At 65.4% G+C, this 56945-nt stretch carries 51 protein-coding genes (2 of these 51 cut by a window edge); 29 read left to right on the forward strand and 22 right to left on the reverse strand.

Annotation, left to right across the window (positions count from 1 at the left end; genetic code table 11):
* Positions 1–632: the 3' portion of an arylamine N-acetyltransferase family protein gene (locus PCE31106_RS13915; RefSeq protein ID WP_150563654.1), read on the forward strand. It extends 226 nt beyond the left edge of the window; the window shows 632 of its 858 coding nt (coding positions 227–858); its start codon lies off the left edge, out of view; the stop codon is at positions 630–632.
* A gap of 109 nt (positions 633–741) precedes the next feature.
* On the opposite strand, the gene PCE31106_RS13920 is transcribed toward PCE31106_RS13915, so the two are convergent.
* Complete coding sequence (locus PCE31106_RS13920) at positions 742–1980, reverse strand: MFS transporter (protein ID WP_150563655.1); 1239 nt, start codon at positions 1978–1980, stop codon at positions 742–744.
* A 98-nt stretch (positions 1981–2078) separates the two neighbouring features.
* On the opposite strand from PCE31106_RS13920, the gene PCE31106_RS13925 reads away from it, so the two are divergent.
* A complete protein-coding gene (locus PCE31106_RS13925; protein WP_150563656.1) occupies positions 2079–3059 on the forward strand; it encodes a LysR family transcriptional regulator in 981 nt (326 codons plus the stop codon).
* A 6-nt stretch (positions 3060–3065) separates the two neighbouring features.
* Here PCE31106_RS13925 and PCE31106_RS13930 read toward each other — a convergent pair whose 3' ends face one another.
* On the reverse strand, positions 3066–4043 hold the full coding sequence (locus PCE31106_RS13930) for a LysR family transcriptional regulator (protein ID WP_017234827.1): 978 nt from the start codon (positions 4041–4043) through the stop codon (positions 3066–3068).
* A gap of 141 nt (positions 4044–4184) precedes the next feature.
* On the opposite strand from PCE31106_RS13930, the gene PCE31106_RS13935 reads away from it, so the two are divergent.
* From PCE31106_RS13935 to mmsB, 3 genes are all read left to right on the forward strand, one after another.
* Positions 4185–5423: an ABC transporter substrate-binding protein gene (locus PCE31106_RS13935; protein WP_150563657.1), complete on the forward strand. Its 1239-nt coding sequence runs from the start codon at positions 4185–4187 to the stop codon at positions 5421–5423.
* 179 nt (positions 5424–5602) lie between these two features.
* The gene (locus PCE31106_RS13940) at positions 5603–7102 is read left to right on the forward strand and encodes a CoA-acylating methylmalonate-semialdehyde dehydrogenase (protein ID WP_150563658.1); all 1500 of its coding nucleotides are present in this window, start codon (positions 5603–5605) and stop codon (positions 7100–7102) included.
* 35 nt (positions 7103–7137) lie between these two features.
* On the forward strand, positions 7138–8067 hold the full coding sequence (gene mmsB, locus PCE31106_RS13945; RefSeq protein WP_150563659.1) for a 3-hydroxyisobutyrate dehydrogenase: 930 nt from the start codon (positions 7138–7140) through the stop codon (positions 8065–8067).
* Positions 8068–8153: 86 nt separating this feature from the next.
* Here the strand turns inward: mmsB and PCE31106_RS13950 are convergent, their stop codons facing one another.
* Positions 8154–8576, reverse strand: a complete 423-nt coding sequence (locus PCE31106_RS13950; protein WP_017234831.1) for a hypothetical protein — start codon at positions 8574–8576, stop codon at positions 8154–8156.
* Positions 8577–8764: 188 nt separating this feature from the next.
* Between PCE31106_RS13950 and PCE31106_RS13955 the strand changes: the two genes are divergently transcribed.
* The 4 genes from PCE31106_RS13955 (at position 8765) to PCE31106_RS13970 (ending at position 11666) form a co-directional block, all read left to right on the forward strand.
* On the forward strand, positions 8765–9679 hold the full coding sequence (locus PCE31106_RS13955) for a bestrophin family protein (protein WP_017234832.1): 915 nt from the start codon (positions 8765–8767) through the stop codon (positions 9677–9679).
* 55 nt (positions 9680–9734) lie between these two features.
* Positions 9735–10091: an ArsR/SmtB family transcription factor gene (locus PCE31106_RS13960; protein WP_017234833.1), complete on the forward strand. Its 357-nt coding sequence runs from the start codon at positions 9735–9737 to the stop codon at positions 10089–10091.
* Positions 10075–11022, forward strand: a complete 948-nt coding sequence (locus PCE31106_RS13965) for an SRPBCC family protein (protein WP_150563660.1) — start codon at positions 10075–10077, stop codon at positions 11020–11022. The genes PCE31106_RS13960 and PCE31106_RS13965 overlap by 17 nt, the downstream gene beginning before the upstream one ends.
* Before the next feature lie 236 nt (positions 11023–11258).
* Positions 11259–11666, forward strand: coding sequence for a DUF4148 domain-containing protein (locus PCE31106_RS13970; protein ID WP_017234835.1), 408 nt, complete (start codon positions 11259–11261; stop codon positions 11664–11666).
* Between the two features lie 94 nt (positions 11667–11760).
* On the opposite strand, the gene kefC is transcribed toward PCE31106_RS13970, so the two are convergent.
* Positions 11761–13680 carry a glutathione-regulated potassium-efflux system protein KefC gene (gene kefC / locus PCE31106_RS13975; protein ID WP_150563661.1) on the reverse strand — a complete coding sequence of 640 codons (1920 nt, stop codon included), beginning with the start codon at positions 13678–13680 and terminating at the stop codon, positions 11761–11763.
* On the reverse strand, positions 13680–14426 hold the full coding sequence (gene kefF / locus PCE31106_RS13980) for a glutathione-regulated potassium-efflux system oxidoreductase KefF (RefSeq protein ID WP_174975190.1): 747 nt from the start codon (positions 14424–14426) through the stop codon (positions 13680–13682). Before kefF ends, kefC begins: the two co-directional genes overlap by 1 nt.
* 272 nt (positions 14427–14698) lie before the next feature.
* Here kefF and PCE31106_RS13985 point away from each other — a divergent pair, with 272 nt between their 5' ends.
* Positions 14699–14992 (forward strand): hypothetical protein, encoded by a 294-nt coding sequence (locus PCE31106_RS13985; protein WP_017234838.1) that lies wholly within the window; start codon positions 14699–14701, stop codon positions 14990–14992.
* A gap of 57 nt (positions 14993–15049) precedes the next feature.
* Here the strand turns inward: PCE31106_RS13985 and bcaP are convergent, their stop codons facing one another.
* From bcaP to PCE31106_RS14005, 4 genes are all read right to left on the reverse strand, one after another.
* Positions 15050–16465 carry a branched-chain amino acid transporter BcaP gene (gene bcaP, locus PCE31106_RS13990; RefSeq protein WP_150563662.1) on the reverse strand — a complete coding sequence of 472 codons (1416 nt, stop codon included), beginning with the start codon at positions 16463–16465 and terminating at the stop codon, positions 15050–15052.
* Positions 16466–17077: 612 nt separating this feature from the next.
* Complete coding sequence (locus tag PCE31106_RS13995; RefSeq protein ID WP_150563663.1) at positions 17078–17848, reverse strand: SH3 domain-containing protein; 771 nt, start codon at positions 17846–17848, stop codon at positions 17078–17080.
* Between the two features lie 78 nt (positions 17849–17926).
* Positions 17927–19033, reverse strand: coding sequence for an S-(hydroxymethyl)glutathione dehydrogenase/class III alcohol dehydrogenase (locus PCE31106_RS14000; protein WP_150563664.1), 1107 nt, complete (start codon positions 19031–19033; stop codon positions 17927–17929).
* A gap of 145 nt (positions 19034–19178) precedes the next feature.
* On the reverse strand, positions 19179–20900 hold the full coding sequence (locus PCE31106_RS14005) for a putative bifunctional diguanylate cyclase/phosphodiesterase (RefSeq protein WP_150563665.1): 1722 nt from the start codon (positions 20898–20900) through the stop codon (positions 19179–19181).
* 465 nt (positions 20901–21365) lie between these two features.
* Here PCE31106_RS14005 and yfiR point away from each other — a divergent pair, with 465 nt between their 5' ends.
* The 4 genes from yfiR to PCE31106_RS14025 all read left to right on the forward strand — a co-directional run bounded on the left by yfiR (position 21366) and on the right by PCE31106_RS14025 (position 25452).
* The gene (gene yfiR, locus PCE31106_RS14010) at positions 21366–21950 is read left to right on the forward strand and encodes a regulatory sequestration protein YfiR (protein WP_254441050.1); all 585 of its coding nucleotides are present in this window, start codon (positions 21366–21368) and stop codon (positions 21948–21950) included.
* A gap of 134 nt (positions 21951–22084) precedes the next feature.
* The gene (gene dgcN, locus PCE31106_RS14015; protein ID WP_150563706.1) at positions 22085–23317 is read left to right on the forward strand and encodes a diguanylate cyclase DgcN/YfiN; all 1233 of its coding nucleotides are present in this window, start codon (positions 22085–22087) and stop codon (positions 23315–23317) included.
* A gap of 68 nt (positions 23318–23385) precedes the next feature.
* Positions 23386–23988, forward strand: a complete 603-nt coding sequence (yfiB, locus tag PCE31106_RS14020; protein WP_367649268.1) for an outer membrane lipoprotein YfiB — start codon at positions 23386–23388, stop codon at positions 23986–23988.
* A 189-nt stretch (positions 23989–24177) separates the two neighbouring features.
* Positions 24178–25452 (forward strand): SGNH/GDSL hydrolase family protein, encoded by a 1275-nt coding sequence (locus PCE31106_RS14025; protein ID WP_150563666.1) that lies wholly within the window; start codon positions 24178–24180, stop codon positions 25450–25452.
* Between the two features lie 18 nt (positions 25453–25470).
* Here the strand turns inward: PCE31106_RS14025 and PCE31106_RS14030 are convergent, their stop codons facing one another.
* Positions 25471–26133 (reverse strand): 2-hydroxychromene-2-carboxylate isomerase, encoded by a 663-nt coding sequence (locus PCE31106_RS14030; protein ID WP_150563667.1) that lies wholly within the window; start codon positions 26131–26133, stop codon positions 25471–25473.
* A gap of 257 nt (positions 26134–26390) precedes the next feature.
* Here PCE31106_RS14030 and PCE31106_RS14035 point away from each other — a divergent pair, with 257 nt between their 5' ends.
* Both PCE31106_RS14035 and PCE31106_RS24010 read left to right on the forward strand, forming a co-directional pair.
* Positions 26391–27443: a YeiH family protein gene (locus PCE31106_RS14035; RefSeq protein WP_017231530.1), complete on the forward strand. Its 1053-nt coding sequence runs from the start codon at positions 26391–26393 to the stop codon at positions 27441–27443.
* A gap of 122 nt (positions 27444–27565) precedes the next feature.
* Positions 27566–27736, forward strand: a complete 171-nt coding sequence (locus PCE31106_RS24010) for a hypothetical protein (RefSeq protein WP_174975192.1) — start codon at positions 27566–27568, stop codon at positions 27734–27736.
* A 93-nt stretch (positions 27737–27829) separates the two neighbouring features.
* Here the strand turns inward: PCE31106_RS24010 and PCE31106_RS14040 are convergent, their stop codons facing one another.
* From PCE31106_RS14040 to PCE31106_RS14055, 4 genes are all read right to left on the reverse strand, one after another.
* Positions 27830–28723 carry a glycosyltransferase family 2 protein gene (locus PCE31106_RS14040; RefSeq protein ID WP_150563668.1) on the reverse strand — a complete coding sequence of 298 codons (894 nt, stop codon included), beginning with the start codon at positions 28721–28723 and terminating at the stop codon, positions 27830–27832.
* Positions 28717–30048 (reverse strand): O-antigen ligase family protein, encoded by a 1332-nt coding sequence (locus PCE31106_RS14045; RefSeq protein ID WP_150563669.1) that lies wholly within the window; start codon positions 30046–30048, stop codon positions 28717–28719. The genes PCE31106_RS14040 and PCE31106_RS14045 overlap by 7 nt, the downstream gene beginning before the upstream one ends.
* Positions 30049–30174: 126 nt before the next feature.
* A complete protein-coding gene (locus PCE31106_RS14050) occupies positions 30175–30522 on the reverse strand; it encodes a hypothetical protein (protein ID WP_017231533.1) in 348 nt (115 codons plus the stop codon).
* 62 nt (positions 30523–30584) lie between these two features.
* Positions 30585–30797: a hypothetical protein gene (locus PCE31106_RS14055; protein ID WP_017231534.1), complete on the reverse strand. Its 213-nt coding sequence runs from the start codon at positions 30795–30797 to the stop codon at positions 30585–30587.
* Positions 30798–31082: 285 nt separating this feature from the next.
* On the opposite strand from PCE31106_RS14055, the gene PCE31106_RS14060 reads away from it, so the two are divergent.
* The 3 genes from PCE31106_RS14060 to PCE31106_RS14070 all read left to right on the forward strand — a co-directional run bounded on the left by PCE31106_RS14060 (position 31083) and on the right by PCE31106_RS14070 (position 34319).
* Positions 31083–32036 (forward strand): LysR family transcriptional regulator, encoded by a 954-nt coding sequence (locus PCE31106_RS14060; RefSeq protein ID WP_150563670.1) that lies wholly within the window; start codon positions 31083–31085, stop codon positions 32034–32036.
* A 214-nt stretch (positions 32037–32250) separates the two neighbouring features.
* Positions 32251–32904: a DUF4286 family protein gene (locus PCE31106_RS14065; RefSeq protein ID WP_150563671.1), complete on the forward strand. Its 654-nt coding sequence runs from the start codon at positions 32251–32253 to the stop codon at positions 32902–32904.
* Positions 32905–32969: 65 nt separating this feature from the next.
* Positions 32970–34319, forward strand: coding sequence for an MFS transporter (locus tag PCE31106_RS14070; RefSeq protein WP_150563672.1), 1350 nt, complete (start codon positions 32970–32972; stop codon positions 34317–34319).
* A 67-nt stretch (positions 34320–34386) separates the two neighbouring features.
* Here the strand turns inward: PCE31106_RS14070 and PCE31106_RS14075 are convergent, their stop codons facing one another.
* From PCE31106_RS14075 to PCE31106_RS14090, 4 genes are all read right to left on the reverse strand, one after another.
* The gene (locus tag PCE31106_RS14075) at positions 34387–37149 is read right to left on the reverse strand and encodes a hybrid sensor histidine kinase/response regulator (protein ID WP_150563673.1); all 2763 of its coding nucleotides are present in this window, start codon (positions 37147–37149) and stop codon (positions 34387–34389) included.
* Positions 37146–38051 carry a response regulator transcription factor gene (locus tag PCE31106_RS14080; protein ID WP_302476054.1) on the reverse strand — a complete coding sequence of 302 codons (906 nt, stop codon included), beginning with the start codon at positions 38049–38051 and terminating at the stop codon, positions 37146–37148. Before PCE31106_RS14080 ends, PCE31106_RS14075 begins: the two co-directional genes overlap by 4 nt.
* Before the next feature lie 286 nt (positions 38052–38337).
* On the reverse strand, positions 38338–39639 hold the full coding sequence (locus tag PCE31106_RS14085; protein WP_017231540.1) for a UDP-N-acetylglucosamine 1-carboxyvinyltransferase: 1302 nt from the start codon (positions 39637–39639) through the stop codon (positions 38338–38340).
* A 207-nt stretch (positions 39640–39846) separates the two neighbouring features.
* On the reverse strand, positions 39847–40647 hold the full coding sequence (locus PCE31106_RS14090) for a GntR family transcriptional regulator (protein ID WP_254441051.1): 801 nt from the start codon (positions 40645–40647) through the stop codon (positions 39847–39849).
* A gap of 314 nt (positions 40648–40961) precedes the next feature.
* On the opposite strand from PCE31106_RS14090, the gene PCE31106_RS14095 reads away from it, so the two are divergent.
* The 7 genes from PCE31106_RS14095 (at position 40962) to mdoH (ending at position 50895) form a co-directional block, all read left to right on the forward strand.
* The gene (locus PCE31106_RS14095; RefSeq protein WP_017234774.1) at positions 40962–41186 is read left to right on the forward strand and encodes a DUF3311 domain-containing protein; all 225 of its coding nucleotides are present in this window, start codon (positions 40962–40964) and stop codon (positions 41184–41186) included.
* Positions 41183–42658 carry a sodium:solute symporter family protein gene (locus PCE31106_RS14100; protein ID WP_017234773.1) on the forward strand — a complete coding sequence of 492 codons (1476 nt, stop codon included), beginning with the start codon at positions 41183–41185 and terminating at the stop codon, positions 42656–42658. Before PCE31106_RS14095 ends, PCE31106_RS14100 begins: the two co-directional genes overlap by 4 nt.
* A gap of 20 nt (positions 42659–42678) precedes the next feature.
* Positions 42679–43869, forward strand: a complete 1191-nt coding sequence (locus PCE31106_RS14105; protein ID WP_150563674.1) for an amidohydrolase family protein — start codon at positions 42679–42681, stop codon at positions 43867–43869.
* The gene (locus PCE31106_RS14110) at positions 43866–45137 is read left to right on the forward strand and encodes an MFS transporter (protein WP_150563675.1); all 1272 of its coding nucleotides are present in this window, start codon (positions 43866–43868) and stop codon (positions 45135–45137) included. The genes PCE31106_RS14105 and PCE31106_RS14110 overlap by 4 nt, the downstream gene beginning before the upstream one ends.
* A 247-nt stretch (positions 45138–45384) precedes the next feature.
* The gene (locus PCE31106_RS14115; protein ID WP_017232466.1) at positions 45385–46371 is read left to right on the forward strand and encodes an alpha/beta hydrolase family protein; all 987 of its coding nucleotides are present in this window, start codon (positions 45385–45387) and stop codon (positions 46369–46371) included.
* Positions 46372–46696: 325 nt separating this feature from the next.
* Positions 46697–48256, forward strand: a complete 1560-nt coding sequence (locus PCE31106_RS14120; RefSeq protein ID WP_437343816.1) for a glucan biosynthesis protein G — start codon at positions 46697–46699, stop codon at positions 48254–48256.
* Entirely contained in the window at positions 48253–50895 is a 2643-nt protein-coding gene (gene mdoH, locus PCE31106_RS14125; RefSeq protein WP_150563676.1) for a glucans biosynthesis glucosyltransferase MdoH, read from the forward strand. Before PCE31106_RS14120 ends, mdoH begins: the two co-directional genes overlap by 4 nt.
* Before the next feature lie 111 nt (positions 50896–51006).
* On the opposite strand, the gene PCE31106_RS14130 is transcribed toward mdoH, so the two are convergent.
* Positions 51007–51771, reverse strand: coding sequence for a M23 family metallopeptidase (locus PCE31106_RS14130; RefSeq protein WP_150563677.1), 765 nt, complete (start codon positions 51769–51771; stop codon positions 51007–51009).
* A 338-nt stretch (positions 51772–52109) separates the two neighbouring features.
* Here PCE31106_RS14130 and PCE31106_RS14135 point away from each other — a divergent pair, with 338 nt between their 5' ends.
* The 3 genes from PCE31106_RS14135 (at position 52110) to PCE31106_RS14145 (ending at position 54208) form a co-directional block, all read left to right on the forward strand.
* Entirely contained in the window at positions 52110–52313 is a 204-nt protein-coding gene (locus PCE31106_RS14135) for a cold-shock protein (protein ID WP_010805153.1), read from the forward strand.
* A 222-nt stretch (positions 52314–52535) separates the two neighbouring features.
* Positions 52536–53171: a LysE family translocator gene (locus tag PCE31106_RS14140; protein ID WP_017232470.1), complete on the forward strand. Its 636-nt coding sequence runs from the start codon at positions 52536–52538 to the stop codon at positions 53169–53171.
* Positions 53172–53440: 269 nt separating this feature from the next.
* Positions 53441–54208 (forward strand): flagellar brake protein, encoded by a 768-nt coding sequence (locus tag PCE31106_RS14145; protein ID WP_017232471.1) that lies wholly within the window; start codon positions 53441–53443, stop codon positions 54206–54208.
* Positions 54209–54286: 78 nt separating this feature from the next.
* On the opposite strand, the gene PCE31106_RS14150 is transcribed toward PCE31106_RS14145, so the two are convergent.
* From PCE31106_RS14150 to PCE31106_RS14160, 3 genes are all read right to left on the reverse strand, one after another.
* Complete coding sequence (locus PCE31106_RS14150; RefSeq protein ID WP_085982673.1) at positions 54287–55636, reverse strand: hemolysin family protein; 1350 nt, start codon at positions 55634–55636, stop codon at positions 54287–54289.
* Positions 55637–55780: 144 nt separating this feature from the next.
* Entirely contained in the window at positions 55781–56692 is a 912-nt protein-coding gene (locus tag PCE31106_RS14155) for a LysR family transcriptional regulator (RefSeq protein WP_017232473.1), read from the reverse strand.
* 124 nt (positions 56693–56816) lie between these two features.
* Positions 56817–56945 carry the 3' portion of a dioxygenase family protein gene (locus tag PCE31106_RS14160; RefSeq protein WP_150563678.1) on the reverse strand. Its footprint extends 699 nt past the window's final position, so the window shows 129 of its 828 coding nt (coding positions 700–828); its start codon lies off the right edge, out of view; its stop codon occupies positions 56817–56819.

Raw genomic sequence — 56945 nt, forward strand, 5'->3', positions numbered from 1 at the left:
CGCTGTTCGCCAACGCGCTGACCCATCTCGGGTTTGTCGTCACCCCGTTGATCGGACGCGTCGTGTGGGGGCGCTCGTTTGATGGGGAAGCGCCACTCACGCACATGCTGCTGCGCGTCGATCTCGACGGCGAGGCCTGGCTGGCCGATGTGGGTTTCGGCTCCGTCACGCTCACCGCGCCGCTGCGCCTGCATTCGGCGCAACCCCAGTCGACCCTGCTGGAAACGTTCCGACTGGAGACGGTTCGCACGGAGGACGGCGGGCCACCCAGCGAGTACCGCCTGAGCGTGCGCTCCGCCGACAAGTGGTTGCCTGTTTATCGCTTCGCGCCGAAACCCGCCGAGTGGATCGACTACAAGCTGGGCAATTGGTACACGTCGAGCGCGCCCGATTCCATCTTCCGAAATCAGCTCATCGTCTGCCGTGTGCTGCCGCTCGGACGCATTGCGCTACTCAACACAACGCTGACGGAGCGCTCGGCGCAAGGCGACGTTGTGGCGGAAACCGACATCGCGTCGGCGGCGCAACTCGCGCAAGTGCTGAGGGAACGCTTCGGCCTGAAGCTCGAAGGCATCGACATCGACGCTTTGTACGACCAGGTGCGCGCCTGTGCCGCCAAGGCTGCTGGCTGAACGTTGTAGGCGCCATGAACTCGCCCGGCGTGTCAAACGACAAGGCCGCCTCCTGAGGGAGGCGGCCTGCGTGTCTTTGTTCCGTCGTCGTCAGGCGGCGGGCTGCGCGTCAGTGTGCCGACGTCGTGCCGGGCCACAGTCGCACGGCGAGCGCGGCGAGGGCCGCCAGCGTGGCGAGCGACGCGACGCCCGTCCAGCCCCAGTGCGCCAATGCCTGAGCACCGAGTGCCGCGCCGATCGACATGCCGATGAAGACGCCGACGAAAAGCACGGCGTTCAGACGGCTGCGGGCGGCGGGTTCGATGCCGTACACGATGGTTTGATGCGAGACCAGCGCGACCTGCACGCCCAGGTCGAAGCCGATGGCGGCCAGACCGATCAGCCACAGTTGGGCATGGGCGCCGAGCATGGGCGCGAACAGCATCGCGGCGAATGACACGGCCACCAGGCTCGCCCCAAGACGGGTGACGATCTGCGGCCCCTTGCGATCCGCGATGCGACCGGCCAGCGGTGCGCCGAGTGCCCCGGCCGCGCCTGCCAGACCGAATGCCCCCGCCGCCGCCGCGCCCAGATGGAACGGGGCGTCGTGCAGCATGACGGCGAGCGTCGACCAGAAGGCGCTGAAGCCGACCGACAGCAGGCCCTGCGCCAATGCCGCCCGGCGCAGCGCCGGATGACGACGCCACAGGCCGGCCACCGAACCGAGCAATTGACGATAGGTCATCTGCGTCGTCGGATGGAACGACGGCAGGGCGCGCCACGCCACCACGCCGAAACCGGCCACGCTGATGGCGGCGACGACATACATCGCCCGCCAACCGAAGTTCTGGGCCACGAACCCGGACACCACGCGCGAGAGCAGAATGCCCAACAACAGTCCGGTCATCACGGTGCCGACGACTCGGCCCCGGATCGATTCGGGCGCGATCGCGGCCGCGGCGGGTACGATGTCCTGTGCCATCGTCGCGGTCAGCCCGATGGCCAGACTCGCGGCGAGCAGCGTGCCAATGCCCGGCGCAAAGGCGGCCAGCAGCAGCGCGAGCGTGAGAATCGCGCCCTTGACGAGCACGATACGACGCCGGTCGATAATGTCGCCGAGCGGCACCAGCAGCAGAATGCCCAGCGCGTAGCCGAGCTGGGTGAGCGTCGGCACCCAGCCGACGGTCGTGTTGGCGGCGTGGATGTCGTCGGTCATGATGCCGAGCATCGGCTGGGCGTAGTACAGCGAGGCGACCGTCAGGCCGGTGCCCGTTGCCAGCAGCAGGATCAGCCGGGCAGACAACTCGGGCTGCGGCCGTGCGGCGGCTTGACTCGCGCCGGCGGCGTTGGAAATCTGAGCAGAACTCATGAGGTGAGGCTCCAATTGCAAGGTACGGGGCGTAGTGTCGCGCTTGGTGCAGTGCGGTGGTAGGCCTATAATCCGTACAACCTTTATACGTGTTGCGTATGACAGAGCCTCCTCATGCCCCTGCCTTTGGTACCGATGCGCCCGCCGGCCGAGGCGGCGGCGCCGACCGCGTCGAGCTGATGCAGACGTTCGTGCGCATCGTTGAGGCTGGCAGTCTGTCGGCCGCCGCAGCGCTGCTCGGCACCACGCAGCCGACCGTCAGCCGGCGTTTGCAGATGCTCGAACGCTCGCTGGGACTTCGCTTGCTGCAACGCTCGACGCATCGCATGAAGCTCACCGAGGACGGTGAGCGTTGCTTCGTCCGGGCGAAGGAACTGGTGACGAGCTGGGAGGCGTTCGAAGCCGATCTGCGCGGCACCGGCGACGACCCGGAGGGCACCTTGCGCGTGCTCGTGCCCCACGCGTTCGGTCAGGAAATGATGATCGGCCCGCTCGCGGACTTTCTAGAGCGCTATGCCGGGATGAAGGTGCATTGGTTCTTGCAGGACCGCGAGCCCGATTTCATTGCGGAAGGCATCGACTGCGCGATTCACGTGGGCGAACTGCGCGACCCGTCGAATGTGGCGATTTCATTGACTGACGTGCCGCGCATCGTCGTGGCGTCGCCCGACCTGCTGCGCGGACGTGCGTTGCCTTCGCACCCCTCGGACCTGGCCTCGTTGCCGTGGCTCTCGCTCACCACGTTCTACCGCAACGACATCACGCTCACGCACGAGCAAACGCACGAGACGGCCCGCGTCACATTCGATCCGCGCATGAGCACGGACAACCTCTACGCATTGCGCAGTGCCGCATTACGCGGGTTGGGTGTGGCAGTCTGTTCGGCGTGGTTGATGGCCGAGGACGTGGCGCAGGGGCGCCTGATCCAGCTCATGCCGCCATGGCGCTCGACGGCCTTGCCGATGTACCTCCTCTACCCGTACGCAAAGTACTATCCTGCCCGGCTGCGCCGTTTCATCGAAGCGATGCGCGCGGCCATTCCCGCCGTGATCGACGCCGAGCAACGCAAGATTCGCTGATCGCGATCAGACCAGCCGCAGTTGTCCCGATTGGCCTTGCAACAGGGCGTCATTGCGCTGGGCGGCGTCGCGTAAATAATCCCACAGCACCGTAATGCGCTTGAGCGAGCGCAGTTCCTCGTGGCAATAGATCCAGAAACTGCGCGTGACGACCACGTCGTCGACGAGCAGCGGTACCAGCCGGGCGTCCTGCGCGGCCATGAAGCACGGGAGGATTGCCAGCGCCTCGCCCTGCAATGCCGCCTGATACTGGGCGATGACGCTCGTGCTGCGCAGCACGACATTGCCCCCGGGCACGATGTCCTCCAGATAACGCAACTCGTTGCTGAACGTCAGTTCGTCGACATAGCTGATGAACCGGCGTCCGGACAGATCCGCGAACGTCGCGACGTCGCCGTATTGCGCGAGATAACCGGGCGTCGCATACAACTGCAGACGGTAGTCGCACAGCTTGCTGCACACATACGGCCCGCGCTGGGGGCGTTCGATGGTGATCGCCAGATCGGCCTCGCGTTTCGACAGGCTCACGAAGCGCGGCACGGGTAGCACGTCGAAGGCGATGGCCGGGTATTCGCGCTGAAAGCGTGAGAGGACCGGCGTGACGAAGTACGTGCCGAACGCTTCCGTCGAGCCGATACGAACGTGGCCCGAGAGCGTTTGCCCGAGCCCCGCCACCTGCTCGCACGCCGATTGCAGCGTGGTCTCCATTTGCTCCGCGTAGACGAGGAGCTGCTGCCCTTCGGGCGTCAGCGCAAAGCCCGCGTTGCGCGATTTGTCGAACAACAGCGTGCCGAGCGAGTGCTCCAGCGCGCGCACCCGTCGCGAGACCGTCGTGTGATCGACCCCCAGGCGTTGCGCCGCCGCGCTCACGCGCTGTGTGCGCGCGACCTCCAGGAAGTAGCGCAAGTCGTCCCAGTCGGGACGCGGCTCCGCCCCCGAAGCGCCAGCGATGCCCGACGGTCGTGCCGCGGCGGTGCGAACCATTACGCGCTCTCCTATGTGTATTTGTGCACAAAGTAGATGCATATATTCGCTATGTAAAGCAAATTCGCACAAATACAATTCATGAGCGCCGCGCATAGACGGCGACGACGAACGCATACAAGACCTGAAGGAGACAAAGCGATGAAGATCAAGCCGTGGTTGCTCGCGCTGGGATTCGGCGCGAGCTTGGGGTTGATGTCGATGGCCGGGATGGCGCAGTTGCCGGACCGCCCGGTGAAGGTGGGCGTGCTCACCGACATGTCGGGACCGTATTCGGCGATGGGCGGTGCCGGCTCGGTCGCGGCCGCGCAAATGGCGATCGACGATTGTCTGGCGGCCGAGTGCAAGGGCATGAAGATTGCGCTGGTGTCGGCCGACAACCAGAACAAGGCCGACGTCGCCGCCAACAAGGCCCGGGAATGGTTTGATCGCGACAATGTCGATGCGATTGCCGATCTCACGAACTCGGCGGCCGCCCTGGCGGTGCAGAAGATCGCCATGGACAAGCAACGCGTGACGTTGTTCTCGGGGCCGGCGACCACGCGACTGACGAACGAAGACTGTTCGCCCACGGGCTTTCACTGGATGTTCGACACCTACTCGCAGTCGGCGGCAACCGCGCGCGCCGTGGTCGGTGACGGTGGCAAATCGTGGTACTTCATCACCGTCGACTATGCCTTCGGACACTCCCTGGAGAAAGACGCCGCCGACATCGTGAAGACACTCGGCGGCACGGTCCTGGGACAGTCGCGACATCCGCTCAATGCGTCCGACTATGCGTCGTTCCTGTTGCAGGCGCAAAGCTCGAAGGCACAGGTCGTGGCGCTCGCCAACGGCGGGCAGGACACCGTCAACGCGCTCAAGCAGGCACGCGAATTCGGCATTGTGCAACGCGGGCAGAAGTTGGCGGCGCTGCTGGTCTTCCTGTCGGATGTTCATGCGCTCGGCCTGAACACGGCGCAGGGCTTGTTGTTTACCGATGGCTTTTACTGGGATCAGGACGACGCCTCGCGTGTCTGGTCGGCCCGCTTCCAGAAAAAGTACAAGGATCTCAAGCCGACGATGGTGCAGGCGGGCGTGTATTCGAGCGTGTTGCATTACCTGCGCGCGGTGGCGGCGTCTCAGAGCGTGGATGCCAAGGTGGTCGCGCAGAAGATGCGGGAAATGCCGATTCGCGATCCGATCATGCACAACGCCTCGATTCGTCCGGACGGGCGCGTGATCCACGACATGTACCTGTTCCGCGTAAAGTCGCCGGCCGAGTCGAAAGGCCCGTGGGACTACTACACCAAGGTCGCCACGGTGCCCGCGACGGAAGCCTTCCAGCCGTTGTCGAAATCGACATGCTCGCTCGTGAAGACGAGCACGGCGGCAAAGTGAGCGACGCTTGATCGTCATGGGATCGTCGCGGCGCAGGCCTCGCTGCGATTGCCTATCTTGTAATTGCCGGCGGCGCTGCGTGGTCATTCACAGTAGCCCGCCTTCCACCGAACCCTGAAGTCATTCGCAGTCTTTTCGCCCCCGAATCCTCGCATTCGTTTCCATCAGGAGAGCATGTCATGTCCCTACCCACCATTCCGCTGCTGATCGACGGCAAGCGCGTCGAGTCGAAGTCCTCGCAGTGGCGCGACGTTGTGAACCCGGCCACGCAGGAAGTCGTCGCACGCGTGCCGTTTGCCACGACGGAAGAACTCGATGCCGCCGTGGCGTCGGCCAAGGCGGCCTACAAGGGCTGGCGCAATACGTCGCAAGCCAACCGCATGCGCGTGATGTTGCGCTTCCAGCAGTTGCTGCGCGAGCACACCGGCGAACTCGCCGAGTTGATCACGCGTGAGCACGGCAAGACGCTGCCCGACGCCGAAGGCGAAGTCGGACGCGGCCTCGAAGTCGTCGAACACGCATGCTCGATTGCCTCGCTGCAGTTGGGCGAGTACGCGCAGAACGCCGCGGGCGGCGTTGACGTCTACACGCTGATCGAGCCGCTGGGGGTGTGCGCCGGGATCACCGCGTTCAACTTCCCGGTGATGCTGCCGTGCTTCATGTTCCCGCTGGCGGTGGCCACCGGCAACACGTTCGTGCTCAAGCCGTCGGAGCAGGATCCGAGCGCGTCGTTGCGCCTGGCCGAACTCGCGCTCGAAGCCGGCCTGCCGCCGGGCGTGCTCAATGTCGTGCATGGCGGGCCGGACATCGCCAACGGCATTTGCGATCACCCGGACATCAAGGCCGTGTCGTTCATCGGTTCGACGCATGTTGGCACGCATATCTATCGTCGCGCCTCGGAGGCGGGCAAGCGCTGCCAGGCGATGATGGGCGCGAAGAACCACTGCGTGATCCTGCCCGACGCGGATCGCGAGCAGGCCATCAACCACCTGCTGGGCGCGGCGTTCGGCGCGGCGGGGCAGCGTTGCATGGCCACGTCCGTGGCGGTGCTCGTGGGCGAAGCGCGCGCGTGGGTGCCTGAGCTGGTGGCGCGTGCGCGCGCACTCAAGGTGGGTCCGGGCTCGGACCGCACGGCGGATCTCGGCCCCGTGGTGTCGAAGCAGGCGCGTGCGCGCGTCGAGAAGCTCATCGGCGACGGCGTGGAGGAGGGCGCGAAACTGCTGCTCGACGGCCGCGGCCACACCGTCAAGGAAGCGCCCGATGGCAACTTCGTCGGTCCGACGATTTTCGACGATGTCACGGCCGACATGTCGATCTACCGCGACGAGATTTTCGGACCGGTGCTGTGCATGACGGGCGTCGATACGCTCGATGAAGCGATCGCCTTCGTCAACGCCAATCCCAATGGCAATGGCGTGGCGCTGTTCACGCAGGATGGCGGGGCGGCACGCCAGTTCCAGAACGAGATCGACGTTGGGCAGGTCGGGATCAACCTGCCGATTCCGGTGCCGGTCGCCTGGTTCAGCTTCACCGGGTCGCGTGCGTCGAAGCTGGGCGATCTGGGGCCGAACGGCAAACAGGCGATTCTGTTCTGGACGCAGACCAAGACCGTGACGGCACGCTGGCAAGCGCGCGGCACGGGCCCGGCGGGCGTGAACACGACGATCACGTTGAAGTAACGCGCACGACGCTTTCGGAGATACGGAGACAGACGATGGCTACGGAAACGCAACAAAAGGGCTGGCGTGTCGCCTTCATCGGGCTCGGCAACATGGGCGGACCGATGGCGGCGAATCTGGTGAAGGCGGGGCATGCGGTGCGCGGCTTCGATTTGTCGGACGCGGCGCTCGCGCGACTCACGGCGGCCGGTGGCACGGCGGCCACTTCGATTGCCGACGCCGTGCGCAACGCTCAGGTGGTCATCACGATGCTGCCCGCCGGCGAACATGTGCTCGCGGCGTACGATGGCCCGGACGGTGTGCTCGCGCACGCCGCGCCGGACGCCGTGCTGATCGACAGCAGCACGGTGCCGCCGGAAATTCCACGCCAGTTGGCTGCGCTCGCGCGTCCGGGCACGCCGTTGCTCGACGCGCCGGTCTCCGGCGGCACGGCGGGGGCGGCCGCGGGCACGCTCACGTTCATGGTGGGCGGCGATGCGGCGCTCGTCGAGCGCATGCGGCCGCTGCTCGGCAACATGGGACGGGCGATTCATCACGGCGGGCCGCTGGGCGCGGGGCAGACGCTCAAGCTGTGCAACAACATGCTGCTGGGTATTCTGATGGCGGGCACGAGTGAGGCGCTGCGTCTGGGGATCGCCAACGGACTCGACCCGAAGGTGCTCTCGGCCGTCATGCAGCAAAGCTCCGGGCGAAACTGGACGCTGGAGGTCTACAACCCGTGTCCGGGCGTGATGGAGAATGCGGCGTCGTCGCGGGGTTACACCGGCGGTTTTGCCACGGATCTGATGGCGAAAGACTTGCGTCTCGCCCACGGGGCGGCGGCGGCCGCCGACGTGGCGACCCCGCTCGGCGATCTGGCGCGGCGCATCTTCGAGGTGCATCGGGCCAACGGGCACGGCGCGCTCGACTTCTCGAGCATTTTCCAGGACCCGGTCACGCTGGCGCAGGCATTGGCCGTGAAGTAACGGTTGTCCGGCAAGGCCATTGAAACGCCCGTCGGCTTAGCGGCCGACGGGCGTTGTCTTTGCGGATCACGGCAGCCGTGTCGACGTCAGCCAGCGATCATGCGATGCAGTTGGTCGAGTTCCTGGTTGACGGCGCGTTGCTCGTCGCCCGACAGGCCGCCGCCGTGTTGCGCGGCCATGTCGCGGGTTTCCTGCGCAATGGCGTCAAGGCGGCGGTGCAACGCATAGCCGCGCGGCGGCGGATAATAGCCTTGGTTGACGTGATTGTCGATGTCGCGCGATTCATTGCCGATACGGCGGTCGATCTGCTCGCGACGTTGCACGGCCACGGTATGCGGGTCCGGCGCCACGATGACGCGCGCCGCAGGCGCTTGACGCGGCGGTTCGACCACGCAGCCCGACAGACTGCCGAGCACGCCGGCGAGTCCGGTCAGCAGCGCGATGGCTGCCAGTCCGCGTAGCTTGCCGGTCCCCCCGGCGGTGTGAGGCGTGAGGTATGGGACGTTCATGATCGTTATTGAGTCCTGGTGTACGCCAAGGCGGCGTAATGCGATTTTCGCCAGCCGTCCGAGCGGCGCACAGCGATGTTGCAATCGGTTGCAACCATTTCAAACCGGCCGATATGGGCGTATCATCCCGGCGCAACGGCTCCCCCCACAGCCAGTCCTTCCGCGCTTGCGAGCGCCTCCATTCCCCCATGATCGTCCGACCCAATCTGAACTGGCTGCGCATGCTCTTTGTCGTGCGCGGCTCGATCGTTCCCAAGATTGCCCCGCAGCTCATTTTCACCACCCTCATCTCGATCGCCGTCACGTTGGCCCACGGACGCGTCTTCGAATGGAAGATTCCGCTCACGTTCGTGCCGTTCTCGCTGATCGGCATCACGCTCGCGATTTTCCTCGGCTTTCGCAATACCACGAGCTACGCCCGCTACTGGGAAGCCCGGATGCTCTGGGGCAGCGTGCTCAATGAGACGCGCGCGCTGGCCCGTCAGTCGATGACGCTGGTGTCCGATACCTCGGAATCGTCGCGCTTCGTCGCCTATCTCATCGCCTTCGTACACGGCATGCGCCATCAGTTGCGCGGCACGGACCCGCAGGCCGACTTCGAACGGCTGCTCGACAAAACGGACGTGGCCTGCCTCGCCCGCAAGCAGTTCAAGCCCATCGCGATCCTGCTCATGGCGGGCGAATGGCTCCGGGAACGCCGCTCGCGCGGGCAGATCGAAGCGCCGCTCGCGCAGGTCATGGAGATGCATCTGGATCGGCTCGGCGAAGCCATCGGCGGCTGCGAGCGCATCGCCACCACGCCGATCCCGTTCACTTACGGTGTGATCCTGCACCGCGTGACCTATCTCTACAGTCTGCTGCTGCCCTTCGGTCTGGTCGATTCGATCGGTCCGATGACGCCGGTGGTCGTGGCCTTCCTCTCGTACACCTTCTTCGCGCTCGAAGCGGTCAGCGCCGAAATCGAGGAGCCGTTCGGGCTGGAGCCGAACGATCTCGCGCTCAACGCCATGTCCGAGACCATCGAGCAATCGCTGCGGGAAATCCTCCATCGCCAGCACACGGCCCGCCTGCGCCCACGCAACGAACATCACATCATTACCTGACGATTCTGATACTAAAGTCCTTGCTTTACTTTTTTGAGCGCCTATACTCAAGTACATGCTTGACCATGACATCACCCTCGATCTGACCTTTCAGGCGCTGGCCGACGCGTCACGCCGCGCGATGCTTGCGCGGCTGGCGCAGGGGCCGGCGTCGGTGAGCGCGCTCGCGCAGCCGCTGGCGATGTCGTTGCAGGCGGTCATGCAGCACCTGGCCGTACTTGAGAGTGCGGGGCTGGTGCGAACGGAAAAGGCCGGACGCGTGCGAACGTGCCGGATCGAACCCCAGGCGCTGAGCCTTGCCGAGCGATGGATTCATCAGCGCCGTCACGAGTGGGAGGGCCATCTCGACCGATTGGGCGAGTATCTGGCCAGCCTGCCGCCCGAAGGAGGAGTTCATGAGGACAGCCAGTGAAGCCATACCCGAAACGCAGCCGCGTCCGTTGAGCGTTGGTCGGACTTACGCAACCACGCGCGAAACCGTATTTCTCGCCTGGACCCGCACCGATGCCGTGAAGCGATGGTTTTGCCCGACCGGCTACACCGTGCCCGAAGCGAAGATCGATGCCCGCGTGGGTGGCGTTTTCGACCTGCGCATGCAATCGCCCGAAGGGGAGTCGCATTGGATTCGCGGGCGTTTCATCGAGATCGACGCTCCGGCACGTCTGGTGATCGACATGGAAGTGACCGACGCGAAGGGACAGGCGCTGTTCGGCGCGCGCACGACGGCGCAATTCACGGAAGTGGGGCAAGGCACGCGGTTGGATGTCGAGCAGCGCTACACCGTTCACGATCCCGCGTTCGCCTGGATGCCCGCTGGGGCCGGTCAGGGCTGGGCACAGACGCTCGATAAGCTGGGCCGCGAGGTCATGCGCGACGCGGAGGCGCCAACGCAGCGCAGTGTGGTGCATGCGACCTTTCGCATCGAGCGTCAGTACGCCGCGTCGCCTGCGCGCGTGTACCGTGCGCTGACCGAGCGCGACGCCAAGGATCGCTGGTTCGCCAGAAGCGATGGCCTGACGTTGCTCGAGCGCTCCATGGATGTGCGCCCCGGCGGCCGCGAGGTGGCGAAAGGGCAGTGGGCAAGCGGCATGGTGTCCACGTTCGACGCGCTGTACTTCGATGTCGTGCCCGATGCGCGGCTTGTCTACACCTACGAGATGCATCTGGATACGCGCAAGATCTCGGTGTCGCTCGCGACGATCGATCTTCGTGCGCATGATGGCGGCACGCAACTCGTCATGACCGAGCAGGGCGCGTTCCTGGACGGCTACGACGACGCGGGATCGCGCGAACGCGGTACCCAGCAGTTGCTCGATGCCCTCGGCGCCTCGCTCGTCGACTGAGCCCCCACCCGCACGTTTGCCCAACGCTTACGACGCCGCTGTGCCCCGTTTCCCGGGGGGCAGCGGTGTTCGTCGCAGCGCGATTGCCCCATTGTGGTGCGTCGATTCTCATCGAAAGCCGCAATAGTTCCTCGACAAATATCGCGTTTTTCATCTCGGCGGCGAGTTCTAGACTTCCTTCCATCGACGGCGCAATTGAAAACAAAGTCGTCGCAAACTAGACAGGAGTTAAGAAAATGAACCGCAAGAACATCGCAATCGCCCTTATTGCCGCCGTGGCTTCGTTCGGTGCTGTAGCCAGCAACGCTGCCGAGAACGGCAACAACTACCCCGAGATCGCCTCGCAAGGTCAGCCGCTCACGCGTGCCGCCGTGTTGGCTGATCTGGCACAGGCCCGCGCTCAAGGGCTGATCCCGAACGGTGACGCCGACTATCCGGTCTATGTCGCTTCGGCCTCGACCAAGAGCCGCGCCGACGTGAAGGCCGAACTGGCGCAGGCACGCGCGCAAGGCCTTGTGCCGCAGAACGACGTCGACTACCCGATCGTCGCCTCGCAAGGCCCGAGCGCCACGCGCGCTGGCGTGAAGCAGGAACTGGCGCGTGCCCGCGCCGCAGGTGAGCTGAACGTCAGCCAAGGCAGCTGATCGCCGGCCGGCTGTCGCCGTAACGTCAAAAGCCGTCCCGAGGGAAAATCCTCGGGACGGCTTTTTGTTCGTCCGACGAATCGAGATTGGGCGCTCAGGCGCGGCGGTCTTCGGCCGCGGGCGTGTCCGGGGTTCGTGACGCCAGTGCGTCGGTGGGCGTCGGGGCAGGGGCCGTGTCGGGCGCGCGCTCGCCGTCCCAACCGAACGTGACGTGTCGCCGCGCATGACGCTGCTCGCGCTCGCGTGCCATCTGCTCTTCGAACTGGCGGCGGCCTTCCTTGGCGGTGGCGACCATCGCCTTGCGATCCTGGTAAGCGGGATACATCTCGTCGGTCAGTTGCAGATTGGCGCGCCGGAAGGCCATCGCCGCCTCTCTCGCCTCGGCCGCCGGCCAGCCCAGGGTTTCAAGCACCGACCGCGCACTGCGCAACGACGACTCGAAGACTTCCCGTTCAATGTGTTCGACGCCACGATCGCGAAGCTGGAACAGATGGCCGACGTTGCGCGCCCGCGCCACGATGGGCACGTCGGGGAAGTGTTCGCGCAACAGGTCGACGATTTCCAGGGACTGATCGACGTCGTCCACGGCGACGACTACCGCGCGGGCATGTGCCACGCCCGCGATACGCAGCAGATCGAGCCGTGTCGCGTCGCCGTAGAACACCCGGAAGCCAAACTGGCGCAGGCTCTCGATGGTGTCGGGATCGTGATCGAGCACGGTCACCGAAACGCCCTGCGGCACCAGCGTGCGGCCAACGATTTGCCCGTAGCGTCCAAAGCCGCAGATCACGACGCTGGCCGACTGCGGCTCGTCGATCTCTGCCATGCGGGGCGATCCCGTCACGCTGTAGCGCGGCAGCAGCCACTTGTCGATGCCCACGAGCAGCAGCGGCGAGACCAGCATCGAGAGCGCGACGGCGCCGATGAGGAACGACGACACCGCCGGAGGCAGCACTTGCGGTCCGGCCGACTGGAACACCACGAAGGCGAATTCACCGCCCTGTGCCAGCAGCAGCGTGAAGATCGGCCGTTCTTGATAGGGCAGTTGCATCCACCGCGACACCCCGTAGATGGCCAGTCCTTTGAGCGCCATGAAGCCGATGACGACGGCGATCATGCGCAGCGGTTGCGCGAGCAGCACACCGAAGTCGATGCTCATGCCGACGGCAATGAAGAACAGCCCGAGCAGAAGCCCCTTGAACGGTTCGATGTCGGTTTCCAGCTCCCGCCGGTATTCGCTCTCGGCAAGCAGCACGCCGGCGAGGAACGCGCCGAGCGCCATCGACAGGCCGACCCATTGCATCAGTGCCGCGATGGCGACGACGAGCAACAGCGACGCCGCCGTGAAAATCTCCGGCGTGCGGCTGTTGGCGATCCAGCGCAGCAGCGGGCGCAACGCCAGCCGCCCGCCAAGGATGATCGCCGCAATCACGCCGACGATTTTCAGGGCTTCGAGCGCGCGCGCCGTCCCGGTCATCACGTGGCTGTCGAAAGAATTGGCCAGCAAGGGTAGCAGCGCGAGGATCGGGATCGCGGCAACGTCCTGGAACAGCAGGATCGAAAAGCCCGCCTGGCCGCTCGGGGTGCCGAGCAGATTGCGCTCGGCCATCACCTGCAAGGCGATCGCGGTCGACGAGAGCGCGAGGCCCAGGGCCGCGACGAGGGCGATACGCCACGGCGCGCCGAGTGCGACGCCCGCCGCGAAGAGCAGCACCGCGCACCCGACGACCTGCGCCGAGCCCCATCCGAAGATCGGCCGTCGCAGATTCCACAGGCGTCGTGGTTCCAGTTCGAGGCCGACAAGAAAAAGCATGAGCACCACACCGAATTCGGCGAAATGCAGCACGTCTTCGACGCGCGCGACAAGACCGAGTCCCCAGGGGCCGATGGCGATCCCGGCGGCGAGATAGCCGATGATCGCGCCGAGTCCCAGCGCACGCGACAGCGGCACGACAATGACCGCCGCGGCAAGGTAGATCAGGCTGGCAAGCAACCAGGCCGGCACGTGTTCCATCAGGCGGCCCTCCCTGAGCTTGCATTCGTGGTGCCGGCCACGTCGGCGACGCCGGTTGCGCAGCGCGGACGATCCGCGACCGGAATGTCCTGACACTCGGGCGCGTCTGCCATGGAAATCAGCTCGGGCCATTGCGGGTACGTGGCAAGCTTGCCGGCAAACGCGCTCACGTGGGCATCGAGTGCGGCATCGTCGCTGCGTCGCGCGCCAAAGAACACGTGCGGGGGCAGGAAGCGCATGTTGCACAGGCGCGCCATCTGCTCGTAGGGCGGCAGGAACGCCGAGAACTCGTGCTCGTTGTAGCCCTCGGGGCGATAGCTCGCCTGTGGCCCGCCGGCACTCGCCACGAGCCAGAAGTCCTTGTTCGCGAGCGCATGTCCGTCATGGCCGTACGCCCAGCCCCACGACAGCACTTCGTCGAGCCAGAGCTTCTGCAACGGCGGCATGCTGTACCAGTAGATCGGATGGACGAGCACGACCAGGTCGGCACGCGCCACGCGCTGTTGTTCGGCCGCAATGTCGATGCTGAAGTCGGGATACGTCGAGTACAGGTCGTTGACGTCGACACCTGCGATGCTGCGAGCGGCGTCGAGCAGGCGGTGATTGACGCGAGAGTCGCGCCAGCGCGGGTGCGCCACGATGACATAGACGGCTCGCGTCGGCGCATCGTGACGGGGCGCGCCGTCGATGTCCGGGACGGCGGTGGGGAGAGGGGAAGGCGCGGGGGCAGTCATGCGGGGGAGCATACCGCATTCGTCTGGCGCCCGACATCACGTCGGGCACCGCCGGGCGTTGCCTGCGGCAGTCCATTCGAGATCGCGTCCGATACTGCTGCGTGGCGAACACAGACGCGATGTCAGGCTAAAGACTGCGGTCGCGAAAGCCGTTAAGGCAGGATAAGCGCTGCGCAGATTCTGCAGGCGGCGGCAGGCCGAACGGCATACCGCACGTCACACGACGAATAACCAGAACCCTGACGCCGGTGGAGCATCCGTGCTCACGCCGGCGCAATACCGACATGTCGCCGCAATCCTTTCGTACTACCGTCAATCTGATCTATCACGGCCGCAACGTCGCGCTGGCGCTTTTGCTCGTCGCCCTGATGTACAACCAGACGTTCTGGATCGTCGTGAGCGTTGCTGCGGCGGCGCTTTGCACCGGTGCGTTGCGCGAAGCGGCGCGGATGCCGGAGGAAGACGATCTGCCGCCGCGTCCGCTGGTCATCCAGGTACTGCGCATCTCGGTGCCGCTGCTGCTCACCATGTTCGCGCTAGGCTACGGCGCCGTGTGGATCAATCGCAATTTCGGCTGAGCCGGGCCTGCCCGCGCGCTCGCGCCTGGGCGCGAGGCGGGACAGCAAGCGGCGCGCTTACGACTGCGCCGGAAGCGCGTCGCGCGACTTGTGCAGCAGCGCGTTGCGGCGCGCATACGTGAAATAGATCCCCAAGCCGATGACGAGCCACACCACGAAGGCGACCCATGTGGTCGCTTGCAGGTGCGCCATCAGGAACAGGCACAGACCGGCGGAGATAAGCGGCACGACCGGGGCGCCGGGCACGCGGAACGCGCGCGGCAGGTCCGGGTGCGTGCGACGCAGTACCAGCACGGCGACCGACACCAGCGCGAACGCCGACAGCGTGCCGATGTTGATCAGCTCGGCGAGCACGCCCAGCGGCACGAAGCCCGCGATGACGGCGAACACCACACCAATGATCCACGTGCCGGCGAATGGCGTTTTGTGCGTCGGATGAATGCGCGAGAGCAGCGGCGGCAGCAGGCCGTCGCGCGACATGGCATACGTAATGCGGGTCTGGCCGTAGGTCATCACCAGGATCACGGTCGTCATGCCGAGAATCGCGCCCAGATCGACGAAGCCCGCGATCCAGTTCTGACCGGCATATTGCAGCGCCAGCGACACCGGGTGGTCCACGCCCGCGAACTTCGCGAACGGCACGATGCCGGTCATGATCGCGGCGACCGCCACATACAGCAGCGTGCAGACGATGAGCGAGCCGATTATGCCGATGGGCAGATCGCGGCCCGGATTGCGGACTTCTTCCGCTGCGGACGTCACGGCGTCGAAGCCGATGAACGCGAAGAACACGAGCGCGGCGGCGTTGAACATGCCGCCGGTGCCGAACGGCATGAACGGTGTCCAGTTGGCCGGTTTGACATGCCATACGCCCACCGCGATGAACAGCAGCACGACGCCGATCTTGATCGCCACCATCAGATTGTTGATGCGGGCGGACTCACGCACGCCGTACGACAGGACCCACGTGATGAGCAGCATGATGACCACGGCGGGCAGGTTGATGAAGGTCGTGACGCCGGGCACGCCGCCGGGTGCTGCCGTGATGGCGGCGGGCAAATGCAGACCGAAGCCTGCCGCGAGCGACTGGAAGTAGCCCGACCACCCGACCGAGACGGCCGACGAGGCCAGCCCGTACTCGAGCATCAGATCCCAGCCGATGATCCACGCGACGATCTCGCCGAGCGTGGCGTAGCTGTAGGTGTAGATCGATCCGGAGACGGGAATCGTCGACGCGAATTCCGCGTAGCACAGGGCCGCGAAGCCGCAAGCGGTGGCCGCGATGATGAACGAGAGCGTGAGCGCAGGGCCGGCGGTGAGGGCGCCGGTGCCTGTGAGCACGAAAATGCCGGTGCCGATGATGGCGCCGATGCCCATCAGGACCAGATCGACCGGGCCCAGCACCTTTTTGAGACTGCCGGTACGGCTCGCGACCAGCATGTTCTCGATGTTTTTGGTTCGAAAAAGACTCATGACCTGCAAAAGGTTCCTGCAACGTATGCCCCTGGCGTTCGCGTGGCGCGCCATCGGGGAATCCACGGGAGAGGTCTCCCGCGACCTGGCTGCAAGGGCACCCCGGGCTTGTGGCCGCTCGTTCCCATGCCTGGCGGAACACCACAGGGTGGGTCGAACCTCCTCGTTGCGCTAACGTCGCCGGTGCGCACGGCACCGATCTGTCGGCCGTCGGTAGCGTGCATGGGGATGCGCGCCGGATGCGGCAAGACGATAGGCAACCACGGCGCGCGCTACGCGCACCGGGGCGGGACGAACACGATCGAGACTTACGGAGGATCCTGCCGGACTGCCGTGTGCGTGGCGACTGTCGACGCGGCACATCGGAGAAGGGGGGGTCTGCAAGGTGGGTGCCCGTTCGACGCCGTGGCGTCGTTCGGGCGAAGGCTCGCTGTCCTGCGGTCCGGCCATCGGTGCCTGATCGGCGCCTCCGCCTGGCCGGAATTGCTCATATTTTAAGCGATTTTTCCCAAGGTGCGTACAGCGTCTGCTGAATTGGGGGCACATGGATGGAGGAGCCGTGGCGCGAGGGCCGCCGCGTCGCAGACAGGGCGACGCGCGCGGTTGGCGGGGTCAGTGGTTGGAACCGCCGGGGCCACCGCCCCCCGGACCGCCGCCGGGCGGACGTCCACCGTGTCCACCGCTCTGTCCGCCTGCGCGTCCCCCGCCTCGCCCACGATCATAGTCTGCGCGATTCCCCCCACCAGGCGGACGCGGACCCGCACTACCGCCGCCTCCCTGTGGACGCGGCCCCGGACTGGCGCCGTGCCCCGGGGGACGCGGCCCGGGCCCCGGGGCCGCACCGTGTCCGGGCGGGCGGTTCCCCGGTCCGGCCCCCGGTCCCGGCGGGCGAGGCCCTGCGCCGGGATAGTGGCCCCCGGGCGGACGTGGTCCGGCGCCTGGATAGTAGTGCCCCGGCGGCCGCGGTCGCGGGGGCGGGCGTTGCCAGTAGCGCTGATCGTGATACCACGGCCGGCCACGATAATAGTTGCCCCAGTACGCGCCGATCGAGAACGTCACGATGGGCAGCCCGATCATCGGGCCGTAGTTGAGCACGGGCACCGGGCTGCCCTGATACGGATAGCTGAGCAGCGCCGCGTAGATCCAGCCGCGCGCGCCGGGCAGGCCGATGTCGCACCACGAGTAATCGGACAGACAGCCGTAGACCGTCACGGGCATGCCCGCGCCGGTCTGGGCGACAACCGGGTAATCGACGGCCGGACCGGCGCGCACGTTGGCCGGCGCGTTGATCACCGCCTGCCCGGACTGCGCCGACGCCGCCTCCGGCAGCGCGACCAGCATCATGGCGCCCGCGAGCACGAGCGGCAAAGTCCATGTCTTCATGTCCGTCTCCTTGTCGTGACGGCGGTGCGTCCGGCACCCGTGACGCGCGGGCGGAACAGCGCCTTCGAAACGTGTCGATCAGTACAGCACGACCGAGCGGATCGACTCGCCGCGCTTCATCAGATCGAAGCCTTCGTTGATCTGGTCCAGACGCAGCGTGTGCGTGATCAGGTCGTCGATGTTGATCTTACCCTCCATATACCAGTCGACGATCTTCGGCACGTCGGTGCGACCGCGCGCCCCGCCGAACGCCGACCCCTTCCACTCGCGGCCCGTCACCAACTGGAACGGGCGCGTGCTGATCTCCTGACCCGCGGCGGCCACGCCAATGATGAACGACTGGCCCCACCCCTTGTGGCAGCATTCGAGCGCCTGACGCATGGTCGTCACGTTGCCGATGCACTCGAACGAGTAATCGGCGCCGCCGTCGGTCAATTGCACGATCGTGTCGACGACGTTTTCGTCCTCATTCGGATTGATGAAGTGCGTCATGCCGAACTTCTTGGCGAGTGCCACGCGCCCCGGGTTGATATCGACGCCAATGATCTTGTCGGCGCCGACCATCTTCGCGCCCTGGATCACGTTCAGGCCAATACCGCCGAGGCCGAACACCACGACGTTCGCCCCTGCCTCGACCTTCGCCGAATAGACCACGGCGCCCACGCCGGTCGTCACGCCGCAACCGATGTAGCAGACCTTGTCGAACGGCGCGTCCGAGCGCACCTTGGCGACGGCGATTTCCGGCACGACGATGTAGTTAGAGAACGTGGACGTGCCCATGTAATGGAAGATGGGCTTGCCGTCGAGCGAGAAGCGCGACGTGGCATCCGGCATCAGACCGCGGCCTTGCGTGCTGCGGATCGCCTGGCACAGATTGGTCTTGCGCGACAGGCAGAACTTGCACTGGCGGCATTCGGGCGTGTACAGCGGAATGACGTGATCGTCTTTCTTCAGGGTGGTGACGCCCGGACCAACGTCGACGACGACGCCCGCGCCCTCGTGCCCGAGAATGGCGGGGAAGATACCTTCCGGATCGGCGCCGGAGAGTGTGTAGTAGTCCGTATGGCAGATGCCGGTGGCCTTGATCTCGATCAACACCTCGCCGGCGCGCGGCCCTTCCAGATCGACTTCCTCGATGGTCAGGGGTTTGCCGGCCTCCCAGGCAATGGCGGCTTTGGTCTTCATGGCGATAATCCTCGTTGCAACGTCGTTCGGGGGAGTCCCTTCGCGACGTACCATACCGCGTTCTCAAGACGCGCGCGAGTCTTGACACGCCATGTCTGCGGAAATAGCGGGGCTGGGGGCAACAATCGCGGCTCGGCGGCGAGCGTCAGCGTCGCGCGCCGCTGCCCAGCGGTGCCACGATGTGATAAAAGCCGCCCATGTCGACCGGCCGAGCGAACCAGAATCCCTGCGCTTCGTCGCACCCCAGCTCGGTGAGCCGCTGGGCCTGCGCCTGCGTCTCCACGCCCTCGGCCGTCACGCGCAGGCCGAGCGAGTGGGCCATCGCAACAATCGCGCTCACGATGGCATGGCTGTGGGCATGCGTGAGCATGTCGCGCACGAAAGTCTGGTCGATCTTGAGGCGATTGACGGGGAAACGGGTCAGATAGGCGAGGCTGGCATACCCCGTGCCGAAGTCGTCGACGGCGATCTCGACACCCATGTCGTGCAGTGAGCGCAGACAACCGACCGCGGCGCTCGAGTCCCCGAGCAGCACGGTTTCCGTGATCTCGATCTCCAGGTGGCGAGGTTCCAGCGCATGCGCGCTCAGGGCACGCTCGACCATGCCCACGACGTCCTGCCGTGCGAACTGCTGCGCCGACACGTTGACGGAGATGCGCGGCAGATGGCCGCACCGCCGCAGCAGACGGCTCGCCTCGCGGCAGGCCGTTTGCATCACCCATTCGCCCAGCGGCAGGATCAGTCCCGAGGTTTCCGCGATCGGGATGAATTCTGCCGGCCCGATGACCCCCAGCGCCGGGTGACGCCAGCGCAGAAGCGTTTCTGCGTGGCGGATCTCGCCGTCGGACAGACTGACTTGCGGCTGGTACACGAGATGCAGTTGCGTGTGCGCCTGCTCATGCACCGCGACGCGCAACAGACTCTCGAGTTCGTTGCGCCGCCGCGTCTGCGCGTCCATCTCGCTGCTGAAGACGCGCAGTCCGCCACCGGCGGCGCTGGCGATACCCAGCGCAATGTGGGCGCGGCGCAGCAGCGTGTCGGGGGTATGGCCGTGTTCGGGATAGCTGACCAAGCCGATGCTCGCGTCGAGCGCGACGGCATTCTGGTCGACGTCGGCCCATTGGGCGAGCCGTGCCTGAATTCGAGCGGCGAACAGACGCGCGCCGTCGCCCGTTTCGTTGGTGACGATGACGAAACGGCTGCCGCCGAGGCACGCGAGGGCGTCTTCGGGGCCGCTGGCTTCGCGCAGGCGTTCCGCGGCGATGCGCAGCGCCAGCTCTGCGGTCGGTGGACCGAAGGTGCTGCGCAATTGGCGCAGGTGATCGAGTTCGATCAGCAAAACCGTCAGCCCGACCTGCTGGCGCGCGCACCGATGAATCGCCAGTTCGAGCCGTTCGTTGAGCAGCGTCTGGTTGGGCAACTGGGTGACCGGGTCGTGATGCGTGACGTACCAGAGCCGGGACGCCACCTGCACCTGTTGCGAGAGGTCGAGCACGATGCCCACCCAGCGTCGTTCGCCGGGGGCATGTTCGACGCAGGAAAGCGCCAGCCGTACGGGCAGCCAACTGCGCACATGTGTGAGCAGATGCCATTCGTCGTCGTACGGTACCGCTTCGGTAGCCGACAGACTGGCCAGCGCTGGCAGGCGACGACGCGTCAGCTCGGACGGATCGAGCAACGACAGGAAGCTGCGCTTGCCCAGCAGGTCATCGGGGCGATGGCCCGTCAGCCGCGTGAACGCGCCGTTCATTCGCTCGAGCATGCCGTCGTCCGTGCAAACGAACATGGCATAGGGCGCACTGTCGAGCGCGGCGCGGCTCAACTCGGCTTGTACGTCGGGCACCCGACGAGGCACGGGATCGTTCATGCCCGGTCCCCCCGAAAGCCGGCCAAGCCGGACTTCAGGAACGTCATGCAACACCTCCCTGGCGTCGCGATTTTTATCTCGAAAATCGAGAGATCGGATCGCCAAATTTCTTTTGTTTTTCAAATGGTTGTGCGTACCATTCTGCCATGAGGAAAGCGCGCGCGGGCAAGGGAAAACGCGGGGGCGATGGGGGTTCCGAAAATGCGTGGGCACGCGCATGCTGTGGGCTGTGATCCGCCGCAGGCGCGCCTTGAATCGCGGCGGCCAGCGACGGCAATACACCGCTCGCGGCGGGGGCGACCGGGGCATTGCTATGGCCCGAGCGCGATCCCTTCGGTATGATGCGGCCTGATTCACGCGGGTTTGCGCAGCACGCCGGTCAAGCGTCGCGTGACGTGCCCGCCACCACCGACATTCGGCAAAAGGAAGAGAGCGTTGCATAACGCGTGGACATCAACGAGCGGCATGACCCGGGGCCTCTGGCGCGAACGTCGGATGCCGCTTCGTCTGCGCGCGCCCCTGGCGTGTTTTCTGTGGCTCGTGTGCTGGGCCACGTTCGGCAGCGCATTTGCACAGACGCCGGAGCCCGCCGCTGCACCCAACGCGCGGGACGCCAACGTGCGACAGGTGGTGCTCGGCATCATCAGTTTCACCCGCTGGCCGACGGACCCCGCCAAGGTGCGACTGTGCGTGGTCGGCAATACCGACTACGCGCGCGATCTGCTCGCCGGGCCGTTGCCCACCCTGGGCTTGCCGGTCGAGGCGAAGCGTGTTGCGGTGACGGAGCCTGCCATTGGTTCGTCATGCGACGCGTTGTATCTCGGTGCCGTGAGTGACACCGAGCGTCGGCAATTGCTGGCGAACCTCGCCGGTCACCCCATCCTGACGATCAGCGAGCGGAACGACTCATGCACGCTCGGGGTCATGTTCTGCCTGAACGTCGATACGGAGCGAGTGACGTTCGACATCAACCTCGACACCGTTGCGCGGAGTGGCGTTCGTGTCCACCCCAACGTGCTCAAGCTGGCACGAAAGCCGGGGACACCATGACGACCCATCGTCCTTCATCCCCGCCCTTGCCGCCCGGCGCGTCGTCGGTCGCCGGCCTGCTGCCTGCCGATGCGTCGGCCGAAGGCGAACGTGAGCCGCCGTTGGCGACATCGCATCTCGCGGCGCCCGACCCGATGCGCGGTCGCCGGCCGTCGTTGCAGGGCATGCTGCGCCGTACCCACTTGCGTCTGGCCGTGTCCGCCGTCGTGCTCGCAGCGGTCTCGCTGTCGCTGGTGGCGTGGATCGCCTTGCGCGCGTATGCCGAGAACAATCTTCTGCTGATCGGGCGCTCGCTTGCCTACACCACGGAGGCCGCGGTCGTGTTTGGCGACCGCCTGGCGGCTCAGGAAGCGATTGCGCTCATCGCGAGCGACGAGGACCTTGCTCAGGTGCGGGTGTTCGATGCGAACAATGCGCCGTTCGCGCAGTGGCGTCGTCCGGACGGCGGCGCCCTGACACAAGTCGAGCGCGTGATCGCGAACGTCGCGCTGCCCGGACCCGTGACAATGCCGATTCGTCATGACGGAAAAGTCGTCGGCACTATCGATGTGCAGGGGCAGGGGCATCAGTTCTTCCTTTTCCTGCTGAGCGGGGTAGGCGGCGTGCTCGCCTGCCTGCTGGTGACGTTCGCCGTGGCGAACGTCCTGGCCAAACGGATGCACCGCGATATCGTCAAACCGTTGCGGGCACTGGCGGAAGTGGCGCACGCGGTGCGCCGCGAGCGAGCGTTTCATCAGCGCGTGGCGGCGACGCCACTGGCAGAACTGAAGGAACTCGGCGATGACTTCAACGCACTGCTCGACGAATTCGAGGGGTGGCAGAATCACTTGCGCGCGCAAAATGCCACGCTCGCGCACCAGGCCAATCACGATCGGCTGACGGGGCTGCCGAACCGGGCGTATTTCGAATCGCGCCTGGTGCAGGCGCTTGCCGACGCGCGCGAAATGGGCACGCACGTCGCGCTGCTCTATCTCGACAGCGACCGTTTCAAGGAAATCAACGACCAACGAGGGCACGGTGCGGGTGACGTGGTGTTGATGACCATTGCCGAGCGTCTGCGCCAGCCGCTGCGCGAGGGCGATCTGGTGGCGCGTCTGGGCGGCGACGAGTTCGCCGTCATGCTCGTGGGCGTGCGACAGACGTCGAATGCCGTGCGTCTCGCGCAGAGTCTGCTCGTGGCGATGGAAAAACCGATTGTGCTGCCGGATGGCGGCGAAATCGTCACATCGATGAGTATCGGTGTCGCGTTGTACCCGACCCACGCCGAGGACGCCGCCGCGCTGCTGCGCACGGCGGACGCGGCCATGTATCAGGCCAAGCGTGCTGGCGTCGGCACCTGGTTTGTGGCGGGGAGTCCCAAAGGGTGAACCAACGTGAATTGCGCCATGCTGGATGAACACCATAACCATAATTGACGACCGGATGACACACTGCCATGGGATCTGCTTTGGACTTCGCTGTTGAAACGCACGACACGCACGACTCGCATTCTGACCTTTCGCACCGCGCAATGGTGGCCCGTGGCGCTCGCGCCCTCGCTCGATGGAAGGCGTTGGCTCGCAGGCTGATGGGGCTGGTGTGCCTGGTGGGATTTGCCGCCCTGGCGGGCTGCCAGACCACGCCCGTGCACGGCCTGACGGCCGAGCAGATCGCGGCGCTGAAATCTGAAGGCTTTACGCAAACCGACGACGGTTGGGAGTTCGGCTTGTCCGACAAGGTGTTGTTCGATACCGACGAGTTTGTGATTCACGATGCGGCACGCCAGACAGTGGCTCGCATCGGCCGCACGCTCCTGAAGGTTGGCCTGAACAGCGTGAGCGTCTATGGTTATACCGATTCAGTGGGCAGCGATACCTACAACGAGCAGCTTTCGGCCCGCCGCGCCGACGTGGTGGCCAACGTGCTGGTCGAGGCGGGCATGCAGCGTGCAGCCATTCAGACGATCGGGGCAGGCAAGCGCAATCCCGTTGCGGATAACAGCACGGCGACCGGCCGCGCCCAGAACCGGCGTGTTGCCATCGTGATCTCCACGCGCTGAGCGACGACACATCCCGTTTCGCTCTGCCAAACCTGGGGGGCCGCGGTCCCCTCGGTAGTGACGTCAACCTTTGCCAACGACCACAATCAGGCACAATGACGGCTGCCGCCGGGCGATTCCGGCTGAACTGCCCACGTTGTCCCGATGCTCCCGACGTTTCTGATTTCCCGGTCTTCCGCTGCCGACGGTATGCCTGCCCGCCTGCGCCGTGCGCGACCTGTTGTCCTGATCCGTGCGCTGCTCGCTATCGTGGCGACGGCTGCGGCGACGACGGTCTTCGCGCAGAACGCGCGCGTCGGCGTGTGGGCGACGGCACCGCAAGCGGTGGCGCAACATCCAGCGGCGCCGTCGTTCAACCGAGCGCCGGCCGTGGGCGGGCGTACCGTGCGTCAGATCGTCTATCCAACACTCTCGGGCGGTGAAGTGCGCGTGCGTTTTTCGAACGCTTACGGCACGCAGCCGCTGGTGATCGAGCGGGCGAGCCTCGCTGTGGCACTACGCGGCGCGGCTGTCGATGCCGGTAGTCTGCGCGAGATGACGTTCGGCGCTCAGCCGACGGCGCGGATCGCACCGGGGGCCTCGCTCGAGAGCGACCCGTTGCCGTTCGCAGTTCGCGCCGGAACGCCACTGGCGGTCAGCCTGTTCACGCGCGAAGCCACCCCCCCGACGACTTGGCACAAGATTGCGCAGGAGACGGCGTTTCTGAGTGGCGCCGGTGACTTTGTCGATGCGGCACAGGCATCGGCTTATCCGAAGCGCTTCACGAATACACTTTGGCTGGCCGGCGTCAGCGTGGTGCCGGAGCGGCCCGCACAAGCGATCGTCGCCATCGGCGACTCGATCACGGACGGCATGCGCAGCACGCTGAATGCGAATCGGCGTTGGCCGGATGGGCTGGCGCGGCGGCTCGAGAATGCCGGACGGCGCGATATTGCCGTGCTCAATCTCGGCATCAGCGGCAATCGCCTGCTGCACGATTCGGCCTGCTACGGCGAGCGGCTCGTCGCTCGCTTCCGGCGCGACGCGTTGGAACAGCCCGGCGTGCGAACCGTCGTCGTGCAAATCGGCATCAACGATATCAATTTCGGTTACGTGCTGCCCCATGCGGGGCTCGACTGCGATGTGCCGCATGTGATCGTGACCGCACCCGAGATGATCGCGGGGTATCAATCGCTGATCGCCGCCGCGCGCTCGCGCCACGTTCGCATCCTCGGCACGACCATCCCGCCGGGCAAACTGCCGCCCGAGCGCGAGGCGGTACGTGATGCGGTCAACCAATGGGTGCGAACGAGCGGGGCCTTTGACGGTGTCATCGATTTCGACGCCGCGCTACGCGATCCCGCCCAGCCCACGCGCATGTTGCCGCGTCTCGATAGCGGCGACGGCACCCACCCCAGCGATGCGGGCTACGCCGCCATGGCCGACGCCGTGCCCCTTCCGCTGGTCCTCGGCGGGGCGAAGTAAGCGCAAGACAGCGCGTTGTCAGCCCTCACGCCTTACGCCGATCGTGATGTGTTGCAGGCGCTCGACATCGGGCGAATGCAACCACGCCGGATGAGCGAGGCAGTGGCGGAACAGCGCAGTCGCGTCGTCTCCCCAATACAGCACCCCGTCGAACGCGAACGTCGGCACGCCAAACACGCCTGCGGCCATCGCGGCGTCGGTGTTTTCGCGCAAGGCGGCCTTGACCGCCGGAGCTTCCGTCAGGGCGACGGCTTCGTCGGCGCGCAGCCCAAGGCGTTCGCTCAGATCCTGCCAGCCCTGCGGGTCGGTGACATCGCGCCCTTCGGCCCAGATGAAACGGTAGATCGTACGCACCACGTCATGGGTCGCGCCGAGCGCTATCGCCAGGCGCAGTACACGGATCGGATGAAATGGGTGGACGGGCGGCATTCGGTACTTAATGCCGTCTTGCTCGGCGCGGAACTGCGCCATGCGGTACGTGAAGAGGCGTTTGTGCGGTGTCTCTGCGGGCCCCTGCGTTTGCAGATGCGCAAGGATCGCGCCGAGCACGATCGGCTTGAGGTCGATGTCGAGCCAGCGCGGCAGCGTGTCGAACCGCTCGAATTGCAGGTACGAGAAGGGAGACGCGAAATCGAAATACCACTGTGCGCGGCGCGCGGGGGTGTTGGCAGCTTGCGACATGGGGCTCGGTCTCCGGGGTAGGGGGTCTGATCGACGCTTCTCGGGTTTCGGAGAGTGTAGCGGCCCACGGCAGGGGTTGGTTTGCGGTGTCATGCGCCAACGAAGGCGCAAACGCGGGGGAACAACGCCTTCGATTCGGGACGTGACGTGCGGCGGAGATAATTATCGTAATTTTAGATAATTCGTATCCGATATAACGATTTTTATTATTGAATCGACGTTCGTAGACTTGTAGTCATTCCAGAAGAGAGGCTGCGATGACAACAAAAACCGATACGACTCACCCCCCCACGGCCAGCCGTCCCAACGCGCTGGTACCGGATCGTCAGAATCCGTGGGCAGGTCTGATTCTCTCGACCGTCATCGCATTTGTCGCGCTGTTGCTGGGGCGTCAGATGCCGTTGGTCGGCGGCCCCGTGTTCGGCATTTTGCTGGGTATCGTCGTTCGTAACGTGTTCTCGCCCGGTGCACGCTATGAAGCGGGTATCCGGTTCGCCTCGAAGTATGTGCTTCAGTGGTCGATCATCGCCCTCGGCTTCGGCCTGAGCCTGTCGCAGGTCGCCCATACGGGACTGGAGTCCCTGGCAGTCACGGCCGTGACGGTCACCGCCGCCGGTCTGTCGGCCTGGGCGCTGGGCCGCGCACTGGGCGTGGGCGGCAAGCTCAAGCTGCTCATCGGCATCGGCACGGCGATCTGCGGCGGATCGGCCATCGCGGCCGTCACCCCCATCATCAAGCCGGACGACCACGAAACGGCGTTCGCGATCTCGACGATCTTCCTGTTCAATATTGCGGCCGTGGTGCTGTTCCCGATGCTCGGTCACCTGTTGCATCTGTCCGATCTGGGATTTGGTATGTGGGCGGGTACGGCGATCAACGATACCTCGTCGGTGGTCGCTGCCGGTTACAGCTACAGCAAGACCGCAGGCGACTACGCGACCATCGTCAAGCTCACGCGTGCCACGCTGATCATCCCTATCTGCCTGGCGCTGGCGGCGATTGTGGCGTACCGCGCCAAGCGTGCCGGGGCCGCCAACTTCAGCCTCGCCCGCATCTTCCCGTGGTTCATTCTCGGCTTCCTGGTCGCATCGGGGGCGCGCACGGCGGGGTTTGTGCCGGCTGAACTGCAACCCTGGATTCACGATGCGGCCGAATTCCTGATCATCGTCGCCCTCACGGCCATTGGCCTGTCATCGAACCTGCGTCGCATGGCATCGACCGGCCTGCGTCCTATCCTGCTTGGGCTGGGCGTATGGGCCGCCGTGTCGGTGAGCAGTCTGGCGGTGCAACTGGCCATGGGGCAGCTCTGACGCGCCGGCAGACGGACGTCATGCTCAAGTAGGGCGGATCCGGCGGTCGAGCCGGGTTACGTCGCCTAGAATGGAATCACGGACGGCCGCGGGTCGTCCGTGATGCCTTTCGGGAGGCCGTCATGACAACGTCTTTTGGTGAGATGTGGTACACGATCGGTGCCCTGGCCGTGATCGTGCTGCTGGCCGGGATGGTGTGGGAGTTGGGGCTGTGGTGGACGCGACACCCCGATCATCGCGCGGTGCAACGAGTCGAGCACGCGTGGGCGAAAATTCGTCACCCTCGGCATTGATGGCCGGACATTCGGCGTTTCGGACCATTCGTGCAGGATTCACGCCATGCGGCTGACGCGTGTCGGCCGACGGAAGTGCGTTGGCTGCGCCGCTCAGTCCAGCTTCAAATGCTGCGGCACGTTGGGGTCCCAGCGTTCGAGATCTTCGAGCGGATAAGGTTTGCTGCCATGTAGCGCGCGCTTGATGCGGCTCTTGCCGCTGGGGCGGGGGACGTTAGGCAGCGCGGCACCGGCCGGCGTGCCGGCCAGATCGAGGTAGTCGCGCTTGAACTCGGCCTGCGTCATCCCCCACTTCATCAAGAACTCGCGACTGCCGCGATTCTTCACCACACGTCCGGTCGAGCGGCAGCCGAAGTGATACACGACGCTTTTGCCCACGATACGGAAGGTGCGGCAGCCGACGAGCCACAACTTCATCAGAAAGTCGTCGTCGCTGCTCATGCCCGGCCCGAATTCGATGCTGTAGCCGCCGACCAGATGCCATAGCCCGCGGCTCACCAGCGTGGGCTGCGTGGGCACGCCGTTCACGTCGCCGCGGTTCAGCGAGGCGGCGAAGGCCAGCAGGGCGGTTTCGTCAAACGTCTGCGGGGTCGTGCCGAAGTCGTGCGATACCACTTGTTTGCTGACGCCGGCGTTCGGTTCGATCATCACCGACGAGAGGTAATAGATCGGCGTGTCGAGCGTACGGGCGGCGTCGATGAGCGCGGTGTCCCAGCCGGGGGTGACGAACATGTCGTCGTTCAGGAAGAGCAACTGATCGTGCGATGCCAGTGGCGCAAGCTGATTCAGCGCGAGGCAGACCCCCACGTTGCCGACGCTGTGCGTGTGACGCAAGCCCTGTTCGCGAACCCACGCCAGCGTGCCGTCGCTCCCATCGTTGACGTGCACGAGGATTTCATGCGCCTCGCCGGAATGACGGCGAACACTATCGATGCAAAGCTTGAGGAACGGCAGGTTGTTCCAGGTCGGGATCAGGATGCTTAGCATGGGGGAGGGCATGAATGCCGGGCGACTGAGGCCTTGTCGTCGGCCGTGTCGACCGAAGGGTCGACAGGATAGGCGAAGGCTGCGAACAACGCCAACATCGTCGAGTAGAAACCGACGGTGACCTTCAGATTGAACGTCTCGACGGTCAAGCCGAAGATGGCAAAGGCAACGGCGGTCATCAGTCCCATGAGGGCGGCGCGCTGCTGGGCATGACCTTCGCGAATCCGGGCGGCGCGAATGAAGAAATAGGCAGGGCCAAGGTAGACGCCGAGAATGCACAACACACCCAGCAAGCCGTAGTCGACGGCGTAAGCCAGGATCTGATTGTGAACCTCGCCCTTGCCGTAGTCAGCCGCCAGCGGTGTCAACGTACCCGCCGCTGCCATCGCGGGCATGGCGTCTCGATAACCATGCGCGCCCAGTCCCAGCACCGGACGTTCCTCAATGAGCTTGCCCGCCGCTTTCCATAACTCAAGCCGGATGCCGACGGACGTATCGGGTTTGCCGGCCGCCAGACTCATCAGGTCGGTCCGGACCTCTTCAAACCGATCGCGAACCATTTGCGACGCGAAGGTGCTCGCCAGCAATAGGGCGGCGACGAGCGCGATCGCACGTCGACGTGACAGGCTGGACGGATGCCTATGCCATAGTGTCCAGACGGCCAGCAAACAAGGCAACGCAATCCATCCTCCTCGGGATTGGCTGGCCCAGGATGCGTATCCGCCCGCGGCGGCACCGAGCACCTTGAGGGCGACGATCCACGGCCTGTCATGCGATAGCCAATGAATCGAGACCAACGAGAGACTGCCAAGCAGCAACGCGATGTCGCCGAAATGAATCGGGTTCAGAAATGAGCTCTCGGCGCGTGCGGCGAGGAGGTCGGTCGTCGAGTACAACGCGAGGATGGCCGCCGCAATGGCCCCAACGCCGAAGGTCAGATCAATCCACTTCGGCATGACGTCGACAATTCGGCGTAGTCCGAAAAAAACGATGGCTGCGAGGAGAAAGCGCACGGGAGAGTCGAGCGTATTGGCGACGATCTTGCCGTGGAGCGTTTCGACGATCAGGACGGCGAAGAACGGCAGGCACAGCGAGAGGACGAACACGCGAACCGGGCGGTTCGTCTTGATAAGCGAGCAAACTTCCCCGCGCTGACGATCCGTCATGAGGATGACGGCGCCCAATGCCACGGTCAGGAACATGATCGTGTTCCCGCCACGCTGAATCGCGAGCGCTGCGGCGGGGAAAAGCACAATCAGCGCGCCGAAAATCTTCGCATAAAGATGCCGGTTCGCGAGAGGCACCGGCGCTACGGACTTGCTCATGGGATAACTGGCAGACTTCGGGAATTTGCTTTGCACGAAGTATGCCAGAAATGCTCGGCCTGCCCCATTTTCGTCGACGGTGCCGAGCCTCCCGGGCGCAAATGGGAGGTGACGGAAACACGAGCACTACAAATTCATCGCCCCCAGCACGCCGCACAGATGCAGCGCCACGTGAGTCCAGGCGGCTTCATCGTACGACTGGCCTTCGCGGGCCAGCCGCTGTGCCTCGTGAAAGGCGCGCCAGAGGGCGGCGGCACTCGACGGGGTGCCGCCGGCCAACTGATATTGGCGTTGCAGGGCCTCCGCCAGCCATGGCTGCTCATGGGCACAGGCCTCGGCGTACGCCTCGACCGCGACACGGGCATAAGGGTCGCCTGCGGGATCCAGCACGACCGGCTGGCGGGGGGCCGAGCGCGGGATAGCGGACAGGATGTGGCGCTCGACGGTGCTGTGGCGGGTGGCGTGATGTTTCATCAATGAAGATCTCGTCTCGTTGACCGCGCCAAGGCCGCTGGCGCGGAATCGCTTACGCGGACTCAGTCGCTTTCCATCTCTCGGATGAACAGCATGGCGGCATGCTTGGCCTGATCGATGCTGGTGAAGGTTCGGCCGTCCATCGGCCAAACGTCGACCAGCACCGCATAATTGCCGGGCTGATCGGCCTGCATGATGCGTATGTAATGCTGCCGGAACACGCAGCGAGCAAGTTCCACGGTCGGATGCGGTCGGTGGAAATGGGCGATGGCCATGACAGTCTCCAGAAATTCGGCCCTCCGGCCTCGACGGGCCGTTGCAAGACATCCAGCAAATCTCGTGCCAAGCCTCTCGAGATGATTAAGTGCATGATTTGTAAGGGGCGAGGTAACGCTTGCCACCGCCATCCGACATAAAACGTTACGGAAACGAAACACGGCGGGAACGCTCGGCCGTAACAACCTTTCGCGGATGTCCCATGCCAGGCCATTTCGGGTGCCGGTTTTCTGTTCCCGCTAGAATCAGGGACTCCCGGCACTCACCACCGCCCATCACACCGCATGAACCTGCGATTTCTCGAAACCTTCGTCTGGCTCGCCAAGCTGCGTAATTTCCGTCTGACGGCCGCACGTCTGCACACCACGCAGGCGGGCGTGTCGAGCCGGATCGCGTCACTGGAGCAAAGCTTCGGGGTGCGTCTGTTCGACCGCAGCGCCCGGGAGGTCACGCTCACGGCGGCCGGGCAGAAGGCGCTGGCGTATGCGGAGCGCATCGTCATGCTCGGGCAGGAGATGAAACGCGAGTTGACCGATCCCGACATGCCGCCGGGGGTGCTCAAGATCGGTGTGGTCGAGTCGATCGTACATAGCTGGTTTCCGGATCTGGCCGCGCGAATTCGCCACGAATATCCGCAACTCGAGATCGAAGTCACCAGCGAGACGACCATTCGACTTTGCAAGCAACTCGAAGCCGGTACGCTCGACCTCGCGCTGCAGACCGACGTTCTGCACGGTGCCGGCATCGAGAATTTGCCGTTGGCCGAATTTCCGATGCGCTGGGTGGCGAGCCCGAAGCTCAATCTCGAAGGCGAAACGCTCGATGTTGCCGATCTGGCGGCGTACCCGCTGGTGAGCTTTTCGCGCAACTCCGGCCCGCACAAGACCCTTGAACGCATGTTCTCGGTGGCGGCCGAGCGGCCCGTGCGCGTGAACTGCATGACCTCGGTCGCGGCCATCATCCGGCTGGTCGTGGACGGCTTCGGCGTGGCGATGCTGCCGCCAGCCATCATTCAGCGCGAACTGGGCGAGCACAGCCTGCATTTGCTGCGCGTGAACGCCCATTTCCCCAATCTCTCGTTCGTCGGGTCGTTCCGCCAGGGCGCACTGCTCGCCGAAAACGTGGCGCGCCTCGCGCAACGCACGGCCAGCGAGTTTGCCCTGAACATGGGGCCGGATATCGCCATCCCGCCCGCTGCCGCCATGACCGCCCCGGTCTGGGGCGCCACCGAATCCTGAGCCTTGCGCGCTTGGCGCTGACCCTCGCGATGCCGGGTGCGCACCTGCCCCGCGCAACCGGCGTCCGACATCGGTCATAAGAATTTGCTGTCGCGGCGAATTTGATTTCTTGTTGGACGCGTTTTCCCCCGTTTTGCACACTCGGCGAGACGGTCGACCCGCTTGTATGGCGTGTTGGCCGGCCTCCCGATTGTTGAAACCGATGGAATGCCTCATGACTGCGACTGCTCCCCGCGCCCAACTCTGCATCTGGACGAATATCGATCCGGCGTTCGACGCTGACTTCAACCGCTGGTACGACCGCGAACACATGCAGGAGCGTGTGGCCATCCCGGGCTTCCAGTTCGCTCGTCGCTTCAAGGCCCTGCACGACTGCGCGCGTCCCTACCTGGCGCTCTATTGCACGCAACACGCCGCGGTCTTCACCAGCGACCCTTACGCCCAAGCTTTCCAGCATCAGACCGAATGGTCGCTGCGCAACTTCGCGCGCATGCAGGGCACGCAGCGCCGTGTCGGCACGCTCGACGTCGAGGCGGGCGAAGGCCAGGGGGGCATGCTGGCCATGTTCGTGCTGAGCGAGGCGGTCGTCGCCCAGGCACATGCGCGGCTGGGCGCGCAGCTCGCCGAGCTCGCTCAGGGCGACGGTATTGTCCGCGCCACGCTGCAGGTCACCGTGCCGAGGCTGTCCGTCTCGCTCACCGCCAAGGACGCGCCGCTGCCACCTGCCGATGCCGTCGTAATGATCGAAGGCACGGACCAGGACGCGGTGCGCACCGCCGCGCAAACGCTCGCCGCCGCCTACGGGGTCCCGGCCGGTGAAGTCACCCGCTTTGCCATGTTGTGGCGTCTCGGCGCCAACGACGACTGACGTCCCGCCATCCTCTCGCGAGATCCGGCCGTCCGGTGGGTCCCGCAGACACTCTGGAGCCATCCATGACAACGTATTCCGATACCCGCGACGCTCGGCAAACCGACGCCGTCACCGCCTCCACCGCTGCCGCCACCGGCCATGCGAGCCCGAAAAAAGGGCGGCTCGCGACCGCCAGCATGGTAGGTACCACGCTCGAGTGGTACGACTTCACCGTCTACAACACGCTGGCGGCGCTGGTGTTCAACCATTTGTTCTTCCCGTCGGTCGACCCGCTGGTCGGCACCATTCTCGCCCTGTCGACCTATGCCGTGGGCTACGTGTCGAGGCCGCTTGGCGGCTTCGTGTTCGGCAACCTCGGCGACAAGGTCGGACGGCGCGCGGTGCTGGTGCTCACGCTCGTGGTGATGGGCCTGACGACCGGCCTGATGGGCGTGTTGCCCACGTACGCGTCGATCGGTATCTGGAGCCCCGTGTTGCTCGTGGCCCTGCGCTTCGTGCAAGGCGTCGCGCTCGGCGGCGAGTGGGCGGGTGCGGTGTTGCTGTCGGTCGAGCATGGCGATCAGCGCAAGCGCGGCTTGAATGCGTCCTGGACGCAAGTCGGCCCATCGTTCGGCACGCTGATCGCGACGGGCCTCATCGCGCTCATCACGCTGTCGATTTCACCTGATGACTTCCTCGCGTGGGGTTGGCGCCTGCCGTTCCTGCTGAGCCTCGTGCTGGTCGGCTTCGGTCTGTGGGTGCGTCGCGGTGTGGAGGAAACGCCGATGTTCGAAGCGATGCAGCACTCGGCGCGTCAGGCGGACATGCCGATTGCCGAAGTCTTCCGTTCGCACTGGCGTAACCTGCTGGTGGCCGGCGGCTCGCGCATCGGCTCGGACGTGCTCTACGCGATGCTGGTCGTCTTCACGCTGACGTATGTCACGGGAACGCTGCACCTCTCGCGTCCGCTCGCGCTCACGGCCGTGCTGGCCGGCACGGCGTGCAACGCACTGACGGTGCCCCTGTTCGGCGCACTGTCCGATAAGCTGGGTCGCCGCCCGGTATATGGCTTCGGTGTGCTGTGCGCGGTGATCTGGGCATACGGCTTCTTCGTGCTGCTCAATACGTCCCACCCGGCACTGATCGTGCTGGCGGTGGTGATCGGATTGGTGATTCACGCGATCATGTACGGGCCGCAGGCGGCCTTCGTCACCGAGCAATTCCCGACGCGGGTGCGCTACGCCGGTTCGTCACTGGCCTATACGCTCGCGGGGATTCTCGGGGGCGGCTTCGCACCGCTCATCATCGTGACGCTTTACAAGACATACGGCACGACGATTTCGGTGTCGCTGTACGTCACGCTGGCGCTCGCCGCCACGGCCGTCGCGCTCCTGGCCGCGCGCGAGACGGCACACCAGCCGCTCAAAGACTAAGGGGACCGGCTTCCCGAGTCAGGCTCACGGCACGCCCTCGGGCGTGCCGTTTTCGTTTGGCGGGCGCCTAGTGGAACGTCGATGCGGCAGGGGCCTGGCACAGCGCGGTCAGTCCGGCCAGATCGCCACGCTGCGCGAGTTGATGGACCTGCCGCGCAAAGCCATCGAGTGTCGGCACGTGATCGCTCAGTTCGCGTGCCCATTCCATCAGGTCGGTCATGGCGCCCATCGCGATCAACTGCCGGGCCTGGCGCAAATGCTCGCATGACGGACTCGCCCAGGACGTATCGCGCATCGGGCTCGCCTCGTCCCGGTCCGCGCCGCCTTCGTGCGCATCGGTACGCGCCAGACCGAGCAGGCGCGCGAGCGCGTTGCGCAGGTCGGCGAGTTCGATGGGCTTGAGCAGGCACGCGTCGTAACCGCTGCCCTCGACCATCTGCGGCGAGGCGGAAACGGCCAGCACGGGCACGTCGGGCCAGCGGCGGCGCGTGGCATGCGCCACGGCCAGCCCGTCGGCGTTGGGCATCATGTGATCGGTGAGCACGAGGTCCGGCGCCGTCTGATGCGCATTGCCCAGCGCGGCGATGAGCGCCACGCCATCGCCGAACGTGCGCACCGTGAAGCCCAGGCTCGCGAGTTCGTCATGCAGGAATTGCCGGATCTCCGGTGAATCTTCGGCGAGCCAGACGTGGCGCCCATGACCGTCGATCGGGGGCAGCGTATGGGGCGCGCCGGTGGGCCATGGCGGCACGAGATCGGCCTCGCGCGCCACGCGCAACGGCAACGTAAACGCCACGCGCGTACCGACATCGGGCGTGCTGTCGACGGTGATCGTGCCACCCATGCGTTCCACCCATTGGCGCACGATGGCAAGCCCGAGGCCCACGCCGGGCAGGCGTCGCGCCCGGTCGAGTCTCGCGAACGGTTCGAAGACGCGCGGCAGGTCGTGCTTGGCGATGCCGCAGCCAGAATCCTCGACGCCGAAACAGACCTGCATGAGATCGGCGCGCGTCGCGTCCGGCGTCGCTGAAAGCGAGAGGGTGATCGTTCCGTTGGCGGTGTACTTCGCCGCGTTGTCCAACAGATTTCCGAGCACCTGACGCACGCGCTTGGCGTCGAACGCGAGCAGCGGCGGCAGCGGCGCACTCACGTCGAGCAGGAAGGCGTTACCGTGCTTGCTGGCGAGACTCATGCCCTCGTGCGCCACGCCGTCGACGAACGCATGGGTGTAGACCGGCGCGACATGCAGCGGGTCGGCCGCGCCGCCGCTCGCGTATTCGATCAGGTCGTTGATCATGGCAAGCATGTGATGCGCGCTGCGGCGGATGATGCGTCCGCGGTCGGCGTCTTCGCGCCCGCCCGACTGCACCAGGTCGGCAAAGCCGATGATGGACGTAAGCGGCGTGCGCAGATCGTGACTGATGCGTGCAAGGAAGTCGCTCTTGGCGCTGTTGGCTTCGTCCGCGGCGATCAGGGCGGCCTGCAACTCGCGCGTGCGTGCGTCGACGGCGTTGGCGAGCCGTGCCTGCTCTTCGCGACGCGTCTGCAACACTTCGCGCTGCGCTGCGCGCTGTTCGCGCACGAGTTCGCGCGAACGTCCCGCCACGAGCATGGTGAGCATGAGCAGCACGGAGATGTTCGTGCTCCACGCCATCGCGGTATTGGCCAGCCAGTCTTCCGGCAGCAGGCCGTTGATGATCGCCAGCCGCCAGAACAGCACGAGGCAACCCGGCGAGAACGACAGCAGGCACAGCCGCGCGTTGGCGAAGCCGCGTCGCCAACCGTCTGCCAGCGACGCGACCCAGATGACGTTGAAGACCATGAGCAGTTGCAGGTGCGTGAACGCCGCCGCCCGATGATCGCCAAGTGCGACCCAGACGGCCATGACGGCCATGAGCCCGATCATGACGCGATACGTCCAGCGCCAGAGCCGCACGCGGTTCAGTCCGGCGAAAATGGTCACCATGGCGCTGAAGCACGCCACGGTCAGCGTCGAGAAGAAACTCGGCGCCCGCACGACGCATTCACCCCCTTGCGGCAGGAGATAGCGATACAGGAAGCCCTGAAACGCCATGTCCTGCGCGACCTGCGTCATCGTCGTGAGCGCGAGCAGCACGAACACGGGATCGCGTCGCGCAATGCCGAGCACGAGGGCGTACATCGCGACGGAAAGCATGGACCCCACCAGCAGCATGGCGATCATCGCATTGCGCGATTCGGCCAAGCGAAAGTCGTCCGGCCGCCAGAGCTGCGGCACCATGCTCACCGACGATCGCGATTCGACGCGCACAAGGAATGTCAGATGCTCGCCCGGCGCAAGCGTGATGGGGAAGACGGAGGTCTCCGACGTGATCGGGTGTCGGTCGAGCGGGACGGTGTGACCGGCCCGCCACCGGATCTCCGGCTCACGGCTGCCGACCGACATCGCGTAATAGCGCACGTCTTCGAGCCGCACGATGCCGACGCTCAACCAGCGCGTGAGCGGTGCCGTGCCGCGATTCTCGACACTGCCCGACAGCCAGAACGCCGAGCGGCTGTAGCCCGGATTGAGCATGCGCGGGACGACCTGTCGCCAACCGGGCGCGGCCAGCGCCTGCGCGGCGTCGAGGCGACCGGACGGGTCTTCCAGCAAGCGCAATTGGGTGTCGAGCGCCAGCGGCGACGCCGCGTGCGCGAGATCGATGGGCGCGCTCGACGCAGGGGAGGGCGGTGCGGCCATGCTGGCACTGGCGCGCAGTACCAGGGCGACGAGGATAGCCGTCAGGGCCACCCAGACGACGACTGTCCGGCGCAGCCCATGCGTCGGCAGGCTCAAGGGCAAGACGTTCATGGGGCGGGCGGTGCCCCCGCGGTCTCGGACAGGTGTGGGACTTGCGCGGCCTGCTCGCGAAAGCCGCTTGGCGGCATGCCGAAGCGCTCGCGAAACGCGGTCGCGAAATTGGCGGCGCTCGCGAATCCGACGGCGGCCGCGATGTCCTGCACGTCGAGCGACGTCTCCGACAGCAAGCGGCGCGCTTCCTTCATGCGCTCCTCGCGCAGAAAGTCGAACACGGTCACGCCGACGCACCGTCGAAACGCCAGGTTGAGTCGGCGCGTGTTGGTGCCCACCGCGCTGGCGAGGCCGGCGAGTTCGGGCGTGGCGTCGAGACGGTCGAGCAGCAACGCGCGCGTGGCGCGAAACAACACGGCGTCGAGCGTATGCGCTTGCACGGGCAGCGGCGCGAGCTTGCTGCCGTCGCCGGCAGCGCTCGGCACTGGAACGGGCGTCGTTGCCTTCAGGTGGATCGACAGACGCAGGCGCACCTCTTCGAAATCGTAAGGCTTGGTGATGTAATCCACCGCGCCGGCCGTCAGTCCCGCCACACGTTCGCCGGGCAGGGCGGCCGCAGTCAGGAAGATCAGCGGAATGTGCCGGGTGCCGGGGTCGGCTTTGAGCAGGCGGCAGGCGCCAAGCCCATCGCACACGGGCATGCGGATATCCATGAGAATCAGGTCGGGCTGCACGGTGCGGGCCTTGGTGTAGCCGTCGCGTCCGTCGTGCGCGATGTAGACGCGACAACCCTGCTGGCTGAGGAAGTCCATCAGCAGCATGCGGTCTTCCTGGTTGTCGTCGACGATGAGCACGCGCGCGCCCGACAACTGACGGGCATGCGGTGTGGCCGGCCATGCGTCGGCCGAAGGAAGGGCGACATGCGTGGCAAGCGGCTGTGGGGACAGGGGGCGATCGCTCATGATGGCCGCCATTCTTTCACATTCGTTCGATCGCGCTGCGCCGGGGTGGCGTGCGTGTCGGCGGGGGGTAAATAAATTTCCGTCGGGCAAACGTCATGTGCCGTCGGGCAAAGGTGCGATGATCGCCGGCGCGAGCGGCTCAGGTAAGGTCATTCGTCGGGTTCGTCGGGGCGAAGACCGGTGTGGGGCGATCGGGGGGTCGTCTACCGCCGGCGTGTCCCGTAGGGCGAGCCCGGCCCCCCCGGGGGGGCCGGCAAACGACACGAGCGCACACCCAAGGGCGGGCTTACTCCTGCGGCGTCCAGACGACGTTCGCGCCCACCGAGCACAGGTTCTCGACGAAGCGCGGATGCGCGCGCCGGATCGGATCGGCGTTCTTGATCGTCGATTGCCCGTCGATGCTGGCCGCCACCATCAGCAGCGCAATCGCCACGCGGATGATGTACGGACTCTCCACGACGGCGGGCGAGAGCGGCACGCCACCGAACGTGATCAGGCGGTGCGGATCGGACTGGAACACATGGGCGCCGAACTTCGACAACTCGGTCGACCAGCCCATCGCCCCGTCATAGACCTTGTTCCAGAACATGGCGCTGCCTTCGGCCTTCACCCCCAGCGCGATAAAGATCGGCAGCAGGTCGACCGGGAAATACGGCCAAGGCGCAGCTTCGACTTTCGTGAGGATGTTCTGCGTGAACGGCGCTTGCACCTTGAGCTTGCCCTGCGCGGTGGCTGTCGACCAGCCGTCGCGATGCTCGACTTTCACCCCGAACTTCGCGAAGGTGCGGTCGATGAGCGGGAACTGGTCCGGCGCCGTGTTCTTGACCGTGATTTCGCCGCCGGTGATGGCGCCGAGCGCCAGAAACGTCGTGATTTCATGGAAGTCTTCGGCGAAGCGGAATTCGCCGCCGCCGAAGCGCTCCACGCCTTCGATCGCGAGCTGCGACGTGCCGACGCCCTCAATGGGCACGCCCAGCATCTGCATGAAGCGGCAGAACTCCTGCACGTGCGGCTCCGACGCCGCGTTATTCAATTGCGAGCGGCCCCTGGCCGTTGCCGCGCACAGCACGAAGTTCTCCGTGGTGGTCACCGACGCGTAATCGAGCCAGTGATGGATCGCGGGGCGCGCCTCGTCCGCGTGGATGAGCAGCGAGCCTTCGGTGCGCTCGACACGTCCGCCGAAATGCCGCAGCACTTCGATGTGCGGATCAATCTCGCGTACACCGAGCGTGCAGCCCTTGATGTTGTCTTCGATGCGCGCGACGCCAAAACGCGCGAGCAGCGGCGGCACGAGCATGATCGACGAGCGCATCTCTTCCGGCAGATGGTCGGTGCGCGGATCGAAGCGGGTATCGCGATGGTGGATGTCGAGCGTGCCGGCGCCGAAATCGACGTTCACCTCGCTGCCGAGCTGACGGAAGATGTCGAGGATCTTGCGAACGTCGGTGATCTCGGGCACGCCGATGAGGCGCACCGGCTGATCGGTAAGCAGCGTGGCGCACAGCACCGGGAGAACGGCGTTCTTGTTGGCGGAGGGGGTGATGCGGCCGCGTAGCGGCTGGCCGCCGTGGACTACCAGATGGGACATGGGCTTCCTTCGGGCTTCGTGCTTGAGTGTGTCAGGCGGGGGCGAAAGTAGCGGGCGGGCGCAGGCCCGTCGCGAACAGGCGCAATATACCCCCGATTCAGGGGAGTGTGCCACGCGACCCCCATGCCCGTGGCGGGATTGCCGCGCCGCTTGACGGGCGACGGCTCGGCGTGTCGTGGGGGGCGCCATCGCGGCGCCGGGGAAAACCTACGCCCCCGTGCCCGCAAACGCCTCGGCAAAAATGGCGCGGAAGTCAGGCGTCTCCGCGGCGGCGGCGCGGGTGAGCACGCGTGCTTCGAGTTCGTCGAGGTGCGCCGTGGCGAGCGCAATCGCCGCCTGCGTCTTGCCGTCACGCAACTGGCCGACGAGTTGGGCGTGCTCCGTGGGCGCGCAATGCATGAATTCCGCCGGATCGTACAGCGCCTTGTAAAGCTCCGTCTTGGCCACGAGCTGGCGTGCAAACGTATCGAGTTCGACACTCTGCGCCATGCCGATCAAGGTCAGATGAAACTCGCCCGCCAGGCGAATCGAGCGCTCGTGCGTGCCGTGCGCATGCGAACGGGCTTCCAACGCGACGTGCGCGTCGAGCGCCGCGAGCTGCGACGCACTCAATTGCCCGCAAAGGCTCGCAATCACACCGCTCTCCAGCACGCGGCGGGCGCGGTAGGTCTGCCGGATGTCGTCGAGCGACGGTTGCGGGACGAACGCGCCCCGGTTGGGTTCGAGCACCAGCTTGCCTTCGAAGCCGAGCCGGGCGAGCACCTTGCGCACGGCGCCGCGGGTGCAATCGAGCGCCTGCGCCAGGTTGCGCTCGCGCAGCGGCATGCCCGGCCGCAGCTTGCCGGAGAGCAGCGCCTGCGAAATGGCCGTGTAGACGCGCGCCTCGATCTGCTGTCCCGCGCTGCCCGACGTGCCGTCGTCGCCGGCCGCCAGGCCCGTGGCGGTCTCGGTCGCGGCTTTGGGGCGTGACGCGTCGCGCGGCGACGCCGGTGCTGCAGTGCGGCTCAAGCCTCATCTCCTGAATAGACGCGGTTCGCGTGGGTGTGGGGCGCATTGTACCCGGCCCCCTTCGCCTGTCGGCGCTGCCTCCCGGAAAACCCTCGGTTTCGGCTGTGCCGCGATTGCAACCTTGCATTTCGGCAAATCGTTGCCGATAATGGTCAACAAACACGGTTAACCATTTGTTTGTGTTTGGTTGATGATATGGCAAATCGATCTAATGCGCCATGACACCGGACACCACCGAATTGGCCAAGCCAGCGGGGCGCCCACGGCGACGTGGGTGCGGCCGACCATTGAATTTCCTAGGGTCTGGAGACGTCATGAAACCTGTGCATTGCCTGGCCGCGCTTCCCATCGCGGCGTTTTACAGCGGCGGTTGGCTGGCCGAACATTTGGGCACCCGTTTGGCGGGGCTGCCTTTCCTGATGGCGTGGAATATCGTTTGGCTGCTGCTCACGTCGGCGGTCATGGTCGTGATGTTCCGCTTCGACGGTTCGCGCGAGTCTGCGCAGGATGCGCGCGAACACGACGGAGCGACATCATGAACGCCGCCCTGACCGTCATTGCGGCGTTCCTCGCTTTTGCGCTCTTCATCGGACTGCGCGCGCGGCGCGGTCGCACGATGAGTCTGGAGCAGTGGGCCGTGGGTGGCCGAGGCTTCGGCACGCTGCTAGTCTTCCTGCTGATGGCCGGCGAGGCGTTCTCGACCTTCACGTTCCTCGGCGCGAGCGGATGGGCGTACAGCAAGGGGCCCCCCGCCTTCTACATCCTCGCTTACGGCGCGCTCGCCTATCTGCTCGGCTACTGGATGCTGCCGGCGGCGTGGCGTCACGCAACGCGACATGGCTGTGTGTCGTTCTCCGACTTCTTCGCGACGGCCTACCGCTCGCGCGCGCTGGGTGTCGTCGTCTCGGTAGTCGCCGTGCTCGGCATGAGCGCGCTGCTGATCATTCAGTTGCGCGGACTGGGCATCATCGTGTCGGAGGCGTCGTACGGCACGGTTCCGCCGGTGGTCGCGATCTGGTGCGGCGCGATCGCGATGGTGGTGTACATCACGGTGTCGGGCATTCACGGTTCCGCGAGCATTGCGATCTACAAGGACATCCTGATTCTCGTCATTGCCGTGTTCCTCGGCGTCTATCTGCCGCTGCATTACTTCGGCGGATTCGGCGAGATGTTCGACCGCATCGAAGCGGCGCGGCCGGGCTTTTTGCAGATGCCCACAAGCGGCCTGACGCTGTCCTGGTACAACTCCACGATTCTGCTCACGTCGCTGGGTTACTACCTGTATCCGTACGTGTTCACGTCGGTGTACGCGGCCAAGACCGAGAACGCCGTGCGCAAGAACACGATTTTGATGCCGCTGTACCAGATGGTGATCGCGTTCATGTTCTTCGTGGGCTTCGCGGCCATTCTGCAAGTGCCGGGCCTGACCGGCGCGGATTCGGATCTGGCGTTGCTGCGCATCGTCAAGCAGACGTTTTCGCCGTGGTTCGTGGGCGTGATTGGCGGCGTTGGGGTATTGACCGCGCTCGTGCCCGGTTCGATGATCCTGCTCAATGCGTCGACGCTGATCGCGAAGAACATCTACCGCGACGGCTTTGCGCCGCATGCGAGCGATGCCTTCGTGGGCAAGCTCGCCAAGCGTGTGCTGCCGGTCTTCGGGCTGGTGGCGGTGGGCTTCGTGTTGCGTGGCGGGGCGACGTTCGTGGCGCTCGCGCTCTTCGCGTCGAGCCTGCTCACACAACTGTTCCCGTCGTTCGTGTCGAGCTTGTTGCCGCGTCCATTCGGCAACAAGTACGGTGCCTTCGCGGGGATCGGCGCCGGCGCTGTCGTGCTGGCGGCGGCGGTCGGATTCGACGTCACCCTGCGCACGTTGATGCCGGGCGCATCGGATACCGTCGGATCGATCAACATGGGGCTGGTGGCGCTGGCGGTGAATGCGCTGACGTTCGTGGTCGTGAGTCTGCTCACGCGCTCGCGCAACGTGGCGGCAGGCGTCCCGCAGGGCACCTGACAGGAAGCATTGAGGAAGGCATGACAACACTGGACATTCGCAACGCGCGCGGCCTCGATGGCGTGCCGCTCGACGTACGCGTCGAGAACGGACGGATTGCGGCACTTGCGTCGTCGTTGCCCGGCGCGCCGGGCAACGGCATCCGTCTGATCGATGCGGGCGGTGCGCTGCTGCTGCCCGGTCTCGTCGAGGCACACACGCATCTGGACAAGACCGTCTGGGGCATGCCGTGGTACGAGAACGCGTGCGGCTCGCGGCTGATCGAGCGCATCGACAACGAACGTCGGTGGCGTGCCGAGAGTGGGCATGACGCGGGGGCCGCGTCGCTCGCCCTCGCGCGAGCATTCCTCGCGGCGGGCACCACGCGGCTGCGCACTCACGTCGACATCGATACCGACGCGGGCCTGCGTCATCTCGACGGCGTACTCGCCACGCGTGAAGCGCTGGCGGACACCCTCGACATGCAGATCGTGGCGTTTCCGCAGTCGGGCGTATTGGATCGCGAGGGCACCGTTGCCTTGCTCGACGGCGCGCTCGCGCGGGGCGCGGACGTGCTCGGCTGGCTCGATCCGTGCGCCATCGATCGCGACCCGAAGGCCTCCCTCGACGCCATGTTTGCGCTGGCCGACAAACATGGTTGCCCCGTCGACATCCATCTGCACGAGCCGGGCGAGATGGGTGTGTTCTCGCTCGAACTGATGCTTGAGCGCATCGCGGCGCTTGGCATGCAAGGCAAGGTCGTGGTGTCGCATGCGTTTTGCCTGGGCGAGTTGGACGCCGCGCGCGCCGAGACGATGCTCGCGCGCCTGGCCGATGCCGGCGTCGCGCTGATCACCACCGCGCCGCCGTCGCGTATCGTGCCGCCGCTCATGGCCTGCCGGCGAGCCGGTGTGCCGCTGGCGGGCGGCAACGACGGCATTCGCGACACGTGGACGCCCTATGGCTCGCCCGACATGCTCGAGCGCGCCATGATGATCGGGCTGCGCTACAACCTGCGTCGCGACGATGAACTGGACATAGCGCTCGATTGCGTCACCGATCAGGGGGCGAGGGTCTGTGGGTTCGACGACTACGGCCTGCGCGTGGGCGCGCGCGCCGACCTGGTGCTCGTCGATGCCGTGAATGCTGCGCAGGCCATCGTCACGCGTGCGCCGCGCCGCTGGGTGGTGGCGAACGGGCATGTGGTGGTCAGCGACGGTGTGGCGGTATGACACTCTGGCTGGCCATCGTCGCGGTCGGGCTGACGCTCCGGCCGACGCTCACGTCCATCAGTCCGCTGCTGCCGCAAATCCGCGAGGCTACCGGGATGACCTATCCCGTGGCGGCGTTGCTCACGTCGCTGCCGGTGCTCGCAATGGGCGCGGGTGCCTTTGCGGCGAGCGGGCTGACGCGCCGCTGCGGTGAGCGAAGTGGAGTGCTGCTCGGACTGGCGGCGCTTGCGCTCGCCTGCGGCATGCGTTTCGTGGCCGACGATACCGCCACGATGATCGCCACGGCGCTCGCGTCGGGCATCGGCATCGCCGTCATCCAGGCGCTGCTGCCCGGCGTGGTGAAGGCAAACTACAGCGCGGCGCGCATGACGGCGATGATGGGTTTGTACTCGGCGGCGCTCATGGGCGGTGGCGGACTTGGCGCCGCAATCAGTCCGTGGGCGGCGTCCGAGGCGGGCGACTGGCGTGTCGGGCTGGGGATGTGGCTCGGCGTTGTCTGCGCGGCCGCGCTGGCCTGGTGGCGTGCGCCGCTGGTTCAGGCGGTGGCGGCACCACCGGGGGCCGTGACGTCGGCGGCGGATCTGCGCGCGGCGTGTCGGGCGGCGGGCGAGCGTGTTGCGTCGGCGACCGGCGCTGCGCCGTCGATGTTTGTGTTGCTACGCAAGCGTCGCGCCTGGACACTGGCCGTGTACTTCGGTCTCATCAACTGCACCTATACGACCATGGTCGCTTGGCTGCCCCCGTTCTATCAGCAACACGGCATGAGTGCGACGCGCAGCGGGGCATTGCTGGCCGGGCTGACGGCCTGTCAGGTCGCCGCCGCACTGACGCTGCCCTGGCTGGCGCGCCGTCACGCCGATCGCCGTCGCTGGCTCACGCTCGCGCTTGCGTCCACGCTTGGCGGACTCATCGGGCTGGCGCTCGCACCGGTCGCCGCCGCGTGGGCGTGTGTCGGCGCCATCGGTTTCGGGTTGGGCGGCACCTTCTCGCTTGGACTCGTGCTTGCGCTCGATCATCATGCGCATCCGCGTCATGCGGCGGCGCTGGCGGCGTTCATGCAGGGCGTGGGCTTTTGCATCGCGGCGCTGGCGCCGTTCGCCGCTGGCGCGGTGCTCGATCGCACGGGCAGCTTCACGCCGTCGTGGATCGGACTCATCATGCTCAACGTTGCGTTGATCGCGCTGACGTGGCGCTTCGATCCTGCGGGCTATGCGTCGGCGCTTCGCTTGTCGCGCGACACGCCCGGCGGTCACCCTCAGCGCGCATGAGGCGCGCTGAATGCGCGCTCGACGCTCACTCGAAGCGCGCGCCCGGCGTATGCGCCGCACCTCTCGCGCGTTGCGCACGCGAGACACGTATCCCTTAGGCAAAATTCCTGCGGAGTCCCTACGCAATCCGCGCTAAGATGGTTCGTCGTGTGATGTCGCAGCGGGACGTCGGCGCGAGACCGTGATGCCTGGCCGATCGGCTGGATTCGGCCGGGCGCGTGCACCGCTGGATACCAAGGGAGAACGGATGCTCGGAATGTCGCGCGGGGCCGTGGGTCGATCGTTCGGGACGATGCTCGTCGCGCTCGGTGCCTGCAGTGTCGGCGTGGCCTTGCTCGCGTCGTTTCCCTCTCTGGCCGCGGCGGCGGACACGATCGTGCCACGGCATCCGACCCTCGACGCCGCACCGACCGCGGCGCCTGTTTCCACGCCGAAAGCTTCCTCGCCGCCGACCGGCATCGACCAGCGCGTGCCGCGCAGCGATGGGGCGTATGCCAATCTTCATGTCTTCCGACCCTCCTTGGCCTGTCGTGGCGTGGCGGTGCTGAGTCCCGGGGCGGGCGACGACCGCGACGCGCTTTCCTGGTTGGGCCGGGCGCTCTCGCAATATGGGTGGCTGACCGTGACCATGGCTCACAAGGAAAGCGGGCACGACTCCTTGCGCGATCGGGTGCGCAGCGGTGGATTGCGCGATGGTTTGCTGGCACTCACTACGGATCCCGAAGCTTACGGCGACCGTCTCGAAGACACCGGGGCGGCGCTGCACTGGGCGCGAACGCAGTGCCGCGCGGGACCGGCCGTCTTCGCGGGGCACTCCATGGGGGCGGCCACCGTGATGATCGAGGCCGGTGCGAAGAACAAGCTCGGGCTCGACAGCAACGACCGTTTCGATGGCTACATCGCGCTCTCCCCGCAGGGGCCCGGCCCGATCTTTCCGTCGGGCGCCTGGCATGACATTCGCAAGCCCGTCCTGTTGGTGACCGGCACACGTGACGCACCACTCGATGGCAAGTGGCAGACGCGCACCGAGCCCTACGCAGATCTGCCTGCCGGTTGCCACTGGCTAGCGGTCGTCGACAGCGCCACGCATTTCAATTTCGCCGGTTTCGGCTATGGTCACGGTGACATCGAGGCCAAAGTGCTGCCGCTGATCCAGCGGTTTCTCGACAACGTGCGCACGCAACGGTGTGCCGTCCCCACGCCGGCGACCGGTGTGAAATTCGAGGCGAAGTAACGCGGGTCCGTGCCCGCCCGAGGGCGAGCCGCTTCCGGATGCCGTCAATCGAAGAACCGCTGCGGCATCGGCCGTGTGGGCAGGGGGAATGGGCGGGAAAGGGCGGGAAAGGCGGTGAAAGCCTTCCGTTTTGCCTATCGGTCACAAATCGTCACAAATTTGTGATGCGCCTGGAGCAGTGTCCCAGCGGACGATTGAGATAATGTGAGTGCCCGCTTCGAAGCTTTTGCGGATGTATCTTTCGTCAATCGGTAAATGAGCGGGTAAAATTGCGCGTTCGGCGCAAGCTGGCTACGGTCGGCACGCGCGTTTCACGCTATCTCCAATGCCGATGGAATTCCTGCTCAATTTCGTTTCCCGCATGATTTCCCGCCGTGCCTTGCGCCTGGCGCTCGCCGGCGTACTCAGTGGGTGCGCTCTGGTCAGCGGCGCCGCGCATGCCTTCTCGTTCGACGACGTTGCCAAGCAGGCGCGCACGCTTGCGAACAGCCGCTACAAGCCGAAGGATCCGAATCTTCCGAAGGCGCTGCAGAACCTCTCGTACGATCGCTATCGCAATATCCGCTTCAAGCCCGAAAAGGCGCTGTGGCGTGCGCAAAAGCTGCCGTTCGAGCTGATGTTCTTCCATGAGGGCTCGTACTACGACCGTCCGGTGAAGATCAACGAGTTGGCCGGCAACAGTGTGCGCGAACTGCGCTACAGCCCCGACATGTTCGATTTCGGTGCGCTGAAGGTCGATCCCAAGCAGTTGCGCGGGCTCGGCTTTGCGGGGTTCCGCATCCACTTTCCCGTGAACACCCCGAAATACAAGGACGAAGTGATGGTCTTCCTCGGTGCGAGTTATTTCCGCGCGCTGGGCAAGAATCAGACCTACGGCTTGTCCGCGCGCGGGCTGGCACTCGACACCGCGCTCAATTCCGGCGAGGAGTTTCCGCGCTTCACCGAGTTCTGGATCCAGCGTCCGGCCCCTGGCGCCAAGGAGTTGACGATCTACGCGTTGCTCGATTCGCCGCGTGCGACAGGCGCCTATCGCTTTACGCTGCGTCCGGGCGTCGATACGACGGTGGACGTGAAGGCCGAACTGTTCCTGCGTGAGAACGTCACCAAGCTGGGCATTGCGCCGCTCACGAGCATGTTCTTCTTCGGCGAGAACCAGCCCGCGGCGGTGCCCGACTATCGTCCGGAAGTGCATGACTCGGATGGCCTGTCCATCGAGTCGGGCACCGGCGAATGGATCTGGCGTCCGTTAGTCAATCCGAAGCGCCTGCTCGTCTCCTCCTTCGCGTTGACGAACCCGGCCGGATTTGGGTTGCAGCAGCGCGACCGTGACTTTGGCGACTACCAGGATCTGGAGGATCGCTACGAATCGCGCCCGAGCGCCTGGGTCGAGCCCAAGGGCAAGTGGGGGCCGGGCCGGGTGGAGTTGGTGCAGATCCCGACCCCCGACGAGACCAACGATAATATCGTGGCGTATTGGGTGCCGGATGCGCCGCCCAAGCCCAAGCAACCGTATCCGATCGAATACCGGCTGTCGTGGCAGAAGGACAACGACAAGCGCCCGCCGATGGCGTGGGTGTCGCAAAGCCGGCGGGGGCACGGCTACCGGGGAAAACCAGACGACAGTCAGCTGTTCGCGCTCGATTTCGAAGGTCCGGCGCTCAAGAAACTGCCGGAAGATGCCAAGGTCGAAGGGAACGTATCCATCGATGGCAATGGCAAGATCCTCGAAGTGCAGACGCAGCGCAATGACGTCACGGGAGGCTATCGCGTCATGCTCCGCATGCGCCGCCTCGATGCCGAGAAACCCGTCGAAATGCGCGCTTACCTGCGCAACGGCAGTAACACCCTATCCGAAACGTGGAGCTACCTGTTACCCCCCGAATGAGCGACCGTTCCGACATTCCGGTCGACGAGTTGTACGTCGACCGGCTGCCACTGCCCGCCGAGAAGCGCCGCGCCCTGTTGGCTCAAGCCAGGCGTGACGGCGGCGATTCGCTTGACGTCCTCACACGCTTGCAGCGTTTGCTCGCCGCGCGCGCTGTGAACGGCGCGGGCGATGTGCCGCCTGATGCCGACGATGCCACGGCCGATGCCGCCAGCGCGGCGCTCGCCGAGGCCGCGGGGCAGTCCGCCGCGCAGGCCGACATACCCGTTGCCACGGTCGGCGTGGCGACGGCCGCGTGGCATGCGCACAATATCGAGGAGATCGAATCCGGCAGCGACGCGGTGCTTGCCTCGCAATCGGTGCGTCTCGCGCTCACCGACGGCGGATCGCTCGCCGCCGCTGCCGGATTGAACGAAGTGCGTGGCGTACAAACCTTGCGCACCGCACCGCCGGTGCGCCGCACGTCACTCATTCCGCGCGCCTGGTCACTCAATCCGCTCGCGCGACTGTGGCGCAAACTGACCGGCCGCGAAAATCCCGATCCGCTCGTGCGCGACGCCCCGGATCCCAAAGGCCGATGGTCTCAAGCGGGCCGACGCCGGCGCTGGACGCTGCTCGTGCTGATGATCGCGCAGACGGCGCTGGCCACCCATTTCATGGCGTCGGTGCTGCCGTATCACGGGGCCGATCCGCTCGAATTCTCCGTGCTCGTGCTGTTCGTGCTGCTCTTCGGCTGGGTTTCGGCCGGGTTCTGGACGGCGATCTTCGGCTTCTTCGTGCTGCTGTTCGGCGGCGAACGCCACATGATCTCGAAGATGGCCGCAGGCGATGCGCCGATCGCACCGGAGGCGCGCACCGCGCTCGTGATGCCGATATGCAACGAAGACGTCGGCCGCGTGTTCGCTGGGTTGCGTGCGACCTACGAATCGCTGGCCAAGACCGATTCGCTCGAACGCTTCGATTTCTTCATCCTGTCCGATTCGAACGAGGCCGACAATTGCACGGCCGAAGTCGACGCGTGGCAGGCGCTATGCCGCCAGGTGAACGGCTTCGGCCGTATCTTCTATCGTCGCCGTCAGCGTCGCGTGAAGCGCAAGAGCGGCAACCTCGACGACTTTTGCCGCCGCTGGGGCAGTGACTATCGCTACATGCTCGTACTCGACGCCGACAGCGTGATGAGCGGCGAATGTCTGACGAAACTGGTGCGCATGATGGAAGCGCACCCGAGCGCCGGCCTGATTCAGACCGCGCCGCTCGCCGCCGGACGCGAAACGTTTTACGCGCGCCTGCAGCAGTTCGCCGGTCGCGTGTACGGCCCGCTGTTCACGGCCGGCCTGCACTATTGGCAATTGGGCGAATCGCACTACTGGGGCCACAACGCGATCATTCGCATGGCGCCGTTCATGGCGCATTGCGCGCTTGCCCCGCTGCCGGGCAAAGGCGCCATGTCGGGCGCGATTCTCTCGCACGACTTCGTCGAGGCGGCGCTGATGCGACGCGCCGGCTGGGGCGTTTGGATTGCCTACGACCTGCCCGGCAGCTACGAGGAAATGCCGCCGAACCTGCTCGACGAACTCAAGCGCGACCGCCGCTGGTGCCAGGGCAACCTGATGAATTTCCGGCTGTTCCTGGCCGAGGGCATGCACCCGGTGCACCGCGCGGTGTTCGTCACCGGGGCGATGGCCTACGTGTCAGCGCCGTTGTGGTTCATCTTCCTGATCCTCTCGACGTGTCTGCTCGCCAAGCACACGCTGGTCGTGCCCGAATATTTCACGGCGCCGCGACAACTGTTCCCGGTCTGGCCGGAGTGGCATCCCGAGCGCGCGCTCGCATTGTTCTCGGCAACGGCCACGCTGCTCTTCCTGCCGAAGATCCTCGCCGTGGTGCTGATCTGGGTAAAGGGCGCGAAACGTTTCGGCGGGGCATTCGCGGTGACGGTGAGCATGTTCATCGAACTCGTGTTCTCGGCCGTGCTCGCCCCGGTGCGCATGCTGTTCCATACGCAGTTCGTGCTGGCGGCGCTCACCGGCATTGCGATTCAATGGAAGTCGCCGCCGCGTGAAGACGCCGAGACGCACTGGGGCGAAGCGATTCGCCGCCACGGCCTGCATACCCTGATCGGGCTGGGGTGGGGGGGCGTCGTCTACTGGCTCAACCCGGACTTCATTTGGTGGCTGATGCCCATTGTCGGATCGATGGCGATCTCGATTCCCGTGTCGGTGTTCTCCAGCCGGGTGTCGCTGGGGCGCGCGCTCAAGCGTGCGCGGCTATTCCTGATTCCGGAAGAGTCATGGCCGCCCAAGGAGCTGCGCATGACGGAAAAATACACGGAGGACGCGCGCCAGCATGTGACCTTTGTCGACGCCGTCGTCGACCCGATGGCCAACGCCCTCGTGGCCGCGAGCGTGGTGCCGACCCTTGACGACGTGAAGCGCGACGCCCGGCGTGCCGGCCGTGTCGAGACCGCGTTGCTCAAGGGACCGGCGAAGCTGACGAACACGCAGAAGTGGGAGTTGCTCAACGACCCGCGCGCGCTCGCAGCGCTCCATCTGCTCGTGTGGACGGACCCGCGTGCGCATCGCGATTGGCGCGACGCGCGCACCGATGGGCTGTCGCAGGGCTTTCTCGCGTCGGCCTGACCGGCAGACAGGCAGAGGCTGGCGGCAAGGAAAAAACGGCAAGGCATCGCGCCTTGCCGTTTTTTCGTTTGCGGTATTCGCCCGCCGGGAGAGACGGGCCGCGGCACTGAATTATCGCGAGGGCAGGAAGTCGCGGGGGTTGAACGGCGTGCCCTTCTGGCGCACCTCGAAGTGCAACTTGACCGTGCCATGCGAGTCGGTGTCGCCCATCTCGGCGATCTTCTGGCCCTTGCTGACCGACGCCCCTTCCTTGACCAGAATGGCGCGGTTGTGCGCGTAGGCGGTGAGGTACCCGTTCTCGTGCTGCACCATCACCAGGTTGCCGTATCCGCGCAACCCGCTGCCTGCATAAACCACCTTGCCGGCGGCTGCCGCATAGATCGGGTCGCCCGCTTTGCCGCCGATATCGACGCCCTTGTTGCTGCTGCCATTGAAGTTTGCCAGCACCGGGCCATTGGCGGGCCAGACCATCGGAATCCGGTTGGTCGCCGTGCGTGGGGCAGCGGGCGCGGGAGCCGGCTTCGGGGTCGGGCGGGCTTGCGGTGCCGGTCTGGCGGCGCCGGGCGCGGCGGCCGCCGCACCGGCCGGCGGCACGACACGCAGCACCTGACCGACTTCGATCTTGTCGGGATCGGTCAGGCCGTTCCAGCGCACCAGATCGGCGGCACTGGTATTGTTGGCGCGCGCGATGCCATAGAGGGTGTCGCCGGACTGCACGCGATAGCTTCCGGCGGGCACCGGGCCATAGGTCGGTGACCCGGCGCAGGCGGCGAGCGTCAGGCAAATGGCCAGACTGAGCGCGTGCGTGCGGCAACGGGACACCCAAGCCGGTTGGCTTGGCGTACGAGCGTCAGACGGCGACGGCGAGGGGCGCATGAGGCGAGTAGACTCCATCCGTAGGCGGGTATGGGGGTTGAGTGGCGCGGGCGCGGGAAAAAACGCCCATTGTACGGGCAGCAACCCTGGCTCGAACACCCGAAGCCCGCCCAAATCTCCCGCGAGGGCGAGAAATTGTTACGAGATTTGCAGGCCTTACCCTGTTGACAAACGACGCGTCTACACGTATAAAACCAACTGCAGATTGTCAAGCCGCGAAGTTGTTGTCAGACGTAGTTTTCCTGCTTCTCGCTGGTTTCTAGTCCTTCATTTTCCCTTGATTGTCAGCGCTCACGGGGTTATTTCGACCTCAAGCTATTGTTTTATTAGGAAAAAATATGGAAACCGGTATTGTTAAGTGGTTCAACGACGCAAAGGGCTTCGGCTTCATTACCCCGGACGCCGGCGGTGAAGACCTGTTCGCTCACTTCTCGGAAGTGAAGGTTGACGGCTTCAAGTCGCTGCAAGAAAACCAACGCGTGTCGTTCGAAGTCAAGACTGGCCCGAAGGGCAAGCAAGCTGCGAACATCAAGCCCATCTAATTGGCTTGAACGCATTTCCGTGATGCCGCGCCAGCCTTAGGCGAGGCGGCGTCCCGAGATCAGCAGGCCCGATGACGAAAGTCATCGGGCCTGTTTGTTTTTTGGCGTCTTTTTCGATTCGCATGAGACGTGCACGCGGACGATGCGACTGTCGCGGTTCGACGCTACAATGCCTGATCGAATTCGCGTGAGCCCTCGCGTGAGCCCTTTTCCGAGGCAATCATGAGCTTGCAAACATGGTGGCTGTATGTCGTCACCGTTTTTTTCGTCTCGGCGACGCCGGGACCGAACATGTTGCTCGTCATGACGCATGGCGCGCGTCACGGGCTGCGTCCGTCGCTCGGCACGATGGCCGGCTGCATGACGGCACTCATCGCCATGATGTCGGTTTCCGCGGCCGGACTGGGCGCCGTGCTCCGCGCGTGGCCAATGTTGTTTGACACGCTGCGCTACGTCGGTGCGGCATATCTTGTCTATCTCGGCTACAAGAGCTGGCGCTCACCCGTGGACGCGAATGCCGCGGCGCCGTCCGACGTGCCCGCCACGGCCGTGGATTCGAGCTTCGGCAAACTCTTCAAGTCGGGCTTCCTGGTCGCGGGCAGCAACCCGAAGGCCATTCTCTTCGCCGCGGCGTTCCTGCCGCAGTTCATCGACCCAACCGCCGCCAAACTCCCGCAGTTCTCGATTCTGCTCGGCACGTTCGCGGTGATCGAGGTGAGCTGGTATCTGGTCTACGCCACCGGCGGGCTACGCATCGCGCCGTACTTGCGCGAAGCGCGTGTGCTCAAGGCATTCAATCGCATCAGCGGCGGCGTGTTCATGGGTTTCGGCGCGTTGATGGCCGCGGTACATCGCTGATCCGACGGTAGCGTGCGGCAAAGGTCCGAGGGCGCGTCCGGGGTGTGGCGCGCGACACGGGACACCGCAAGTTTGTGGGTTGGAGCCCTCAATATTCCGGGCCAGCGACCGTTAACGTTTTTGACCAGATACATGAGACGGTGCACCAGCGCCGACAGACACGCATTCGCACAGTGACGTCGTGAGGCGTCACGTGTTGCCGAGACTTTAATACGTACGGCTTGCGCCGCCCGGCGTGGTCCGTCACGGGGACAATTAGAAGATCAGGTATGGAAATGACAGAACCGCAGGTGACACCGGCGCCCACGGACAACGAAACGCAACTGCATGATTCGTATCGCATCAGCAATCCGCTGGAAATTGGCGGCGTGCTGCGCCATCTGGCGACCCGTGGCGATTTCATGACGGTGTACTTCGCGAACGGGCAGCGGCAACTCGTCACGCGCCTGCTCAAGGTCGAGCCGCAAGTGCGCGGCTTTTATTTCGACTGGGGCGGTGTGGAGGCGGAGAACCGGGCGCTGCTTGCCAACAAGCGCGCGCTGTTCGTTGGCGTGCCCGAAGGCATTCAGGTGCATTTCCCCATTGGCGATGTCGAGGAGCGCGAGTTCGAAGGGTATCCCGCCTTCTACGCCTCGTATCCGGAAACGCTCGTGCGTTTGCAGCGCCGCGATTACTTTCGCGTGAAAACGCCGATCCTTGATCCATACCCGTGCACGGTCAAATTCCCCGACGACACGCCGATGCGCCTGTCGGTGTTCGACCTGTCGCTCGGTGGCGTTGGCTTGCGCACGAAGGCCGATGCGGCGGCCGAAATTCCGAAGGGCTCGATGCTCATGCACGTCGAGATCGAATTGCGCGACTACGGCACCGTCCAGGTGGACCTGGAAGTCTGTGCCATTCGCACGGTGCCGTTGGCGAAGGACGTCGAGTATCACATCGGCTGCCGCTTTATCGCGCTGTCGCGTACCGCCGAGTCGCGCCTGCAAAAGCTCATCACGCAGCTCGAACTCAATCGCAAGGCATTCGCGCGCGGCTAAGCGTTCGGTGTAATGCGATCCAACCGGCGCGTGCCTCTGCGGCGCCGGTTCGGTTCGCCGAGCGCTGCTGCGGGCGCGTCAATCGTCGCGTTGCCGGGTGACAGCGTGGGGCGGTTCGCCACGGGCTTCTCGTACCCCGTCGGGATAGATGCGTACCAGCACGATACGCGGCCCCTGCATCTTCTTCACGACAACGGAGAAGCCTTCGAAGTCGACCTTCTGGCCCTCGTGCGGCAAGTAGCCCAGCACGTCCATGATCAGGCCACCCACCGATTCCGCGTGCTCGCTGGGGATCTCGATGCCCAGCGAGCGTTCCAACGTCAGGATGGGTAAGCTGCCCCGGCCGATGAGCGTGCCATCTTCCATGTGGGTCCAGTCGTCTTCCGTCTGGCGGAATTCGTCGCGGATCTTGCCGACAAGCGCCGAGAGCAGGTTGTCGAGCGTCAGGAAGCCGATGGGCTTTTGGTCCGGCCATCCCACGATCGCGAAGTGAGGTGCGCCCCGGCGAAATCGGCGGAACAGCTCACGCGCCGGCATGTCGGGTTTCACGCGCTCCACGGGCCGCGCCATACTGCCCAGATCCTCGATCGATTGACCATGATGCTCCGCGAGGAACAGATCTTTCAGGTGCACCACGCCGAGCACGGTTTCGCCATCGTTGTCGAAGAATGGGTAGCGGCTGTAGCGGTGACGATAGGCCGTATCCATGTTCTGCGCGAACGTTGCATTGCGCCGGAAGCTGGCTACTTCGCTCATCGGATGCATGAGATCGGAGACGGTCAGATCGCTGAAGTCGATGGCGTAGGCGACCACATTCCAGTCGTCGCGCGACAGTTTCTCGCTCGATGCCCCCCGGCGCATGATCAGCTTGATTTCGTCGGCCGAGTAATGAGCATCGGTGCCGTGCGACGGATCGAGACCTGTCCAACGCAGCAGGCGGTTGGCGCTGTGGTTGAGAATCCAGATCGCCGGATACATCAGCCAGTAAAAGCCATAGAGCGGGGCGGCTGTCCAGACGGAGACGATTTCCGGCATGCGCAGGGCCATCGACTTCGGCGCGAGTTCGCCCACGACAATGTGCAGGTACGAAATCGTGAAGAATGCGATGAAGAAGGCGAGCGCATGAATCAGCTCCGCCGAGTTGACTCCCAGCGCGGCGAATAGCGGCGTGAGAATGCGCGCAAACGCGGGCTCACCGATCCAGCCCAGACCGAGCGAGGCGAGGGTGATGCCGAGCTGGCACGCGGAAAGGTAGGTATCGAGCTGGCTGTGAACCTTGGCCAGGATACGGCCGCGCCAACCGCGTTGGCGGGCGATGACATGAACGCGCGTCTGGCGCAGTTTGACGAGGCCAAATTCCGCCGCCACGAAGAAGCCGTTGAGCAACACCAGCAGTATCGCAGCGACGATCAGTAAAAAGTTTTCCAAAATATATGAAATGGGACATCAGGCCCGTCAGTATAAGTGACATTCGCCTGCGGAAATCAATTGCCGTGACGTTCCGGTGTGTTGTCAGTTAATTGCGTGGGATTCAAGGGGCTTTCGCGGTGGATGTCGGCAAGACTGCGCGACTCAACGGCGGTCGATGGCCCGCCAGCCGGGCATGGCAAAGGCGTCGACGAGAAAGTCGATGAGGGCGCGGACCTTGGCGCTCAGGTACTTGCGCGAAGGATAGACGACGTAGACACCCATCTCGCCCTGCGTGTATTCGGGCAGGAATTCGACGAGGCGGCCGTCGCGCAAGGCGTCTTGCACGAGAAACGCCGGTTGCAGGATGATGCCCGCCCCGGCAACGGCGGCGGCCAGACAGGTATCGCCGTTGTCGGCGATCAGCCGCGCGCGCGTGCGCACGGAAACCGGGCCGTCAGGGCCGTCGAAGCGCCATTCGCGCCGATGCGAGAAGTAGCTGTAGCCGACGGTCTCATGATGGGCCAGTTCGCTGGGATGCGGTGGCGTGCCATGCTGCGCGAGATAGCCGGGCGAGGCGCACAGCACCAGCCGGGTACCCGCGAGCCGCCGATGCACCAGCGACGAATCGGGCAGGCGCGTGATCCGAATGGCCAGATCGTAGCCTTCGTCAACGATATCGACGAGGCGATCGCTCAGCGTGATATCGAGCGAGACTTGCGAATGTCGCGAGAGAAACGTGGGCCAGAGCGGCGCGAGATGCAGCACACCGAAGGTGTGCGGGGCGTTGATGCGCAGCGGCCCGGCCGGCAGACCGTCCTGCTCGCCCGCCATGGCATCGGCCTCGTCGAGTTCGGTGAGGATCTGACGGCAGCGCTCGACGTAACGCTGGCCCGGCTCGGTGAGCGACAGGCGTCGCGTGGTGCGTTGGAGCAAACGCGTGCCCAGACGCGCCTCGAGATCGGCCACGTAACGCGAGATGGCCGTCTTGGAGATGCCCAACGTTGCGGCGGCCTTCACGAAGCTGCCCGACTCGACCACGGCAATGAAGCTCTCGATCTCGCGAAGTTTGTTCATGCCGGGGCGGGGCTCCTCAGGAATGCGCACCGCGATGCGCGATCAGGCCGGTGGCCGGACAGGCGACGGCGCCGACGATGCCGCGACGGACAGGCCTGTCGCGACACCCCCGGTGCCGATGTCGTTATTGTGCCAGCGCGCTCACTTCGGCGAGCGACGGGGCGGCGTTGCCGAACGCGAACGCGTCCATGCGCAGCGCGCCGTAGGTGGCGCCGGTGTCGAAGTGCGTCTGACGGGCGGCATTGTCGGCTGC

This window comes from Pandoraea cepalis (assembly GCF_902459665.1).
GTDB classification, from domain to species: domain Bacteria; phylum Pseudomonadota; class Gammaproteobacteria; order Burkholderiales; family Burkholderiaceae; genus Pandoraea; species Pandoraea cepalis.

Bases quoted from the DNA above. Each gene is read 5' to 3' on its own strand.
- PCE31106_RS14095 (WP_017234774.1), top strand. From the start codon at position 40,962: ATGAAACCTGTGCATTGCCTGGCCGCGCTTCCCATCGCGGCGTTTTAC.
- PCE31106_RS14045 (WP_150563669.1), bottom strand. From the start codon at position 30,048: ATGAGCAAGTCCGTAGCGCCGGTGCCTCTCGCGAACCGGCATCTTTAT.
- PCE31106_RS14135 (WP_010805153.1), top strand. From the start codon at position 52,110: ATGGAAACCGGTATTGTTAAGTGGTTCAACGACGCAAAGGGCTTCGGC.
- PCE31106_RS14040 (WP_150563668.1), bottom strand. From the start codon at position 28,723: ATGCTAAGCATCCTGATCCCGACCTGGAACAACCTGCCGTTCCTCAAG.
- PCE31106_RS14065 (WP_150563671.1), top strand. From the start codon at position 32,251: ATGACTGCGACTGCTCCCCGCGCCCAACTCTGCATCTGGACGAATATC.
- PCE31106_RS13965 (WP_150563660.1), top strand. From the start codon at position 10,075: ATGAGGACAGCCAGTGAAGCCATACCCGAAACGCAGCCGCGTCCGTTG.
- PCE31106_RS13935 (WP_150563657.1), top strand. From the start codon at position 4,185: ATGAAGATCAAGCCGTGGTTGCTCGCGCTGGGATTCGGCGCGAGCTTG.
- PCE31106_RS14000 (WP_150563664.1), bottom strand. From the start codon at position 19,033: ATGAAGACCAAAGCCGCCATTGCCTGGGAGGCCGGCAAACCCCTGACC.
- PCE31106_RS14085 (WP_017231540.1), bottom strand. From the start codon at position 39,639: ATGTCCCATCTGGTAGTCCACGGCGGCCAGCCGCTACGCGGCCGCATC.
- PCE31106_RS13940 (WP_150563658.1), top strand. From the start codon at position 5,603: ATGTCCCTACCCACCATTCCGCTGCTGATCGACGGCAAGCGCGTCGAG.
- PCE31106_RS14075 (WP_150563673.1), bottom strand. From the start codon at position 37,149: ATGAACGTCTTGCCCTTGAGCCTGCCGACGCATGGGCTGCGCCGGACA.
- PCE31106_RS24010 (WP_174975192.1), top strand. From the start codon at position 27,566: ATGACAACGTCTTTTGGTGAGATGTGGTACACGATCGGTGCCCTGGCC.
- PCE31106_RS13985 (WP_017234838.1), top strand. From the start codon at position 14,699: ATGTCGCCGCAATCCTTTCGTACTACCGTCAATCTGATCTATCACGGC.
- PCE31106_RS13955 (WP_017234832.1), top strand. From the start codon at position 8,765: ATGATCGTCCGACCCAATCTGAACTGGCTGCGCATGCTCTTTGTCGTG.
- PCE31106_RS14105 (WP_150563674.1), top strand. From the start codon at position 42,679: ATGACAACACTGGACATTCGCAACGCGCGCGGCCTCGATGGCGTGCCG.
- PCE31106_RS13960 (WP_017234833.1), top strand. From the start codon at position 9,735: ATGCTTGACCATGACATCACCCTCGATCTGACCTTTCAGGCGCTGGCC.
- mmsB (WP_150563659.1), top strand. From the start codon at position 7,138: ATGGCTACGGAAACGCAACAAAAGGGCTGGCGTGTCGCCTTCATCGGG.
- kefC (WP_150563661.1), bottom strand. From the start codon at position 13,680: ATGGAACACGTGCCGGCCTGGTTGCTTGCCAGCCTGATCTACCTTGCC.
- PCE31106_RS13925 (WP_150563656.1), top strand. From the start codon at position 2,079: ATGACAGAGCCTCCTCATGCCCCTGCCTTTGGTACCGATGCGCCCGCC.
- dgcN (WP_150563706.1), top strand. From the start codon at position 22,085: ATGCGCGGTCGCCGGCCGTCGTTGCAGGGCATGCTGCGCCGTACCCAC.
- PCE31106_RS14060 (WP_150563670.1), top strand. From the start codon at position 31,083: ATGAACCTGCGATTTCTCGAAACCTTCGTCTGGCTCGCCAAGCTGCGT.
- PCE31106_RS13970 (WP_017234835.1), top strand. From the start codon at position 11,259: ATGAACCGCAAGAACATCGCAATCGCCCTTATTGCCGCCGTGGCTTCG.
- PCE31106_RS14145 (WP_017232471.1), top strand. From the start codon at position 53,441: ATGGAAATGACAGAACCGCAGGTGACACCGGCGCCCACGGACAACGAA.
- PCE31106_RS13930 (WP_017234827.1), bottom strand. From the start codon at position 4,043: ATGGTTCGCACCGCCGCGGCACGACCGTCGGGCATCGCTGGCGCTTCG.
- PCE31106_RS14055 (WP_017231534.1), bottom strand. From the start codon at position 30,797: ATGGCCATCGCCCATTTCCACCGACCGCATCCGACCGTGGAACTTGCT.
- PCE31106_RS14100 (WP_017234773.1), top strand. From the start codon at position 41,183: ATGAACGCCGCCCTGACCGTCATTGCGGCGTTCCTCGCTTTTGCGCTC.
- PCE31106_RS14025 (WP_150563666.1), top strand. From the start codon at position 24,178: ATGCCTGCCCGCCTGCGCCGTGCGCGACCTGTTGTCCTGATCCGTGCG.
- PCE31106_RS13920 (WP_150563655.1), bottom strand. From the start codon at position 1,980: ATGAGTTCTGCTCAGATTTCCAACGCCGCCGGCGCGAGTCAAGCCGCC.
- PCE31106_RS14035 (WP_017231530.1), top strand. From the start codon at position 26,391: ATGACAACAAAAACCGATACGACTCACCCCCCCACGGCCAGCCGTCCC.
- kefF (WP_174975190.1), bottom strand. From the start codon at position 14,426: ATGCTCCCCCGCATGACTGCCCCCGCGCCTTCCCCTCTCCCCACCGCC.
- PCE31106_RS14155 (WP_017232473.1), bottom strand. From the start codon at position 56,692: ATGAACAAACTTCGCGAGATCGAGAGCTTCATTGCCGTGGTCGAGTCG.
- yfiR (WP_254441050.1), top strand. From the start codon at position 21,366: ATGACCCGGGGCCTCTGGCGCGAACGTCGGATGCCGCTTCGTCTGCGC.
- PCE31106_RS14115 (WP_017232466.1), top strand. From the start codon at position 45,385: ATGCTCGGAATGTCGCGCGGGGCCGTGGGTCGATCGTTCGGGACGATG.
- PCE31106_RS14140 (WP_017232470.1), top strand. From the start codon at position 52,536: ATGAGCTTGCAAACATGGTGGCTGTATGTCGTCACCGTTTTTTTCGTC.
- PCE31106_RS14080 (WP_302476054.1), bottom strand. From the start codon at position 38,051: ATGAGCGATCGCCCCCTGTCCCCACAGCCGCTTGCCACGCATGTCGCC.
- yfiB (WP_367649268.1), top strand. From the start codon at position 23,386: ATGGGATCTGCTTTGGACTTCGCTGTTGAAACGCACGACACGCACGAC.
- PCE31106_RS14005 (WP_150563665.1), bottom strand. From the start codon at position 20,900: ATGAACGATCCCGTGCCTCGTCGGGTGCCCGACGTACAAGCCGAGTTG.
- PCE31106_RS14070 (WP_150563672.1), top strand. From the start codon at position 32,970: ATGACAACGTATTCCGATACCCGCGACGCTCGGCAAACCGACGCCGTC.
- PCE31106_RS14120 (WP_437343816.1), top strand. From the start codon at position 46,697: ATGCCGATGGAATTCCTGCTCAATTTCGTTTCCCGCATGATTTCCCGC.
- PCE31106_RS14110 (WP_150563675.1), top strand. From the start codon at position 43,866: ATGACACTCTGGCTGGCCATCGTCGCGGTCGGGCTGACGCTCCGGCCG.
- mdoH (WP_150563676.1), top strand. From the start codon at position 48,253: ATGAGCGACCGTTCCGACATTCCGGTCGACGAGTTGTACGTCGACCGG.
- PCE31106_RS14130 (WP_150563677.1), bottom strand. From the start codon at position 51,771: ATGCGCCCCTCGCCGTCGCCGTCTGACGCTCGTACGCCAAGCCAACCG.
- bcaP (WP_150563662.1), bottom strand. From the start codon at position 16,465: ATGAGTCTTTTTCGAACCAAAAACATCGAGAACATGCTGGTCGCGAGC.
- PCE31106_RS13995 (WP_150563663.1), bottom strand. From the start codon at position 17,848: ATGAAGACATGGACTTTGCCGCTCGTGCTCGCGGGCGCCATGATGCTG.
- PCE31106_RS13950 (WP_017234831.1), bottom strand. From the start codon at position 8,576: ATGAACGTCCCATACCTCACGCCTCACACCGCCGGGGGGACCGGCAAG.
- PCE31106_RS14030 (WP_150563667.1), bottom strand. From the start codon at position 26,133: ATGTCGCAAGCTGCCAACACCCCCGCGCGCCGCGCACAGTGGTATTTC.
- PCE31106_RS14050 (WP_017231533.1), bottom strand. From the start codon at position 30,522: ATGAAACATCACGCCACCCGCCACAGCACCGTCGAGCGCCACATCCTG.